The following is a 54,994-nucleotide window of genomic DNA, read 5'->3' on the forward strand; positions in this document are numbered from 1 at the left end:
CCCTCACCAAGGAAGCGCTGCCCATCATCCGCTACCGGACCAAGGACCTCACCCGCCTGCTGCCCGGCACGGCCCGCCCCGCGCACCGCCGGATGGGCCGCATCACCGGCCGCAGCGACGACATGATCATCCTGCGCGGCGTGAACCTCTTCCCGTCCCAGATCGAGGAAATCGCCCTGCGGATCCCTGAGCTCAGCCCGCACTTCCAGCTCGAACTCACCCGCCCCGAAGGCCAGCGGATGGACCAGCTGACCGTGCGCATCGAGCGCCGCGACGCGGTGAGCATTGAACAGGGCACGACGGCGGCACGCACCTTGAAGGAGCAGATCAAGATCCACGTGGGTTCTTCGTGCACAGTGGACGTGGTGGAGCCGGGGTCGCTGGAGCGGTCCAACGGCAAGCTGCGCCGGATCTACGACCTGCGCCCGAAGGGCTAGGAGTCAGTTCTCCACGGTCGGCCGGGGCCGCTTAGACGGCCACCGGCTCCAGCGCTGCCGGACCCGGTGGCCGGGCTCCGGCCGATTACCGAACGTTCATGAGAAAATGGCGGCTATGTCTTCCACAGATGCTCCTGCAAAGCGCGGCCGGCCCGGGTATGACCAGCAGTCGGTGCTGCTGATTGCCGTCGACGTGTTCAACCGCCACGGGTACGATGCCACCTCCATGGGCATCCTGGCCGAGAACCTGGGCATCTCCAAGTCTGCGATCTACCACCACGTACCGTCCAAGGGCGACCTCCTCAAGCTTGCCCTGGACCACGCCCTGGGCGGCCTCGAGGCCATCCTGGAGCAGCCCCAGGCTACCTCCGGGGCAGCCGACGCACGGCTGGAGTTTGTGCTGCGGCAGACCGTGGCGGTGCTGGTGGACCGCCTGCCCTTCGTCACGCTGCTCCTGCGCCTCCGCGGGAATACGGACATCGAACGGGATGCGCTGGAACGCCGGCGCACCTTCGACCACAAGGTGGCGGCCCTGATCTCCGCCGCGCGCGACGAAGGCTCGCTCCGCCAGGACATCGACCCGCGGACCGTCTCACGGCTCCTGTTCGGCATGATCAACTCCATCGTCGAGTGGTACAAGCCCGGCGGCTCCCTGTCCCCGCAGCGGCTGGCTGACGACGTCCTCACCATGGCGTTCGACGGCCTGCATGCTGACGCATAGGCAGCAGCCGGGCCGGCCCAGGCATCAATAATAAGTGTGCTTGGTATTTTCCTGCTCCCCGGCTACGGTGGTAGAAAACCAGCATCCGCAGGGAGGTACCGATGGGCCAGGCCACAGATCCACGGCGTTCGCGGCGCCCCCGGACAGTGCTTGCCGGCGGCGCCCTGGCGGCCGCCTTGGCACTCAGCGCCTGCACCGGTACGCCAAGCCCCCCGGCCCCCAGCGGCACCTCCCCAAGCCAGGCGTCGCCGTCGGCCTCCGCCAACTCCACGCCCGCTCCCTCCACCTCCGGTTCGGCCGGGACGGAAGGCGGCAACTCCGGGACAGCGGCCGGAAACCTGCCGCAACTCGTGGAAAACCTGTCGCCATCGGTTGTCACCATCTTCACGGAGGGCGGCCTGGGCAGCGGGGTGGTGTACTCGGCCGACGGCCTGATCCTGACCAACGAGCACGTGATCCGCGGCGCCACCAAGGTTGAGGTGGGGTTCGCGGACGGTCAGCGGGTGGAAGGAACGGTGAAGGCCAGCGACGCGGTGACGGACCTTGCGCTGGTGCAGGCCAAACGCACCGGCCTGCCGAAGCCCACCTATCAAAGCAACCTGCCCAAGGTGGGCGAAGGCGCCCTGGTCCTGGGCTCACCCCTCGGCTTTGAAAACACGGCCACCGCCGGCATCATCTCCGGACTCCACCGCTCCATCCCCGGATCCGCGTCCAACAGCCTCTCCCTGGTGGACCTCATCCAGACGGACGCGCCCATCAGCCCCGGCAACTCCGGCGGCGCCGTGATCAACATGCGCGGCGAGGTGATCGGGATCAGCGAGGCCTACATCCCGCCGTCAGCCGGCGCGGTGTCACTGGGCTTCGCGATTCCCGCCGCCACCGCCGTGGACGTCGCCGAAGAACTGCTGGCCAACGGCACCGCAAAACACGCTTACCTGGGGCTGACGCCAGGCGAGCTGACGGCGCAGATTGCGGACCAGCTGGGAATCCAGGAAGGGGCCGGCGTCGTGGTGCTCGCTGCCGACGGTGACGGTCCTGCCGGGCGCGCGGGGATCCGGCCGGGCGACGTCCTGCAGTCCATGGAGGGCGTGGAGCTGACCACCCCGGAGAAGCTCCTGGCGGAACTGCGCAAGCGCAACCCAGGGGACACCGTAGGCTTCAAGGTCAAGCGCGGCGATCAAAGTTTGGATATCAAGGTGGACCTGAGCGACCGGCCTCCCAGCACAACCACCCGATAGGAAGGAAAAGAATATGAGCCACCCCAAGGAAGAGCCCGACGCAGGATTCATCATCCCGGACCCCTCAAAAATGCGCGAGGACGTTCCCGGCGACGCCGGCGACGAGGCCAACGTGATCCGCTTCAGCGAGGAGCAGGCCCTGATCGAGGAACAGTCGCACGGCGTCCGCCCGGACACCTACAGCATTCCCTCCGGCGGCCCCACCATGGACGAGGCCCGCGGCAACATGGACCTCTCCGACCGCAGCGAGGACGGCCACGGCACCGGCCGCGAGGATGACAGCAGCGACGACAGCCTGCACGGCGGCGCCGAAAGCTGACGCCGGCGAACCAAGACAAGCAGCAGGGGTGCCCCGATCCGACCGGGACACCTCTGCTGCTTCAGTTTGGGCTTGCCTGCAGCTGCCGTGCCTGGACCTGGTACTCGCCTAGACCTGGTACTCGAGGGCGCTGCCGAGGTTCTGGTGGACGCACAGGATGTTGTGCTCCGTGTCCATGAACCAGGCGCACTTCTCCGAGTCCGTGGTGCAGATGTGGTTCTCCGTCCGCAGCGTAGGCAGATCATAGTCCTGGAACACCACACCCTTGGCTTCCATGTCCCTGACAGTTGCCTCGATGTCCGGGACCTCAAAGCTCAGCGCAGTGTGATCGGAGTGCTTGCCGTCCGCGACCGGCATCAGCTGCAGCAGGGGGCCGCCGTCGGTGCCGAGTAATTCGCTTCCGTCGTCCGCCTTGCCGCGGTGCGGGAGCCCGAGCTTTTCTGTGTAGAAACTGCGGGCGCGGGCTGCATCATCGACGGGCAGGATGGTTGTGGCTGTGCTCAGTCTAAGGTTCATGTGGGCCACCTCCTACGGGAAGAATCTTACGCCCGGGATGCCGGAAAAGACCCTCCCCAAACGCCCCATCACCTCCCGCACCAAAACCCAAAACGCCCCATCACCTCCTGACGGAAGGTGATGGGGCGTTGGGGAAAAACCCGCAGCAGGTGATTGGGCGTTGGAGGCTACTTCTCCACGAGGGTGAGGACGTCGTAAGTGGCCACGATCTCGTCGTTCTGGTTGGTGAGCACAGCGTCCCAGGCCACCTCGCCGTATTCGTCCGTTTCACGGGGAGTGATCTTCTTGGCGGTCAGGGTCACCCGGATCGAATCACCTGCGGCCACGGGGGTGGTGAAGCGGCAGTTTTCCAGCCCGTAGTTGGCCAGGACCGGGCCCGGGGCGGGCTCGACGAACAGTCCGGCGCCCCAGGCGAGGAGCAGGTAGCCGTGGGCCACGATGCCCGGGAAGAACGGGTTGGCTTCGGCGGCTTCCCGGTTGGTGTGGGCGTAGAACGTGTCGCCCGTGGAGTTGGCGAAAGCAGTGATGTCCTCGAGGGTGACCTGCCGCAGGTCCGAGCGGACGGCATCACCGATCCGCAGCGTCTCCAGGGACTTCCGGAACGGGTGCGTCCCCTCGGTTTCCACCGTGAAGTTGCGGTCCGCGCCCGTGTGCCACACACCGGTGACGGCGGTGAGCATGTTGGGCGAACCCTGGATGGCGGTGCGCTGCATGTGGTGCATCACCGAACGGATGCCGCCCAGTTCCTCGCCGCCACCGGCGCGGCCGGGACCGCCGTGCACCAGGTGCGGCACGGGCGAACCGTGCCCGGTGGAGCTGCGGGCGTCCTCGCGGTTGAGCATCAGGACACGTCCGTGGTGCGCTGCGATTCCCGTGACCAGTTCCCGAGCCACGTCAGGATCATTGGTGCACACCGAGGCAACAAGCGAGCCGCTGCCGCGGGCGGCCAGGCGGACGGCGTCGGCAATGTCCTTGTACCCGATCACGGACGAAACGGGACCGAAGGCCTCCAGAGAGTGGACTTCCTCCGCTTCCGGGTCCTGCCAGTTCAACAGGACGGGCGCCATGAATGCCCCGCCCTCCACCACGCCGGTGGTTCCGTCGGCTGAGGTGACCGACGGCGAATCCAGCGTTCCGTACGCAAGCTCACCGCCGGCGTCGAGCATGGACTGCACGGCCGCGCGCACATCGTTCAGCTGCTCCACGGAGGCGAGGGCGCCCATGGTGACGCCGTCAGCGCGGGGGTCACCGAGGACGACGCGCTCGGCGATGCGCTTGCCGATGGCGGCGGAGACGGCCGGAACGAGTTCCTGCGGCACGATGGCGCGCCGGATGGCCGTGCACTTCTGCCCGGCCTTGGCCGTCATCTCGGTGACCACGGACTTGACGAAGGCGTCGAATTCCGGTGTGCCCTCCACCGCGTCGGGGCCAAGGATGGCGGCATTGAGGGAGTCGGTTTCCGAGGTGAAGCGGACGCCGCCCTGGACCACGTTGGGGTGGGACTTCAGCGACAGTGCGGTGGACGCGGAGCCGGTGAAGGCCACCAGGTCGCGGTAGTCCAGGACGTCCAGCAGCCCGCGGACCGAACCGGAGACCAGCTGCAGCGAGCCCTTGGGCAGGATGTTCGACTCGACGATGGCCTTGACCACGGCCGCGGCCACGTAGCCGGTAGGCGTGGCGGGCTTGACGATGGTGGGCACGCCGGCGATGAAGGCGGGCGCGAACTTCTCGAGCATGCCCCAGACCGGGAAGTTGAACGCATTGATCTGCACGGCGACGCCGGGGATCCGGGTGTAGATGTGCTCGCCCGCGAAGGACCCGTCCTTGGACAGCACCTCCATGGGCCCGTCCACCACCACCTGGGAATTGGGGAGCTCGCGCCGGCCCTTGGACCCGAACGTGAAGAGGACGCCGATGCCGCCGTCGATGTCGATCATGGAGTCCACCTTGGTGGCACCGGTCTGGGCCGAGAAGGTGTAGAAGTGTTCGCGCCGGGCGTGCAGGTACTGCGCCAGCTCCTTGAGCTTGAGCGCCCGCTGGTGGAAGGTCAGCTTGCCCAGTTCGGCCTGGCCGGTGGTGCGGCCGTAGTCCACGACGGCGGCCAGGTCCAGGCCCTCCGTGCTCACCTTCGCCAGGATCTCCCCGGTGCTCGCATCACGGACGGGGACTGCCGAAGCCGACGACCCGGCGTCGGGCGTCCACCATGCATCCATGATGAAGCTGGGCACTGTCTCCACGGTGTCGACCGTGGCCTGGGGAGCTGTGGCGGTGGTGGTCATCGTTGACGGGTCCTTCCAACAAGGGGGCAGGCAAACAGGACGGGTCATTACTGACCGTCCGTTCGGTAATATATTCACCATACATGAAGTGCCGTGCTGCACACTAGAAGGCCGGGACTGAATTCGGCCACCCAAAGGAGAACGTATGAGCGCCCCAACCCCCATGGATGCTGCCGGGAACCAGCCCGATGCGCACGAGCTGTGGAAGATCACGCTCGGCGAGCTGGACGAGAAGATGGGCGTGAAGATCCTGGAGGAGTCCGTTGAACGCGTGGTGGCCACCATGCCGGTGGAGGGCAACAGGCAATCCTTCGGACTGCTGCACGGCGGCGCCTCCCTTGCGGTGGGCGAGGCTGTGGGATCCTGGGCTGCCGTCATCCACGCCAGCACCATGGGCAAGACGGCGGTGGGCGTGGACGTTTCCGCCACCCACCATCGCTCCGCACGCGAAGGCCAGATCACCATCACTGCCACCCCCATCCACCTGGGCGGCACCCTGGCCACGCACGAGGTGCTGATCACCAACGAGGCGGGCCAGCGGCTGTGCACCCTGCGCATCACCAACCTGCTGATGAAAAGAAAAAGCTGACTTAAAAAAGATGCCGGGCCGTGCATCCAGGGACGGTGTTGCGGCGGTAGTAAGCGCGTAAGCATCCTCTGCCCGGCTACCGGGCTTCCCTCAAGGAGTTCGACATGCGCAAAATGACCTACGCCGCTGGAGCGCTTTCCCTTGCCGCTTCGCTGGCTTTCGCCGCCCCCGCCCAGGCAGGCGGCCGGCACCACCATGACGATCCCGCCCTGCTGTCCGTCCTGCACGGGGTTCCCGGCCTGACCGTCGACGTGTGGGTGAACGGCGAGCTCACCCTCGATGACTTCACACCAGGGACCCTGGCCGGCCCGCTGGAATTGGCTGCCGGTGACTACCGGATCGCCGTCACGGCATCGGATGCCACCAGTGCGGAGAACCCGGTGATCGGGCCGGTCGACGTGGAACTCGACGAGGGCCGCAACTACACTGCCGTGGCGCACCTCAGCGCTGATGGGGCACCCACCGCATCGCTGTTCACGAACGACACCAAGGCGCCCCGCAACGACAAGAAGGGCAAGCTGACGGTCCGGCACGTGGCCGCAGCCCCCGCCGTGGATGTGCTGGCCGGCGGATCGGCAGTGATCGAGGACCTCCGCAACCCGGACGAGGCCACCCTGAAGCTGAAGGCCGGGACCATTTCAGCAGCGGTAGCCGCGGCCGGAACCACCGATCCCGTGATCGGCCCAGCGGACATCAACGTCGAAGCCGGGAAGAACACCATCGTCTACGCGTGGGGAAGTCTGGCCGACAACACCTTGAAACTGGCCGTCCAGGTGGTTGGCGGCAAGGAGAAGTGCGACGAGCACGACTAACCACGCAGTTACCATCCACAGCGCTATGGCTGCGGGCAGGCCCCCTGGCGGGGCCCTGCCCGGGTCCGGTTACCGTGATGCACGCCTGTTCCGCCGGCGGACAAGGACCATGAGCAGGATTCCGACGGCGAGGGCTACCGCCGCCCAGGCCGCTGCGGTAATCAATCCGGACGCTCCGGTGTTGGCCAGGCCGCCGGCGCCACGATCATCGTGTCCACCGGTGTTGGCAAGGTCCGCAGGTGGTGCGCTGGGAGTCGGGCTGGCCGCCGGCGGAGGTACGACGGCGGGAGTTACAGTCGGCAGGGCAGGCGACGGGTCGGCGGGGGCAGGGGCGATGGGAGCAGGTGTGGTTGGAGCAGGGGCAGGGCTGCTTGGCGCTGGATTGCTCGCTGTCGGCGCAGTCGGCGTCGGGCTTGGCGTTGGAGTCGGCGGTCCCGTTGTGGCGGCCGCGAACTCGAAACTGCTGACCCCGGACCGGCTGAACCCATTGACCGTCTCAGCGGTGAACCGTAGCGTGTCCGCACTCTGCGGAGCCGTGAAACTCCACTTTCCGGCCGCGTCCACGGGCACGTCGAACGGGTCCTTCCCTTGGATTGTGATCCTGACGCTGGACCCGGCAGCGACGGCCGAAGCGGGCGCGGCAGGAACCTGGCCGGAAAGGACCTGGCCGGGCTTGTAGGTTTCGCCGGGCGCTGGTGCCGTGATGGCAGGCTTGTTGAGGAACACTTCCAGCTGGTAGCCGGGCAGCACAGCCAGGCTGTCCCGCAGGGTTGCTGCGACAGCAAAATTCTGCACCACATTGCCATTCGCATCCGGCGTATCCCCCGCGGAGTGGGTGCCCAGGGCGTAGTTCCCACTGAGGTATGGTCCGCCGGAGTCGCCGCCGCTGGACTGTACTCCGTAGGACAGAAAGCCATCAAAGGCCCGGATGTCGTTGGCGTTCTTCTTATAGTCAGGTCCTGGCACCAGGAAGATCCCCACTGCGTCGACGGTTCCGCAGGACCAGCCTGAGGATCTGCCGGACCGGCAAACAGGCATCCCAACCACCGGGTCCGCCGAACCAACGATCTTCACGTCCGGCCCGGGCGCTGAAGGGTCGCCCCAGGTACTGGCAGCAGGAAGCGGATCGATGTCCTGTCTTAGTGACTGGATGACAGATATGTCCGTTCCGACATTCCCGGGGTCTGTGATGGCGGTGTAATCAGGGCCTGAAGGCATACTGGGATCAATAACCGGTGAGTTGCCCGGGCCACCGAACTGGCTGAAGCCGAACTTTCCCAGGGGCCCGGCCGGTACCCCCTGGAATTCCAGGGTTGCTGTCTTGGCGGCACCATCCGATGCGCAGTGGCCGGCAGTCAGGACGGTGGGAAGCCCGGCGGGGTCGAATGCCGAGAAGCCTGTGGAACAGACGAAGCCGATGTCCGTCTGGTATCCAATGCCGCCGGGAACGTCCGCCTCGGGCTTCAGCGGAGTCCCGCCGTCGAGCTCCACGTTGGCGTAACGGGACACAAACTGTTCAGGGGAAACCTTGCCGGTGCTCTTGCCGGCTGCGTCTGCCCCGGCTGCGGGGGAAACGGCGGAAAGCGCCTCCGGCGTGTTGATTCCGCCGGTTCGGATCACGAATTTTCCCCCCGCGGACATGACGGCCTGCAAACCCTGCGGGCCGACGTCGCGGAGGTATGCCTGGAACAGCTGCTCCGTGTTCACTGCCAGTTGTGCCCTGGAGCCGTCCGCAGCCGTCGAGGGTGACGGAGCCGGCGCCGCCGTGGGCGGCTCCGCCGCGGGTGCTTCGAGCAACATGGGGAATGTATTGCCGGCAAGGGCGGCAACCGCCCTCCCAAGCGCATCGCCGGATCCGGTCACGATGATGGTGCGGCCGTCGATCCGGATTCCTGCGTAGCCCGGGACCTGGCGCAACTGAACAGCCGCGGCAGCCGCCTGCGCACCCAACTCGCCCGCGGCCTCGAACTGCTGGGGAGTCAGCTTGAGGTCCCGCTGCACCGCATCGTCCAGCGCTGCCTCTGACAGGGTGGTTGTGCCCGCGCCTGGTGTTGCACCGGAAGACGTGAACGTCCCTGCGGAGGTTCCCGGAGCCGGCGACGGGTTTTCGGAGCCGGCGGGTGCCGGGAAGGCCGCAGCGGGCCCGGCAGCGAGGCCCAAGGCCAGTGCCACGCCGGCTACCGTTCCTGTGGCAGTAATTCTTTTCATTGGGATCGCCGTTCCGCTCGTCCGCATCTGCGTATACACGCGCTGGGATGACGGCGCGGTCGCACAGGTCACAGCAACCACACCTGTCACTCAAGTCACAAGAGTATCCTTTTGGCGTGCAAGGCCGGAAGCGGCATCCAATTCCGCAGGGCTCAATCCGTTCGCCAGCAAATAGCTCCGGGTGTCCAGGCCGCGGACAAACGCGACCACCGCCAGCCCGCGTTGCTCCAGCAGCGGAGCCAGTTCCGATTCGGGCAGGCAGCGTTCCCGGCTGTGCGGCGGACCGTGCGTGCGGTAGCGCTCGTTGATGCCGCGGGCAGCCCGCCGGTACCGTTCGGCGATCGCGTCGTCGGAGTCCCCCGCGAGGTCCTGGACCATGGCGGCCACCAGCCCGCTGCGGTCCCGGCCTGCGGCACAATGCAGCAGGACGTTCCCCTTGGGCGCGGCCAGGGCGATGCTCCGGAAGACGCCCACCAGCTTCTCGGGGAAAAAACGGGCATTCGCGGCGTAATGCGCGGGATCATTCAGGTAGAGTCCGGTAATCGCGGTGAAGCGCGGGTCATCCGGATCCTCCGTGGGTGCCTGCACCATGTCGATCCCCGTCCACGCCTCCTCCGGCACCACCGGGTCGTTGTCCCGGCGCCGCCCCTCGGCGGTGTTACGGAGATCCACCACCGTGCGGACGCCGTCGTCGAACACCTGCTTCCATCCCGCCCCGGTCAGCCATTCACGCCGGCCCATCCGGTAGATGCCCCCGGAAACGTGCCACGCGTTGACAGCTCCGTCCCAGTCCATGGGCCTGCCACGCTCACTCATCCGCACAGCTAACCACAAGCTCCTGAATGCTGCAGCACAAAAGGTCACAACAGGGAAGGGTACAAAGGCCTCCTGGCTTCCACCCGCTGGGCAATACTGTTGCGGGCACTAGCTACTTCATGTGACTGATGTTCAAAGGGGACTCCAGTGGGAAATGCTGTACTACGACGCCGACTCCCGGCTATAGCGGCCGGCCTTGCCAGCATGGCCATGGCGTTGGGCCTTGCGGCCATTCCGGCGCAGGCAGCGCCTCCCCCAATCGACTATGTCGCGCTGGGAGATTCCTATACCGCTGGCATTGGCGCCGGGCCCTATGACGAGACCAAAACCTGCATCCAGACCCCCGGCGGCTATGTGGACATTGTGGCTAAGACAGGCCGTGTGAACCTGCTCGTGAACGCCGCTTGTAGCGGTGCGGAGCTCACTGGCGGGCCAACAAGCGTGGCCGCACAGCTAAGCGACCCCAAGACGCAGGCCGCTTTGGCGGATGCCGAACTGGTGAGTATCACAGCAGGCGCGAACGATTTGGGTTTTGCACAAATAATCGGAATCTGCGCGACCTTGAGCCCGACGGATTGCAGGAATGCCGTCACTGCGGCCACTTCAGAGGCCAGCCTCGGTGCCCTCACCCTGGCGCTGGCAGACACATACAAGGCGATCCAGGCAGCCGCACCGCATGCGACGGTGGTCGTGTTGGGTTACCCGCAACTGTTCGATACAACTGACCCGGTTGTTCCACTCCCCATCCCCCTGACGAGTCAGGAGCTAATCAACCTCGGAACATTGGCCATTAATGGGGCGATTATGGATGCGGTGAACTTCGCAAATGTGAACTACGGCACGAACGCCGTTTACGTTGACGTGACTGACCGGTTCGCCGGGCACGAGGTCAATTCCGGGGATCCTTGGATCTTCTTTGCCGCTTATGTCGATTCAACCGGCACGGTTCAGCTTGATCCGCGAAGCTTCCACCCGAACAAGGCCGGACACCGGGCCTATGCCTCTGCATTACTCGCGTCGGTGAGGCTCGGCCAACTCGTGCGGTAGCCATCCCGCCCTACGTCCGCCGGGCCAGCCGGTACTCCAGCCCGGCACGGACGGCAGGCCATTCATGGTCCAGGATGGAGAACACCACGGTGTCCCGCAGGTTCCCGTCGCTGGTCCGTGAGTGGCTGCGCAGCACGCCGTCCTGCTTTGCGCCCAACCGGGCGATGGCCTCCCGCGACTGGTGGTTCAGCCAGTGGGTGCGGAACTCCACGGCCGGGCAACCGACCACCTCGAAGGCGTGCCGAAGCAGCAGGAGCTTGGAGTCCGGGTTGGTGCCGGTGCCCTGCGCGGAGGCGGCGTTCCAGGTGGAGCCGATCTCCACGCGCGGCGTGGCGGGGTCGATGTTCATGTAGGTGGTCATGCCGATGATGCGGCCCGGCCCGCCGCTGGCGGCGTCGATCACACGGGTGGTGAAGGGGAGCATTGATCCCTGCTCCTGCAGGGACAGGCGGCGCCGGATCTCCGCCGCCATGGCGTCCGGAGCCGGGACAGACGTGTACCAAAGCTTCCACAGCTCGCCGTCACTGGCCGCATCCACCAGGCCGTCGTGGTGCTCCTCCGCGAGCGGCTCCAGGATTACGTAGCGGCCGGTCAGGGTAAGGGGTTCAAGGAAAGTCACTGCACCAGCCTAGGGCCGCCGGCAGGCGGGTTACGCTTGGGGGCAGCACCACGGCGTCGAGCGAGGGAGTTACTGTGTCAGGAACCAACCCGGATCCCGAGGACGACAAGATCACCGGCCTGGAGCCGGGCGGCGGGGTTCCGCCGGGCGAAACTCCGCCGGGGGAAGCATCCACCGTCGGCCCGCAGGGCCATGAGGAGCGCGGGCCCGGGAAGGGCACGCAGTTCCTGTGGATCGCCGTTATCGGCGTCGTGGTCCTGCTGTGCCTCCTGTACTTCATCGGCTACATTGTGGGCTTCTTCGACTAGGCAGCGTTTCTAGCTGGGCCAGTCGAAAAAGCCCTTGCCCGTCTTGCGTCCCAGTTCACCGCGGGCCACCTTGTCCTTGAGGATCTGCGGCGGCGCGAACCGCTCGCCCAGGGTGGAGTGCAGGTATTCGGCGATGCCCAGCCGCACATCCAGGCCCACGATGTCCGTGGTCCTGAGCGGTCCGGTGGGATGTTTGTAGCCGAGCACCATCGCGGCGTCGATGTCCTCAGCGGACGCCACGCCTTCCTCCACCATCCGCATGGCTTCGAGGGCGATGGCCACGCCAAGCCGGGATGACGCGAAACCCGGGGCATCATTGACGACGACGGCGGTCTTGCCGAGTGCCTCCACCCACGTTTTCGCCGCGGCGGCAAGTTCGGGAGACGTGCGCTCACCCAGCACCACCTCAATGAGGGTGGAGGCCGGCACGGGGTTGAAGAAGTGAAGGCCCAGGAAGTTCTCCGGCCGCTTCAGTTCACGGGCCAGGCCGTTAACGGACAGCGACGAGGTGTTGGACGCGATGCAGGCATCCTCCGTCAGCCGTTCCTCGATCCCGCGCAGCGCCGTCACCTTGAGGTCCCAGTCTTCGGGGACGGCTTCCACCACCAGCTGACGGCCTGCAAAGGAGTCGTAGTCGGTGCTGACGGTGAGCCGCGACACCAGCTCTTCGAAGTTGGCGTCCACACCGCCGCGCTCAATGCTCTTCGCGGCCGCAGACTCCACCCGTTCCCGGGCGGCCTGGGCGGAGACGTCGTCGCGCTCCACCACCAGCACGTCGGCGCCCTTAATCAGGAAAGCGTGGGCAATACCGGCGCCCATGCGGCCGCCGCCCAGCACTCCCACGTAAGTGGGAAGGTTGGCGGGGACTTCAATGTTGCTCATGGTCTACTTTCCGTCGGCTGGATTGGCGGAGGCGGCGTTGGCCTTCTTGGCTGCGTTCCGGTCCAGGAACGCCTGCATCCGGTCGAATTTGGCCTGGGATTCGAACAGGATGCCCTGGGCCAGCTGGTCGATCAGCGGATGCGCCTCGGCAGGGGCGTGGAACACGGATTTGGTAATGCGGACGGCCAGCGGGTCCTGCCGCCCGATCCTGTTGGCCAGGCCGTGGGCTGCATCCAAAAGCTCCGCGGGATCGTGGATTTCGGTGATGAGGTTGGCCGCTTTGGCCTCATCGGCGCCGAGGATAAGGCCGGCCAGGAGGATCTGCTTGGCCATCGGTTCGCCCACCAGCTCCTTCAACCGCCAGCTGGCACCGGCCGCGGCGAGGATTCCCAGCCCGGTTTCCGGGTTGCCGATCCGCACGTTGGGGGTGCCGATCCGGAAGTCCGCAGCGTAGGCAAGCTCCGCCCCGCCGCCCAGGCAGTAACCGTCCAGTGCGGCAATGACCGGCATGGGCAGCTTGGCGATCCGGACGAAGATGGTGGAGTTGATCCCCTGCAGGGCATCGTCCCGACGCCTTTCGCGAAGCTGCGCGATGTCCGCGCCGGAGGCGAAGACACCCTCCACGCCGGCAATGATCAGCACCTTGGGGTTCTGTTCCAGCGCTGTGCAGACAACATGGAGCTCATCCACCATCTGCTGGTCAATTGCGTTCTTCACCTCGGGCCGGTTGAGCAGCACCACCACGCGGTCGTCCCGCTCCTCCACCAAAAGGGCGGTGAACTCTTCCGCCGCCAAGTCCACCCAGGCCGCCATCAGATTTTCTCCAGCAGCAGGGCGGTGCCCTGGCCGACGCCCACGCACATGGTGGCAAGGCCGATTCGGGCGTCCTCACGCTCCATCCGTCCCAGCAGGGTGATGGCAATCCGTGAGCCGCTGGAACCAAGCGGGTGCCCCAGGGCGATGGCTCCGCCGTCGCGGTTCACGATTTCCGGCTCCAGCCCCAGGCGCCGGATGCAGGCCAGGGACTGCGTGGCAAAGGCTTCATTAAGTTCGACGGCGGACAGGTCACCGACGCCCAGGCCGCTGCGCTTGAGTACTTTCTGGGTGGCGGGGACGGGACCAATGCCCATGATCTCGGGTTCACAGCCGGCAGACGCGCCGTCGATGATGCGCGCCCGGGGTGTCAGGCCCAACCGCTCGATGGCTGCCTCCGACGCCACAATGATCGCCGAGGCGCCGTCGTTGAGGGACGAGGAGTTCCCGGCCGTCACCACGGATCCGCCGTGCGCCACCGGCTTCAGCGCTGCAAGAACGTCCATGCTGGTGCCGGGGCGCGGGCCTTCGTCCGTATCCACCACCGTTTCGGATTTGCGTGTCTTGACGGTCACGGGAACGATCTCGTCCTTGAAGCGGCCGGCTTCGATGGCGTCCAGGGCAAGCTGGTGCGAGCGGACGGCGAATGCATCGGCGTCCTCGCGGGAGATGCCATCCACCCTGGCCACTTCCTCTGCCGTTTCAGGCATGGAGTAGGTCATCTTGCCGTCGCGGGACAGCCCGCCGTGCTGGAAGTGGGGGTTGGTGAACCGCCAGCCGATGGAGGTGTCAAAGATCTGGCCCGGCTTGGCGAAGGCGGCGGTGGGCTTCTCCTGCACCCAGGGTGCCCGGCTCATGGACTCAACCCCGCCGGCAATCACGATGTCCGCGGCGCCGGCCTTGATCATATGGCTGGCCTGGATGATGGCGCTCAGGCCGGAGGCACAGAGCCGGTTGACCGTTATGCCCGGGATGTGCAGCGGCAGCCCGGCAAGCAGGGTGGCCATCCGGGCCACGTTCCGGTTCTCCTCCCCCGCGCCGTTCGCGTTGCCGAGAATTACTTCGTCAATGCTCTCGGGATCCAGGCCGGCGCGTTCCACGGCCTCGCGGAGCACCAGGGCGGCGAGGTCGTCCGGGCGCACGGCGGACAGCGCGCCTCCGTACCTGCCCACGGGCGTTCGGACCCCGCCAACAAGGAAAGCCTGCGGACCTGCGGTTGCAGCCATGGAAACACCCTTCACGCGATAAACAGCACTGTCATCGGCGGCCGGCACAGCGGAATCCTCCACTTACCGACCGTTCGTTCTGTAAATGGTACACGGCGATGCTGTGCATGCGCATCCAGTTACAGGACTGTCACCCCCAGGTGGGCGGCAAGGAGTGGCGCGAGGAGTCCCAGCTGGTAATCGTCAATCACCATGCCGGCCAGGCTGCCGAGTCCACTGATTTTGCGGAATTCCGTGCCCCTGAGGTCAAAGTCCTTCAGCTTGGCTCCAGCCAGGTCCAGCGATCCCACCGTGCAGTCCACAAGCTTCACGCGGGTTGCCACGGCGGCACCAAGGTCAAGTTCATTGATGATGCAGCCGGTGATCAGCACATCCGTGAGCTTGGCGCCGCGGAGGTTGAGGAAGTCCAGCTTGCCGCCGTCGATCCGGACGGACCGCCAGCCGCTTTCATAGAGCTCGGCAGAGCCCAGGCGCGGATTGCGGAACTCCACCTCCTGCCAGGTGCTCCGCGCGCCCCGGAAGACGGGCGCATACAGTTCGGCCAGGATGCAGTCGCGGAACGAGGCACCGCGAAGCTGGGTCTCATTGAAGGACGCGGCCTCGAAGACGCACTCGGAAAAGACGGCACCGCCCAGGTCCAGGCCGTCGGCGGCGGGACGGCTGAACCGGGCGTTCTCATGCCTCCCGCCACGCCGGAACTCGAGGTCCGGGCGGTCCTCAAGACCCTGCAGTTCCACCGGGGAGAGCCGGGGCGGCGCCACTTTGGCCACCCCCTTGCCTCGCACTTTATCCATGGCCCGAGCCTAACGGCCGGCACCGACAAGGAACAGCACGCCCAGGGCCAGGGGCTTGAAATAGTAAGCAAGCTTTGCATATTGTGAGAGAGCACGGTTGATCGACGGAAACGAAAGGAGGCCGGAACCATGGGCCTCGGAGACAAGATCAGTAACGCGGCAGAGGACCTTGGCGGCAAGGCCAAGGAAGCTGCAGGAACCGCGACCGACAATGACCGGCTGAAGGCAGAGGGCCAGGCCGACCAGGTCAAAGCCGATGCCAAGAAGGTCGGCGAGAGTGTGAAGGACGAGTTCAAGCGGGACTAGTTCCTTGCTGGTGCGGCCGCAGCGAACGGCGTGCTGCACCAGCCCTCACCATCCACTGCGGGTGGGCGTGTGCCCCTTTCGCGAATCCTCGGGCATGGTCATCTCGGCCCGGAGGCCGAGCAACCGGATGGGCCGGCCCGGCTCGATCTTCGCCAGGAGGTCGAAGGTCCGGGCCAGTACTTCGCCCGGATCGGACGTCGCGGGGATCTTCCGTCCGTAGGTCGTGGTGCTGAACGGGGCGTACCGCACCTTCAACGTCAGGCCAATCACCGGCCGCCCCTCGGCAGCAACATCCTCCAGCACCCGCGCGGCCAACTCCCTAACGGCGTCGTCAATTTCCGCCGCATCCGTCAGGTCGCGCTGGAAGGTGGTCTCCCTGCTGTGCCCCCGGGCCACCCAGGGAGTATCGTCGACCACCCGCGCGCCGTCACCCCGCCCAAGCTGGGCGTACCAGGGACCCATCTTGGGACCGAACTCGGGGACCAGGTCACCGGGGTCCGCGGCTGCGAGCGCCTCGACAGTCTTGATGCCCAGCTTGGCCAGGCGCTGGGAGACCTTTGCACCAATGCCCCACAGCTCAATCGTGGGACGGCCCCCCATGACGTCAAGCCAGTTGCCTTCCGTCAGCCGGAAGATGCCGGCGGGCTTGCCAAATCCGGTGGCAACCTTGGCACGGACCAGGGTGTCGCCAATCCCGATGCTGCAGTGGAGGCGCGTTTCCGCCAGGACGGCCTGCTGGATTTGCCGGGCGCAGGCCTCCGGATCCGTCGTCTCGACGCCAACGAACGCCTCATCCCAGCCGAGCACCTGCACCGTTGCCCCGGGCTGCGAGCGCAGCACTGCCATGACCTTCTCCGACGCCTCCAGGTACGCCTCGTGGTCCACGGGAAGGATGACCGCGTCCGGCACTTTCCGCGCGGCGATGCGCAGCGGCATGCCGGAGCCCACGCCGTAGGCCCTGGCCTCGTAGGACGCCGTGGACACCACCGCCCGCTCGGTGGGATCACCGCGGCCGCCCACGATCACCGGCTTGCCCGCAAGCTCCGGCCGGCGGAGCACCTCGACGGCAGCGATGAACTGGTCCAGGTCCACATGCAGCACCCATGGTTCGCTCACATGCCCAGTCTGCCCCGGCCGGGCGCCGCAGGCCATCTTTCCCGCATCCCTTCAGGGCTGGAACGCAAAAGGCGGGATTTCCCCGGGGCGGCCGGTTAGCCTTGGCCGATGACCATCGTTGACCTGGGCCCAGGGAGCGCCGCCGCGGGCGGTTCCCCCGGCCTGCGCGGCTATCTGGCGGTACCTGAAGGCCAAGGCCCTTTTCCCGCCGTCGTCATGATCCACGAGGTGTTCGGCCTGGATGACCAGACCCGCCGGCACGCGGACAGGCTGGCAGCGTCAAGGAATTCCCTACCGCCGGACACGCCTTCCTCAATGATGAAGAGCTGGGTCCGGTCCTCCTCCGGCCCTTGATGCGCGTCATGGGCGTGGGACCGGACCCGGAGTCCTCGCCCGAAGCCTGGCAGCGCATTGAGGACCACTTCGCCAGGTACCTTCGCGGCTGACGGGCCGCCTGGCTGGACGGAGCGAGGCCACGTGGCCCAAACGCGGACGACGGCGGTCTCCCGCCAAGGGGAGTCCCGCCGTCGTCCGTGCTGCTGGGGCCGGAAGGGCTAGCTGAAGAGCTGGCTCTTGGGCTGGTTGTTCTTGACCTTCTGCCAGCCCAGCCACAGGACCAGCGCGAAGAACGGAATGGTGGCCAGGGTCCACAGGCCCAGGTAGAACACCTCGCCGTCCTTGCTGGTCATGGTGTCGAACCCGATCAGCACGGTGATGGCGAGCAGGCCCAGCATGCCCGCCCAGCTGGTCCACGGCGAGCCGGGCATGGGCAGGGTGGAAGTGACGCCCTTGCGGCGCCGCAGCACGATCTGGCTGGCGAAGATGGAGCCCCAGCAGAAGATCACGCCGATGGAGGCACTGTTGAGCGCCAGGTCGAACGCGTGCGAGCCGCCCAGCCAGATGTTCAGCAGGATGCCCACGAGGTAGAACGCGGCGATGGCCAGGATGGCTGCATACGGGACGTGCCGCTTGGACATTTTGGTGAGCCACTGCGGGGCGTGGCCGTTGTTGGCCATGGTGCGGAAGACCCGGCCGATGGAGTACAGCCCGGAGTTGCAGGAGGAGAGGGCGGCGGTGATGACGATCATGTTCATGACGTCGCCCACCCAGCCCAGGCCCATCTGGCCGAAGACGGTCACGAACGGGGACGTGCCGGCCCTGTACTGGTCGGACGGCAGCAGCATGGCCAGAAGCAGGACGGACCCTACGTAGAACACCACAATGCGCAGCACGACGGCGCGGATCGCCTTGGGCACTTCGCGTTCCGGCTTTTCCATCTCGCCGGCGGTGACGCCCACCAGTTCGATGCCGTTGTAGGCGAAGATAACGGCATTGAGGACCAGGACCATCACCAGCGCGCCCTTGGGGAACATGCCGCCCTCGGCCGCGAAGAGGTTCGACACGGACGCGTGGCCGTCGCCCACCTTGGCGTTGGTGACCACCATGAAGGTGCCCACGGCCAGGAAGATGACGATTGCGCCGACCTTGAGGCAGGAGGCCCAGAATTCGAACTCGCCGAACGCTTTGACGCTCAGCAGGTTGACGGCCACCAGGAGCGCCAGGGCGGCGATGGCCGACGCTTCCACGGGGACATTGGGGAAGAAGAACTGGAAGTACAGGCCGATGGCGATGAGCTCGGCGATGCCGGTCATGCCCCAGTTGATGAAGTACATCCAGCCGGACAGGTAGGCGCCCTTTTGGCCGAACATCTCACCGGAGTAGCTCACCAGGGAGCCGGAGGTCTGGCGGTACATGATGAGTTCGCCCAGGGCCCGCATGAGCAGGTAGGCGATGACGCCGGCGATGGCGTAGGAGAAGATCAGGGCCGGGCCGGTGGAGGCGAGGCGGCCGCCGGCTCCCATGAAGAGGCCGACGCCGATGGCGCCGCCCATGGCGATCATGGTGACGTGGCGCCGGCCGAGCGTCTTGCTGTAGCCCTCGGCGCTGAGGGATGAGTCGACGGCGACGGGTGGGGCCGTGCGGTTCTCGAGATCTGTGGGGGTACTTTGAGGCACAACGATTCCTTGTGGGTTGGGGGTTGGCCGCATCCGGACTTCGTATGATCAAGCTCACAAAATTCGGCCTCTGGGCCGTTGAACCTGCAGATGTGTGGGCGGATCGTCGAACTGCCGAAGCTTCACGCGACCTGACCATCCTACAAGACAGTCCGGAGTGGTACGTGACGCGCACTACATCTCAGCCGTCTCCAGCACCAGATTCTGCTCCGGATCCAGGGAAATCCGGTAGGTCCGCAGGGGTTCCGCTCCGGTGGTGGAGCATCCCGACGTGAGGTCGAACGCGTGCTGGTGCAGCGGACAAATCACCACCTGCCGGTCCACGGTGCCGTCCGCAACAGGGCCGCCGCGGTGGGGGCAGACCCCGGAGACCGCCCGCAACGAACCGTCCCGCAGCCGGAAGACGGCCACCTGTTCGCTCCCGACTCCGAAGGCCCTTCCCTCGCCCAGGGGAATCTGGTCGACCGGCCCCAGGACATGGGCGCCGGCACCTGTTCCGGCGCCGCTCATCGGACCGGCACCTGAGGGAGGACGGTCAGGGGCAGAGAAGTCCTGAACTGGCCGGGCGTTCGCGGGTCATCGCGTTCCTGCCACGGATCAACGTAGCTGTCCACGGAGGCCTGCACCGCCTCGTCAAGCCGTCCGGCGATCCCCTCTGCGTCCTGCACAATCACGGCCCGCAGGTGCTCGATGCCCACGCGCGGGACGAAGGCATAGGTCCGTTCCAGCCAGTTGGCCTGTTCGCGGTAGTACTGCATGAAACGGCCGGTAAGGACCTTCACCTCTTCCGGATCGTCCACGGTGGCCAGCAGGTCTCCCTTGCGGATGTGGGCACCGGCGGCTCCCCCTACATAGATCTCCCAGCGGCCGCCCTCCACTGCCACCACGCCCACATCCTTCACCAGCGATTCGGCGCAGTTCCGGGGACACCCAGAGACTGCGAGCTTGAGTTTGGCGGGCGCCTCGAGGCCCTGGAAGCGGGATTCGATCTCGATACCCAATTTGGTGGAGTCGCCGGTGCCGTAGCGGCAAAAGTCCTTTCCCACGCAGGTTTTCACGGTGCGGAAGCTCTTGCCGTAGGCATAGCCGGAGGGCATGTCCAGGTCCGCCCACACCTGCGGCAGGTCCTCCTTGCGGATCCCCAGCAGGTCGATGCGCTGCCCCCCGGTGAGCTTGATCAGCGGGACGTTGTGCTTCTCCGCAACATCTGCGATCCGGCGCAGCTGCTGGACCGACGTCACGCCGCCCTTCATCTGGGGCACCACGGAAAAGGTGCCGTCCCGCTGGATGTTGGCGTGGACCCTGTCGTTGATGAAGCGGGCGTCGCGTTCGTCGATGTACCGGCCCCCCAGCATCATCTTGAGCAGCGAAGCGAGCCCCATCTTCGACTTTGCATCCTCGGCGCCGCCCGGCGCCAGCGCCTGGAACACGGCCGAAACCGACCGCAGGCCGCGTGCCCGGACTTCTGCCATCAGGGCCTGCTTGTCCAGGGGGATGCCGGGAACGTAGTAGCCGGCAGCGGGATCCTCTTCCACCGCTCCGTCGGCCGCCCACTCCACCACCTGCCGCACCAGGAGCTTGCAGGAGCCGCACCCTTTGCCGGCACGGGTGGCGTCCATGGCCCCGGACACCGAGGTGCAGCCGCTCTTCACCGCGCCCACCAGGTCCTTCTTGCTGACGCCGTTGCAGTTGCAGACCTGTGCTTCGCCGTCGAGCTCCGCGACTCCGGTCTCCTCCCCGGGCGTGCCAAGATCGAACATCAGCCCGAGCCGTTCCTCGGGCAACGGAAGCCCGCGGTCGAACGCCTGGGTCAGGTAGGCCACCTTGCGGCTGTCCCCCAGCAGCGTGGCGCCCACCATCTTGTTGTCCCGCACCACGATGGACTTGAAGACCCCGCGGCTGGGCTCGGAAAAGACGATGTGTTCGTCCGTCTCAAGTTCCGGCCCGTGCAGGCCCATGGAAGCCACCTCGACGCCGGCCACCTTCAGTTTGGTGGCCGTGCGCGAGCCCAGGTACGCGGCGCCCGTGTCCGTCCCCGTCACATGGTTGGCCAGCACCACCGCCTGCTCCCACAGCGGGGCCACCAGCCCGTACACCTCACCGCGGTGCTGGACGCACTCCCCCACCGCGTAGATGTCGTCCTCGTCCTGGACCCGCAGGCTGTCATCCACCACAATGGCCCGCTCCACCGGGAGCCCGCTGAGGACAGCCAGGTCCACGTTGGGACGGATCCCGGCCGCCACCACCACCATGTCGCACGCAATGTCCGGCCGGCCGCGGAGGCTGACGCCGGTCACCCTGTCCCTGCCAAGGACGGCCGTGGTCCGGCAGCCGGTCAGCACCCCGATGCCCAGGGCCTCAACGCTCCGGCGGAGCACCGCACCGCCGTCGGGCCCCATCTGTGCGCTCATCAGGTGGCCGCCGGAGTGGACCACGTCCACTCCCAGCCCGAAGCTGCGCAGCCCGGCAGCGGCCTCCAGCCCCAGCAGGCCCCCGCCGATCACCACGGCGTACCGGTGATGTTCCTGCTGTGCGTGGGCAGCCATTTTGCGGGTGTCATCGATGGTGCGGAAGCCGAAGACGCCCTGTTTCACCGACCCGCCCGGGGTGTGAAGGCCGTCCAGGGGAGGAAGGTGGGAGCGGCTTCCCGTGGCGATGATCAGCGTGTCGTAGGGCGTCACCCGGCCGTCGCTGGAAAACACGTGCTTGGCGAACCGGTCGATCCTGTCCGCCCGGACGCCCGCGTGCAGCGTGATGCCGTTGTCCTGGTACCAGGACAGGGGGTTGAGGAAGATGTCCGCGTCGCTCTCCTCGCCCGAAAGGACGTGGCTGAGCATGATCCGGTTGTAGTTTCCGTACGGCTCGTCCCCGAACATGGTGATGCTGAACTGCTCCGCACCGCCCCGGGCCAGGATCTCCTCGACCGCCCGGGCGCCGGCCATGCCGTTGCCGATGACCACGAGGCGCCGGCGACTGTCCCCTGCGCGGGACCGGGGCCTGGGTCGGGCTGCGGCTTGCGCCCCGGTTTGCGTCTGCTCCGCCATGCTGCCCATCAGTGTTCCACCATCCCCAGGTCGATCACCACGGATCCGTGGACTCCCTCAGGCGCCGCCAGGTACAGCTCAATCACCGAGCCGCCGTCGATGTCCTCCACCACGCGCAGCGGAACATGGACCTCGTTCCTGGCTCCGATGGGGAAGTACCGCATCGGAACGCCGTTGCGCATGAGCACCACGGCGATCAGTTCGCTGCTTGAGTTGCCGCCGCGGAAGTACAGCGCCTGGTTGATCACCCCGTCCGGGACGTAGTGCGAGAGTTCGCTGTGCAGGGGGACGGGCTTCTCCATTCCCACGCCCTGGAAGTGGTAAATGCCTTGCAGGAAAAGGTTCTTGGTGATCACGGACAGATCCTTTCGGCCGGCGGAAAGACGGGCATGGGCCCATCTTCCGCCGCCGATGTTTCCGGCCGCCGTTCCCCCGGTAAAGACTGCTTTACGCGATTCTCACCGTTCCGTCAGCCCGGATACCGGCACCTGCTGCTGCCTGGTTGGGGGATAGGCTGAAAGCATGGCAACAGTCCACCGCGTACCGCCCGCGCCACAGCCCCAGCTGTACCGCTTCTCCCCCATGGACCTGGCCACGCTGTGCCTCTACGTTGCCATCGCAGGGTTCTTCGCGGTTGCCGGCGATCTGGTGGTTCCCTTCGTCCGGCAGATCGCACCGTCCCCCGCCGCCGCCACCTACGCCGTGAACCTGCTGTTCTATGCCTCGGTGGGAATACTGGCGCTGCTGGCCGCCCGCAAAGTGGTGGTCCGGGACCTCAAGGTCCTGGCAACCCGGCCCTGGTTCACGCTGCTGATGGTGCCAGCGGCCGTAATCGCCATGATGATCCTCACCGCAATTGTGGTGGCCGCCAACGGGCAGGTGGAGACCTCCGCGAACCAGGCGGGCCTGCAGGCGCTCATGCAGCAGGTTCCCGCGTGGCTCATGGTTCCGCTGCTGGTGGTGGTGGGCCCGTTCGTGGAGGAATACATCTTCCGCCACCTGCTGATCGGCAAGCTCAGCAGGCGCCTCAACATCTGGATCTGCTGTGCCCTGTCCGTCCTGCTGTTCGCAGCGCTCCACATCGTGGGGCAGGAAGCGATCACCCTCACCGCATTGCTCCCCTACCTGGCCATGGGCGCCACGCTGGTGTTCGTTTACGTGTGGACGGGGAAGAACGTGATGTTCTCCTACTTCGTGCACGCCGCCAAGAACCTGCTGGCGGTAATCCTGGTCTACGCCATCCCGCCGGAACTCTTCGAGCAGATGCAGAACATCCAGGCATAGGCCCGCTCCACAACATCTTCCGCACCGCCCCGAGCGCCTCTACGGTGGACGGATGGGACTGAATATCCAGATAGTCATTGATTCCGCCAGGCCGCACGAGCTCGCCGACTGGTGGGCGGAAACCCTGCAGTGGGCCGTGGAACCGCAGGACGCCGGGTTCATCCGCTCCATGATCGGCCAGGGCTTCGCCACGGAGGACCAGACCATGACGCACCGCGGGAACCTGGTGTGGAAGGACGGCGCTGCCATCCGGCCGCCGGAGGAGATCGAGGCCAAGGCGCCTGCGCGGCGCATGCTGTTCCAGTCGGTCCCGGAGGGAAAGACGGTGAAGAACCGGGTGCACTGGGACGTCAGGCTGGACGGCCGGGACAAGGACGAAGTGCGGCGCGAGCTTGAGGCCCGCGGCGCCTCCTTCCTGTGGTCGGCGCGGCAGGGGCCCCATTCCTGGCACACCATGGCGGATCCCGAGGGCAACGAGTTCTGCATCAGCTGATGCCGATTACTAGACTTGGACGGTGAGCAACCAGATCCCCGCCCCGGTGTCCGACGTCTTCGATCCCACGCGCTGGCGGGTGGTCTCCGGCTTCGAGGACTTCCAGGACATGACCTACCACCGGCAGGTGGAGCGGGATTCCGACGGCGGCTGGGTGCGTGACCTGCCCACGGTCCGCATCGCATTCAACCGGCCCGAGGTCCGCAACGCGTTCCGGCCGGGTACCGTGGACGAGCTCTACCGCGCCATGGACCACGCCCGGATGACCCCCGACGTGGCCACCGTGCTCCTCACCGGCAACGGCCCCTCCCCCAAGGACGGCGGCCACTCCTTCTGCTCCGGCGGCGACCAGCGGATCCGGGGCCGGGACGGCTACCGGTACGCCGACGGCGAGACGCAGGAAACCATCGACCCCGCCCGCGCCGGCCGGCTCCACATCCTGGAAGTCCAGCGGCTCATGCGCACCATGCCCAAGGTGGTCATCGCGGTGGTCAACGGCTGGGCCGCAGGCGGCGGACATTCACTGCACGTGGTCAGCGACCTCACCATCGCCTCCCGGCAGCACGGCAAGTTCAAGCAGACAGACGCCACCGTGGGAAGTTTCGACGCCGGCTACGGCTCCGCGCTGCTGGCCCGCCAGGTGGGGCAAAAGACAGCCCGGGAGATCTTCTTCCTGGCCCGCGAATATTCCGCAGAGGACATGGTTCGCATGGGTGCGGTGAATGAGGCCGTGGACCACGCGCGGCTCGAGGAAGTGGCGCTGGAGTACGCCGCGGACATCGCCCGCCAGTCCCCGCAGGCCATCCGCATGCTGAAGTTCGCCTTCAACCTCGCGGACGACGGCCTGGCCGGCCAGCAGGTGTTCGCCGGCGAAGCCACCCGCCTGGCGTACATGACGGATGAAGCCGTGGAGGGCAAGGAGGCCTTCCTGCAAAAACGCGACCCCGACTGGTCACGCTTCCCGCACTACTTCTAAGGCAGGACGGCAATGAACAGCGAAGCAACACCGGCGCCCGTCCCCACCGGGCCACTGAATATCGAACCCGCCCTGAAAGCCCTCGCGGCCGCCCTCCATGGTGAGGGCCCCGCCGTCGAACTGTCCCTGGGCCCGGACGGCAGCCTGGTCGTGGGCCACGTGGAGACGCCGGGCTGCGACGACGCCGTAGCCGTGGTCCGCACGTCAGGTTCCACCGGCACACCCAAGGCAACAGTGCTGACCGTGGAATCCCTGGCGGCCTCCTCCATGGCCACCGCCCTGCGGCTCAAGGGCGAAGGCCAGTGGCTGCTGGCGTTGCCCGTCCAGTTCGTGGCCGGCATCCAGGTGCTGGTGCGCTCCCTGTTCGCCGGCACCCGGCCCTGGGTCATGGACATGTCCGGCGGCTTCACCCCGGAGGCGTTCACGGCCGCCGCGCTGGAACTGACGGACAAAATCCGGTTCACCTCCCTTGTTCCCACCCAGCTGCAGCGGCTCCTGGACCACCCGTCACCGGACACGCTCGCCGTGCTGCGCCGCTTCAATGCCATCCTGCTGGGCGGCGCCCCGGCCCCGCCGGCCCTGCTGGCAGCCGCCCGGGACGCCGGGGCCAGGGTCATCACCACCTACGGTTCCGCCGAGACCTCCGGCGGCTGCGTCTACGAAGGCTACCCCCTGGAAGGCGTCTCGGTCCGCGTGGCGGAGGACGGCCGGATCCTGCTGGGCGGGGACACGGTGGCCGCAGGCTACATCGAGGCGCCGGACGAGGAAACCGGGACGTTCTTCGAGGAGGACGGCGTGCGCTGGTACCGCACCAGCGACCTGGGCTCCATTGACGACGACGGCCGGCTCACCGTGCTGGGCCGGGCCGACGACGTCATCATCACCGGCGGCGTGAAGGTCTCCGCCGGTCACGTCCAGGAGCAGCTGGAACAATCCGACGCCGTCGCCGCGGCTTTCGTGGCCGGTGTGCCGTCCGCGGAGTGGGGGCAGGCCGTGGCCGCCTACGTGGCACTAACCCCCGAAGGCGCGTCCGGGCAGGAAGCCGGGGACGCCGCCGTCGTGCTCCAACAACTGTGGCAGCAGCAACTGGGCGTCCTGGCGCCCAAGACCGTCCTCACCGCACCGGCCCTGCGGATGCTGCCCAACGGCAAACCGGACCGGCTCGCCATGACCGCCGAACTCAGCGCCCTGCACGGGGGAAAGTAGAGTTGGACCTGCACCACCGCGGCGGGTGCGCACGTTCCATCCTGCCGTCTTACCGAAACAACACGAGGTACTAACCGTGGCAACAGCCGCCCAATGGATCCAAGGCGCCCGACTCCGGACGCTGCCGGCAGCGATCGCGCCAGTGCTGATCGGCACCGCCGCCGCCTACGAAATGGACTCGTTCCTCCTGCCCAACGCCATCCTTGCGGCTCTGGTGGCGCTCCTGCTCCAAGTGGGCGTGAACTATGCCAACGACTACTCGGACGGCATCCGCGGGACCGACGACGACCGCGTGGGTCCGCTGCGGCTGGTGGGCTCGGGCGCCGCCAAGCCTGAACACGTCAAGTGGGCGGCGCTGGGAACGTTCGCCCTGGCCATGGTGTTCGGCCTGGTCCTGGTGGTCCTCACCCAGGCCTGGTGGCTGATCCTGGTGGGGCTCGGCTGTGTGATGGCCGCCTGGGGCTACACCGGCGGCAAGAACCCCTACGGCTACATGGGCCTGGGCGACCTGTTCGTCTTCGTCTTCTTCGGCCTGGTGGCCACCCTGGGCACCACCTACACGCAGGCGGGCCACATCAGCCTGTCCGCGGTCATCGGAGCGATCGGCACCGGCCTGATCGCCACGGCGCTGCTCATGGCCAACAACGTCCGGGACATCCCCACCGACATGCAGGCCGGCAAGAAGACCCTGGCGGTGCGGCTGGGCGACAAGCATGCGCGGGAAAGCTACGTGCTGATGCTCGCCGTCGCTATCCTGCTGGTGGTGATCCTGGCACCGGGCCGGCCGTGGATCCTGATCGTGCTGCTGCTCATTCCGGCCTGCCTGATGCCGGCCTGGCTGATGATCAACGGGCGCAAGCGCAAAAGCCTGATCCCGGTCCTGAAGCAGACCGGCCTGATCAACCTTGGCTACAGCGTGCTGTTCTCACTGGGGCTGATCCTCAGCCACGGGTTCTAGCGCTTGTTGTTGTTGCTGCCCTTGGCGTTGTTGATGGTGATGTCCGGGTTGGCGTCCAGCAGGGCGTCCTCGGCGTTGGCGTCCTGGACTTCGCCGGCGGAGCGCAGCGGCTTGGCCTTCCCGGAGAAGCGGTGCTGCAGGGCCGCGGCGGCAGCGTCGCGCTGCTTCTGGAAGAACAGGTAGCTGATGGCAAAGGCAATGAGCGCGGCGCAGATCACGGACATCAGCACCCCCACCTGCAGAAGCGCGAACAGGGCAAACAGGGGCACGAAGATTGCCAGCCGGATCAGGGAATATTTCAAAAAGGCCACTATTCAAGTTTAGCCGCCTCCGCCAGCGGCCCCTGCGCGTCCTGACGATAGACTTAATGGCATGCTCTTCCGTGTGGCTTTGGCCGTCGCAGTCCTCGTCATCTTCGTGTATGGCCTGGTGGACGTGATTCGCACTGAGGGCCGACTGACCCGCGGGATTTCCAAACCGGCCTGGATCATCGTCCAGATTGTCCTGCCCGTCCTGGGAGCCATCCTGTGGCTGCTGATTGGCAGGCCGCGCGGTACTGAGCAGCCCCGGCCCAGCTACCCGCATCCCGTGGCTCCGGACGATGACCCGGACTTCCTCCGCAACCTTGAGGCACGGCGCCGCAAGCAGGCCGAAACGGAGCGCCTCAAGAAACTCCGGGACGAGCTGGACGCAAAAGCCAAGGAGGACGGCGGCAAAGGCCAGCGCGGCACCGATGAACACGATACCGACGGACTGAAATAACGCTTATGGCGTTCCAACCCGGCGGAGAAGAGCGGCGCGTGCCGGCTCCCCCACCGAGGCCCGGCCTGTCCTACTCCGCGCCGCCGCCCATCCCCGTCACTCCCCCGGTACCCCAAGTTGTCCGGACGGCCCGCACGCTCTGGATCTTGAGCTTCGTGGCGGGCCTGGCCGTCCTGCTGGGATGCTTCGTGGCCCGGGATTCCAACCTGCAGCGGCTCCGTGGCGTAGTGGCGGACATGGCTGCGGGCAGCGACGCCGGGTCGGTAGGGACCGCGGCGGAGATCGTCTTCTGGGGGAGCATCGGCGCCCTGTTGCTGGTCACCGTGCTTGAAGCTGCTGTCCTGGCCGCGGCGCTGGGCCGCAAAAACTGGGCCCGCTGGGTCCTGGTCCTGCTGCTGGCCGCCCACCTTCCCGTCCTCCTCCTGGCATCCGCCTTCCTGGTCCCAAACGGCGCCGACGGCAGCTACGTGGTGATGCTGTGGGGTGCCGGCCTGCTCCTGGCGCTCGCCGGGCTGGTGCTTCTGTTCCTGCCGTCCGCCGGCTCCTGGCTGAAGCGGGAGGCCACGCAGGCCTGAGCCCTACGCTGACTGCGCCTGGGCGTCCCTGGCTGCGAAATCCGCAAGGACACCCTCGCAACTGCGGATCACCACCCGGCACGTTTCAACAGCGGACCTGGCCGTCAGCGGGCTTTCAGCAACCCTGCGCCACCGCGCCAGGCAGCGCCGCGCCTCAGCGGCCAGCACGTCCGGACCGGAGTCAGGCGCCATGCCGAGCCGCAGGGATGCCGCCGCGCCGCGGCCGCCAATGAGCCGTTCAGCTTCCGCCGCCAGTTCGGGAGCCAGGTCCACTCCGGCAGTGCGCAGGGCCGCCAGCAGCCGGAGTTCGCGGAACTCATGCGCGTTGGCCTGGACGCGCTCCAGGGACGCCGCCAACTCTTGCGTTCCCTCGCGGGGCCGGGTGTCCAGGAGGTTCCCCACCGCCACCAGCACGGTCCTGGCCTTCAACGCTTCCGCCCGCGCCTGGAACTGCCGGTCCAGCACCTCCAACAGCGGATCCAGGCCGCTGCGCCGGGCCAGCTCATGGGCCAGGGGCGTTGGCTCGGGGTAGCCATTGCGGATAAGGACCACGGCCAGCCGGATACCGAAAAGCCCATAGCGCTCCAGCAGTGAGGACCGTGCCTCTTCCGTCAGTGCCACGGGTTCCCTGGACCGGCGGAACCTGTCGGCGGACAGCAACATCCGTTCGCGCGCGGCCCGGTCCAGGGTGGCCAGCAACTGGAGGGCTTCAAAGTCCGGCTGGCGCAGGGTGCGGGCACTTTGGGCCAGGAGTCCGGCCACCGGGACAACGCCCAGTGCCAGCTTCCGGAGGTTGGGGTCCCGGCTGTACCTTTCCGCGATGCTGCCGGCGGACAACAGGGAGTCGATCCGTCCGGCTCCCACCTCGTCGGCACGGGACAGCACCGCGATGGCGTTGACCGTACCCGAGCGGCCCGCCGCGGTGTCGCGGAAGGATTCCAGGAACCTCAGATCGGACGCGTGCATGTGGCGCATCAGGTAGATGACGGCATCAGCTTCCGACGCCGAATCCTCCGGAGCCAGGAAACGTATGGACCGTGCGGACACGTCCTGGGACACGGAAGCGATGCCGGGGGTGTCGATCAGCGTCATGGCCTGCAGGGCCGGCGCAGGCCATTCGACGTCGAGCCGTTCCACTTCCTCCGCCTCGACGCCGTCGAGGGCGAAGACCAGGCGCCCGTCCACGCGTTTCAACGGCAGGTTCCGGGGCTCCCCAGTGACGGGGTGGAGCGTGATGCGGGGAGTGTGGCCGTGCCGGTACCAGGTGACGATCCGCGTGCATTCGCCGGTGTCCGTCGGCGCGATTTCCTCACCAATGATGGCGTTGAGGAGCGTGGATTTTCCTGCCTTCACCATGCCGGCAATGGCAATCCGCAATGGCTCGGCAAGCCGCCGCGCGTAGCCGCGCAGCGCTTCGGCAGCCTGGGCGTCGTCGCCGTAGACCTCCAGCGCTTCCCGGATCAGTCCGGCTGCCCCGGCCGTGGTGGACGGCGTCATCCAACGCCCGCCCCGGCACGGGTCCCGGCGGCCATGACCTCCGCGGCCACGGCTTCCGCGGCCCGGTGCAGCGCATCCACTTTTTTGAGTTCGGCCCTGATCTCCCGGATCCGCCCTTCCCTCTCCTCGGCATACGATTTGGCGGCCTTCTGGGCCGCGGCCACCGAATCCGACAATGACCTGTGGTACTCGTCCGCGATGTCGGTGAAGTGGTCCCGGATGGTCCGCTGGACCAGGCGCAGCCTGTCCTTGAGCTGCTTTCCCACCTGGAACGTCACGTCGTCGAGCTGGCGCCTCAACAGCGCCTTGGCCTCGCCCTGGCGCCGTTTGAGCCGCGTTTCCTTGTCCTCCCGGTAGGCCTTGCGCCCCAGCAGCAGTCCGGCGCCCACCGACAGGGGATTGATCAGGGCCATCCCGAAAATACCTGTGAGGAGGCCAAACATCAGAACGCCGCCATAGGAGCCGCGCATGCCGATCAGGACTTTCTGGATTGGGTTGACCCGGCCCGGGTCCAGTTCCGCCATCTGGTCCACCGGATCCAGCGCGTCCCCTGAATCGGCAACGTGCAGGACGGGCAGCGATACTTCGTCGGCAGCGAAATGTTCCGCCACCTGCGCCGCCAGCCACTGCGACCGCTCGCTGGTCCAGACAAAGGTGTCCGACACCGCCGCGGCGGCGCAATCTTCGAGCCACTGGGAAAATTCCGTCCAGACCGGCCCGGGATCGCCCTGGTCGATGGCCGACTCGGCTTCCCGTTGGATCCGGCGCAGGCGGTCCCGGAGGTCGTATTCCATGTCGGCAATGAGGTCGTTGATGCCGTCGCTGAGGGTCAGCTGCCAGCGCGCAGACCGTTTCCGCATGTCGTCCGCCTCTGTTTTCGCCTGCTCAAGGTCCGCGAGCATCTGCGGCGTACCCGCAGGGTTCTCCAGGGCCTCAAGCTCGGACTGCAGGGACAGCCGCAGGTTGTCCGTCACGGACAGCAGGTCCTGGCTGACGGAGCGGCGCTGGATGCGCTGCGCCTTGCCCACCACATCGTTGCGCAGATGGGCCACCAGGCCGGGAAAGCCCGATTCCGCGTTGAGCTCGCTGTCCTGGAGCCGGGAGGCCTCAAGGCGGAGGTCCGCGGAGACGGGAAACAGGGGAATGTCCGGTGCCACCTGGTCCAGGTGTGTCCTGTCCAGTTCCCCTACGCGGCGCCAGTCCGGGTAGAGGTCCGTCTTGGAAAGGACGGCTGCAACGCTGGGCGTAATCCGCATGGCCTGGCGCAGGAACCGCAGTTCCGGTTCCGTGTATTCCTGGGAGGCGTCCGAGACCAGCAGCATGGCATCCGCGGTGGGAAGGGCGGTAAGGGTGGTGAGGGTGTGGGTGGAGCCCATGCCGCCCACCCCAGGGGAATCGATGATGGTGAGCCCACCGGTGAGGATCCGTCGGGGCAGGCAGACCTCCGCGGCCGCAAGCTTCAGGCTGTTTCCCGGATTGCCCTGCTCCGAGACGAGGGCCGGCAGTTCTGCCAGGTCGACGGGCCGGCGCTCAACGTTTCCTTCCCGGCCGTCGGCGGCAGCCTCCCCGGGCGCCTTTTCAGCTGCCGGGACCAGCACGGCGGCCGAGGCCGGTTCACCATAGCGGACGATGGTGGGAACCGAGGTGGCAATATCGTCATCCACCGGGCACACCGGCGCGTTCACCAGGGCATTGATGAGCTTGCTCTTCCCCTGTTTGAACTCCCCCACCACAATCACCCGGATGCTGGGATCCTGCAGCCGTGCCATGGCCTGCTCCAGCCTCCTGCGCAGGTCCGCACGCTCCCCGCCGCCCACCAGCTGCAGGCCCTCGTCAACAAGCCTCACCAGCTGGCCGGCCGTCATGGGCCCCGCTGCCCTTGCCGGTCCTGCTTCTGCCACAGCGTGCCCCTCGTTCCAGTGCGGAAAATGTGTCCAGTGCGCCTTCGGTAATACGGGAAGAGCCCGGCAGAAGGTGGGATGCCTCCTGCCGGGCGGTTCGCCTCCCGGAAACAGCGTGTTACAGGACGGTGGAGTCGTCAACCACTGAATCGTCGATGGTGGTGTGGTTGTCCTGGTCGATATCGGTGTGGCTGGAATTGTCCTCCGTGAAATCGAACTGGTTGTCTGCCACCACCACGTTGTCCTCCACGATGCTCGTGGCCGAATTGTCCTGGAAAGAGTCCTCCACGTTGACATCCACTGTGCTGGCGGTGGAGTTGTCTTGGTTGAACGAATCTTCCAGCGTCGTGGTGCTGGAGCTGTCCTGGTTGAAGGAGTCCTCCACCTCCACCGAGGCCTGGGTGGAGTTGTCGGAATTGTCGTTGAACGAGTCGCGGACATCGAGGTCAGTATCGGTGCTGACGGAGTGGTCCGAATGGTCCGAGTAGTCGGAGTTGTCCGAGTTGTCGTTGAAGGAGTCGTCAACATCCAGGCCGACGTCGGTGTTGAAGGAGTCCGAGATGTCAGTCTCCTCATTGCCGATGCCGACGTCCCCGCCGGCGTGGATGGAGTTGTCCGTGGAGTTATCCGCGGAGTGGTCGGTGTTGTAGGAATCCCTGATGTTGTTCGAGTCCCTGAGATCGGCGTCATCGCCGGCGGCGACGGCCCGGTCCCCGGTGGCCACCACGGCGTCGTTGTCGAACCACTGCTCCACGTCTCCGTGCGCCCAGATGTTCTGGTTGACGGACTGGTCGGTCATGGTGTCCCGGTCGTCAACCGTGGTGGTGCTGGTGGTGTAGGAGAAGTGGTTTATCACGTTGTGCAGTTGCTGTACTGCGTGGGCGTGGTCGTCCTGGTCGTAGTTCGGGATGCCATGTACCATTCCTTGGCTTCCGGCGTGGATGGCTGTTGCGCCCCCCACAGAACCCGCTGACACAGAGCCAGCCGACGCACCTGCGCCCGCCCATGCGCTGCTGCCGCCTGTGTTGTATTCGCGTTCGAACGACGAGGCGTTGACGGTGATGGGAGCGTAGTCGAGGACAACAGGCATTGCAGCGTCAACGTCGGCCAAGCACACGTTGCCCAGGCCGTGTTCGGCCAGCGTCTTCTCCGGGTTGTCCAGGAACGCCTGGATTGCCTTGCGGCTGCCAAAGAGGTGCATCAGGAATTGAACAAGGTCGTTTGCGAGTGTTGGCATATGAGTGGTCCTCACATCTTCGTCGAGTTGCGGATCATCCGGCGGAACGTGTCTGGCTGCTTCAAAACTAGGTTCGCTGCCGGAGACTGGGCATCGGGCGCATTCCCCCTACCGGTGGAAGCCGTGCCGGGGTGCTCCCGGGTCCGCGGCTAGGGGCATTAGGGACTACTCCTGTTGCGGGTTCATGTGCTGGGAATTCTCAACGCCCAAGGCCACCCGTAAACGGGCCAGCAGGTCAGACCGGTTTTCGGCGCCCAGGCGGCGGCGTATCCGGGCAATGTGGTGTTCTGCCGTCCTGGGCGAGATGTAGATGGCCTCACCGATTTCCCGGTAGGTTTTGCCCTCAAGCACCAGCCTGGCAACTTCCTTTTCCCGCTCACTCAGTCCGGAGCCGTCCGGCTGGTGCGCCCTGCCGCCGTTGTCGGCGGGGGTTCCTGCCTGGATGGCGGCCCCTGACGCGGCACCGGCCGGGTTGCCCTGCGGGTGGAGGTCCCGGGCGCAGGACAGCAGGCGCATCATGTCCCGCCGCTCGTCGGCACGTGCGGCAGCGTGGCCGGCCAGCCTTGCACCCTCCCAGGGCATTCCTACAGCGCCCAGCAGCCGGGCCGCGCCCTCCACGTCGACAGTACGGAAGCGGCCGGCGAGCACCGAAACCCAGGCCTTTCCCGCGGTGGCCAAGACTGCGGCAAGCTGGCTGTGGACGGAGGCCCGGGCCAGTGCAGTGGCATGCGGAGCAAGATCGGCGGGGCTTTCATTCAGCAGTGCGGCCTGGACGCCGGCCCAGTGCAGGGGAACGGCCCACAGCGCGGGTTCGTCCAGGCGCCCCAGCAGCTTCCAGGCTTCTTCCAGGTAGTGCGCCACGCGCCGCGTTTCGCGCAGGCGGGCAGCAGCAATCAGCATTTCCCCCCACGGCAGGAGGTTGTAGAGGTCCACCGAGGTATGGAGCATGGCCTCGCGGGCCCGTTCCCACGCCCTGAGGAGCTCCGGCACGTCACCGTTCCGCCGGGCTAGCCCCACCTCAAGTGCAGCGCACATGAACTCGTCGCGCGGGACCAGCGGCCAATGGTTGGCCTTGGCGGCTTCCGTGGCGGCAAGCCGGGCATCCTCGAGTTTGTCCTGCATCATGTCCGCCCAGGCCTGCAGCAGCAGGAGCCTGGGTTGTGCGGCATTGCCTCCCTGCCCGGCAGCGGCCGCTGCCCGGCAGACGGTTTCCGCCAGGTGCGGCTCACCGGTGTGCAGGGCCAGCAGGGCTGCCAGCGCAGCCGGCGTTTCCGGCAGCGGAAGCGATATGCCTGCCGAGTTCAGCATGTCCGAGGCATGGATCAGCACGGAGATGCCCTGTTGTGGTTTCTCCCCCAGGGATGCGAAGACCCCCTGCCCCGTCTGGACCAGCGTGGCGGCAAGCAGGGTGGGGGAAGCTGCCGGCGCGGCGGGCTGGAAGAACGCCTCCGCCCCAGACCGGTCTCCGACTCCTATCAGGACAACGGCGGCGAGGGGCGCTGATACGCCCACACGCTCGGGGCCCAACCAGTTGTAAACATCGGCCCCGCGGGCCAGCATGCCCCTTTGCGCCCAAACGGAGGCGGCCACATCCGCACCCCGGCGCACATCCCGCGGGTCGGCGCTGACCAGGAGGGTGTCAATGATGCGCGCAGCCGCATCAAGCTCACCATCACCGGCCGCCGCCTGCGCGCGGCGGGCTGCCGTCGCTACCGGATCGGCGCCCGCCAGGAGGGCCTCCTCGTAAAGCTGCGACGCGAGCCGGGGGTTATGCTCCAACGCACTGTCCGCGGCCAGCTCCAGTTCAGCAGCCACCCGGGGGTCGGTGAGCCCGCCGCGGGCAAGCTCGCGGGCGAGATTACCCAACCGCTGTCCGGCGGCCGTGTAGACGCCCACGAGCTCACGCTGGAGCGCGTGCACCTTGGCAATGGGTGTGGCAGCCAGCAGTGCGTGTTGCGCCGTCCCCACCACGGTGCCGTCCGGCCCAAGCAGTCCCGCGGCCTCGGCCCGGTCCACCAGGACATCGAGGTCCTCCGCCCCGCCGCTGCCGAACTTTTGCTGCAGGTCCGCAGGCAGCGGCCCCGGCAAGGCGAAGCCCACCGAGAGCGCCAGCAGCAGTTCCCGCACCACGGCGTTGGCACCCTTCAGCTGCTTGGCCATCTGCTCGGCAGCGTGCAGCGGGTGCCCCTGGTGGTCCGGTCCCGTGGACGCCGCCCCGGGTTGTTCCTCCCGTTGGAATTGTCCGTCCTGAAGCTGCCCGTCCATCTCAGGCCCCCGGAGCGGCGGTCGTGGCCGTTTCAACGGCGGCTGCGGCGGACGTGGTTTCGGGTTCAAGCGGTGTTACTTGCGGCGCTGGGCTGCCGGTAGCTTCCACGGCCACCTCCGTTGGTGTCATCGAGGGATCCGGGGCAGTTGTGGCACTTGGGCTCTCTGTCTGCGTGGGCTGGCTAGTGTCGTCCTGTGTAGGCGATTCAGTTGCCGTGGGCGAATCAGTCGCCGCAGGAGTCGTCGGGTCAGCCGTCCCGGAGTCGGTGGGCGTTGGGGTGCCTTCACTCTGTGTGGGGTCGGCGGAACCGCCCGCCTGCGGGGTGTCGGAAGCGGGCGTGGGAACCACCGTAACGGCCTCGGGAGCAACGCCTGACCCGCCCGTTGTCCCCCCGGAGCCGGCAAGCGCATCGGGGACTGCCGCCGCTGCGACGACAGGTCCGTCAGCAATCGCGCTGCTTCCAGACGCCGGCCCGTCGTTGCCGGCCGCCTGCCCGCCGGGGGGCGTGGCAGATGCTTCCAGTCCGGTCCCTGGAGCAAGGGGTTTCCTGGCGCTGGCCTCGATGCCCGCGAGTGGTTGGGCCACCGCGGCCGGGGTTGCTGACTCCCCTGCACCGGCGGCGTCCGAACCGCCCGCATCGGTGCCGGCGGAGCCTCCCGTGGTACTGGCACCGGCCTGCGGCACGAACATGGCAGTCAGGCTTCCGAAACCGTCCGGACTTTGCGCGGCCGTTGCCGTGAGGACCGTCAGGACCGCAGCAGCCGCGGCCACGGCGGTCACGCGGACGGTGGGCTTCGGCGCGTGCGCGCCCCGCGCCCCGCGCCGGGCACCGCGGACGGCGACTGGCCCTGCCGGGGCGCCTGCCACCGTCGTATATTTCCGCGACCAACTGGGCCTGCCCGGGCCGGTTGGAGCGGGCGGCACGTCGGAGGGTACGACGGCGGGCGGCGCCTCCCGGGCGTCCGCTTCAGTTTCTGCCGGGTCAGCTGCTGCCGCCACTGCGGCCGTGTGGGCGAGGACGGCTGCCACTGCCGCCCCCAGGCAGATGGAGGACTTGGGATCGGCATCCACAGCGATAGGCCGGTCCAGCTCCTCCGACACCACCTGGGCCACCAGGGGGATCCGGGACGATCCCCCGATCAACAGCACCGTGGACAAGTCTGCCGGTACCAGGTGGAGCTGGGCCAGGGAGTGCTCCAGCGCCTCCACTGTTTCCCGTACGGGCTCTTCGATCAGCGCCTCGAATTCTGAACGGACCAGCCGGATCTGCTGCTGGATGCCGGGCAGGAGCACCGGAATGGTGGATTCGCTGTCCGCGGAGAGTGCTTCCTTGGCCTCGACGCATTCGCGGCGGAGCCGGGTGAGGGCCCCCAGCACCGCCGGGTCACCAGTGTCCAGATCGTCCAGGGCGTTCCCGGTGTGCGCAGCCACGTACCGGAACACTGCGGCATCAAAGTCGGCGCCGCCCAGGTCCTCGATGCCCTCCGGGTGCCCCAGGAGCTCAAAGCGGCTGCTGCCGCACTTCCTCAGCACGGCGGTGTCGAACGTGCCGCCGCCGAGGTCGTACACGGCGATGGTGCTGCCTTCCTCCACGCGCACCTGGGAGGCGTAATGCAGGGCTGCGGCCTCGGGTTCGGGAAGGAGCGTGACGTTCTCCAGGCCATGCGCGGCGAGGGCGTCGCGGACGACGGAAAGCCGGTGGTTGCCCCAGGCTGCGGGGTGGGTCAGGAAAATGGCCGACGCCGGGCCCCCCTCACGCTCGGTGGCCCGGTCCGCCACCCAGCGGGCAACGGTGGCATAGACGTCCTCCGGCCGCAGGACCAGGGTGCCCAGGACGAAGGGTACGTCGTCGCCAATCCGGCGCTTGAATTCCCGGACCACGCGTTCCGGCGAGTCCAGTCCTCGGCGTTCTGCCGCCTCCCCCACCAGGACCGCGCCTTCCTCCGGGTAGTACACCACGGAGGGCACAGACGCTCCACGCGTGCCCAGGGGCAGGCATTCGGGCACGGCGTTGGGACCTTGGTTAAAGCGCACAACGGCAGCTGCCGTGAAACTGGTCCCGACGTCAACGGCGAGAGCGTAGCTCATTGGGGTACCTCGAAAGGCTGGTGGTCCACCTGCAAGCTTCATCACAGGGAACGTCACCAACGTAGCATTTCCGAAGGACCGGGGAACACCCCTGTTGCTACATCGAATGGTTATTTATCGGACCGTTGCCGTCTCTCGACTGCGCCCCCGGTTTTAGGACCCGGAAACCCCCGTTTTAGGGGCCGAAAGGCCCTTGTTTAAAGGCCGGAGTAGGAGTGGAGTCCGTTAAAGAACTGGTTGACGATGGTGAAGTTGAAGATCACGCAAAGGTAGCCCACGATCGACAGCCAGGCGGCCCGTGTTCCGGTCCAGCCGCGGGTGGCCCGGGCGTGCAGGTAGCCGGCGTAGACAACCCAGATCACGAAGGTCCAGACCTCCTTGGTGTCCCACCCCCAGAACCGGCCCCAGGCCTTTTCCGCCCAGATGGCACCGAACATGAGGGTGAAGGTCCAGCCGATGAAGGCGATGGCGTTGATGCGGTAGGACAGGTTTTCCAGGCTCAGCGCGGAGGGCACCAGACGCATGAAGCCGAGCTTGTCGGCACCGCCGGCGGCCACGGTCTTCTGCCGGTGGGTCTGCACCAGCTGCAGTGCGGACATCGCGAAGGTCAGGGTGAACAGCGCCGAGGAGAGCACGGCGATGGAAACGTGGATGACCAGCCAGTAGCTCTGCAGGGCGGGAACCAGGTGTCCCACGGGGGTCCAGAACGCCACCGAGGCAGCCACCAGCATGATGATCACCAGGCCCACCACGAAGGTGCCCAGGAAGCGGAGGTCGCGGCGGATCAGCGAGAGCAGGAACACGGCCGCCACCAGGAAGGCGCCGGTGGTGAGGAATTCGTACATGTTGCCCCACGGCACCCGGCCTGCGCCCAGGGCCCTGGTGACCACGCCGGCGCCGTGGATGACGACAGCAAGGGTGGTCACGGCCACCGCAACACGCGCCGGAACCCGGCGCTCGGCGGCGTACTTCATGTCGCCGTCGGCAGTCATGAAGCCTCCGGTTCCTGCACCGCTGGCTTTGGCGGCGGACGACGACGGGCGCTCGGCCCGTCCGGCCGGCCCGTCCAGTCGGGCCTCAACACCGCGGGATCCTTCGCGCGCCCCTGCTCCGGCAGCAACGCCGGCGGTTACGGGGACCTTGGCGGCAGCACCGGCCTGCGCGGCCCTGAGGTCCACAGCGCGCAGCGCCTTGCTGCTCTTGGCCAGGTCCCAGGCGAAGGCGATGAAGGCCACCGTGTAGGTACCCGCCGCCAGCAGCATGAAGAGTTCGCTGTACTGGCCCATGGTTTCATTGATTCCAAATGGCATTACTGGTCCTTTTCGGGCCCGGTGGGGCCTGCTGGGGTGGTGACGGAGCCTGCGGCATTAGCGGCGGAGCCTGCGGCATTAGCGGCGGAGCCTGCGACATTATCGCCCCGCCGGCTGGGAGTTTGCTGGGACTGGCCCGTGTCTTCGGTGTCTTCCGGCAACTGCCACTCGGCGGAGAACAGTTTCCGGAGCGCTGCCGCCTCGCCCGCGAGGCGGTGGTCCTCGCCGCGGGCCAGGAGTCCGTATTCCACCATGGTGCGGCCGTCCGCGGCGGTGCCCGTCCGTACCCAGACGCGCCGGCGGTTGACGTAGAGCGAGAGGATCAGGCCGGCCACGGCCAGCAAAGCGAAGACCAGGGCGTAGACCTGCCCGGGGTTGTGGTGGATGTCCACGCCGATGTACCGCTTCACGCCGTCGAAACTGATGGTGCCCTTGCCGTCCGGCAGTGTGAAGGTGGAGCCGGGTGCCAGCGTGATGCCGCCGGCCGCGAGGTTCCTGGCGTTGAGCGGCGTCAGGTTCTTGACATCCAGTTCGAAGACGTTCTGCGGGGCACCGGTGTTCAGGCCCAGGTCCCCGTAGTAGGAGTTCAGGGTCAGCTGGGGGTTGAACAGTTCGGGGTCGGCACTGAACGAAACGTTCTTGTCCGTCACGAACGCGGTGGGGAGGAAGAAGCCCACGAACCCCAGCTGGTCCGGCTGGGCGTCCGGAACCTTGATCACCACGGACGAGTAGTAGTTATCGCCCTGCAGCTTGGCCACCACCGGGCCCTGCATGGCCACGTTGCCGGCGCCGTCCCGTACGGTCACCACCGGTGCGTAGCCGTTGCCGGTGAGGTAGATGCTGGTGCCGCCCAGGGTCACGGGATCGTTGACCTTCAGGATTTCCTGCTTGGCTGGAGCGTCCGGGTTTTCCTTGGTGGTCACCGTGGCGGCGAAGTCGATGGGCTGGCCGAACTTGCCCTTGGATTCGCGGTCGAACGTGATGTTGAACTTGTCCAGCTGGAGCGAGTACGGCTGCAGCTGGCTGGACTGGAAGTTGGTGCCCGGGTTGAACTGGTCGTAGCCCACCAGGGTGTTCACGAACGTGTCGCCTTCCACCAGGATGCGCTGGCCGCTGTAGCCGAACAGGCCGCCTGCGGCCACGGCCACCAGCACGCCGATGAGCGAGGTGTGGAAGACGAGGTTGCCCACTTCCTTCAGGAAGCCGCGCTCGGCCCCCAGGGACGGGCGGTTGCCGTCGGCGTCCCTGACCTCCACCCGGTAGCCGCGCTTCCGCAGCAGTCCGGCCGCACTGTTGATGGCCTCCGACGCCGGGATGCCGGTGCGGGCGGGAATCACCAGGGTGCCGTATTCCGGCAGCCGGGACAGGCGCTGCGGCGTCCGTGGCGGCTGGGAGCGCATGGCCTTGTAGTGGGCGATGGCACGCGGCACCACGCAGCCGATCAGCGAGATGAACAGCAGGAGGTAGATCGCCGAGAACCAGGCCGAGGAGTAGACGTCATAGAGCTGCAGGGAGTCCAGCAGCTTGCCGTAGTCCGGATGGTCCTTGATGTACTGGGTCACTACGGCCGGGTTGGCGGGCCGCTGCGGGAACAGGGATCCGGGGACGGCGGCGACGGCGAGGAGCAGCAGCAGGAACAGCGCGGTGCGCATGCTGGTCAGCTGGGTCCAGGCCCACCGCAGCATGCCCTTGGGGCCCAGGGCCGGAAGGGCGGCCTGGGCTTTTGCCTCCGCTACGGGGGCGGATTGCTTCTTCTTTACGTTCACACGCTCGCTCATCAGATCGGCAACTTCACGTCGGTTTGGAACCAGTACTGCAGCCCGGTCACCCAGGCTCCCCATACGCCGGTGGCCATCAGCAGGCCCAGCACCACCAGGATTCCGCCGCCGGTCCGCTGGATGGCAAGGCGGTGCTTGCGGAAGAACGCCATGACGCCCATTCCGCGGCGCAGGGCCAGCGCGATCAACAGGAACGGAATGCCCAGTCCCAGGCTGTAGACGAATGCCAGGAAGGCGCCCTTGGCGGCCGAGGAGCCGCCGGAAAGGCTGAGGAGCTGCACGGCCGAGTAGGTGGGGCCGATGCACGGCGCCCAGCCCAGGCCGAAGGTCAGGCCCAGCAGCGGTGCTCCCCAGAGCCCGGCGGGCGGCTTGGCGTGGATCTTGGCGTCCCGCTGGAGCCAGCTGAAGCCGCCCATGAAGACAATGCCCATGATGATCACCAGGACCCCCAGGAGCTGGGTGATCCAGGCATTCTGGCTGCCGGTAATGAGGGTGCCCAACTGACCGAATGCGCCGCCCAGCAGGACGAAGATCACCGAGAAGCCCAGGACGAAGAGCCCGATCCCGGCCAGCATCCGGCCGCGCTTCTGCTTTTGCAGGTCCACGCCGCTCAGGCCCGTGACGTAACCCAGGTAGCCAGGAACCAGGGGAAGGACGCAGGGGGAAAGGAAGGAGACCAGTCCGGCAAGCAGTGCCACCGGAATGGCCAGCAGGATGGAGCCGCTGAGGATGGCTTCGGCGAAGGGGCTGTTCATGGTCCCGGCCCGCCCTACTCGGCCACGGCGGCGGTGATGAGGGCTTTCAGGGTGCCCTTCTCGATCTCGCCGAGGACGCGCGAGGCCACCCGTCCCTGCTTGTCCAGGACCAGGGTGGTGGGCACGGCGCCGGGCGGTACCAGGCCGGACACGGACAGCAGGACGCTTCCGTCCTTGTCGTCAAAGCTCGGGTAGGTCAGGTTGAAGGTCTTTTCGAACGCCTCCGCCGTGGGTTTCTCGTCCCGGAGGTTGACGCCGAAGAACTGCACGCCCTGGTCCTTGAACTCCTGGTGCAGCGCTTCCAGGAGGGGAGCTTCCACGCGGCACGGCGCGCAGGCGGCGAACCAGAAATTCAGGACGCTCACCTTGCCCTTGAAGTCGGCCGGGGTTACCGCAGTGCCGTTGAAAAGCGCACCCTGGATCTGCACGGCTTCCTTGCGGTCCCCGGCGGCGAACTCTGTCACGGAGCCGTCGCCGGCCACATAGTTCTTGTTGTCCCCTGCCTTGGCCTGCTTGGCCAGCGCATCCTCCTGGGCACAGCCGGAGAGGCCCAGGGTCAGTGCGGTCAGGGCCATGCCGCCGGCGGCGAGCATGCTGCGGCGGGAGGGGAGGTTGTTGTTGCTCACTTCTAGGCTCCAGGGGTGCTGGCGGCACCGGGAAGAAGGGACGCCGCGGGTTCGCTGTACTCGACCCGCAAAAGCGAGCCGTCGTCGTCGAACACCAGGGACGTGACGGACGTCAGGGTGCACTCGCGCTTGCGTGGGTCGTGCCACAGGGGCCGGCCTTCGGCGCTGAGCCGGGCAGCCCAGATCGGCAGTTGGTGGCTCACCAGGATCGCCTCGGGCCCGTGGGCACCGAAGTCGCCGGCAGCAAGTTCGATGGCCCGCAGCCGGGCGTCCTGCGCCGCGGCCGCCACCCTCGCGGCCTGCTCCTTGTACGGTTCGCCCCAGGAGGGGCGCAGCGGGTTGACCAGGTGCGGCCAGTGCCTGGGCCGGCGGAGTTCGGCCTTGGTGACCTTCATGCCCTCAAAGTAGTTTTCCGCTTCGATGATCCGCTCGTCGGTGTGGACCTGCAGCTGCAGGGCTTCCGACGTCGGCCGCGCCGTTTCCTGCGCGCGGTCCAGTGGGGAGGCGGCCAGGTAGGTGATGCGGGCGCCGCGTTCGGCGCGCTGCCGGAAGTATTCGGCTAGCGTCCGGGCCATCTCCTGCCCCAGTTCGGAGAGGTGGAATTCGGGAAGCCGCCCATAGAGAACGCCCTCGGGGTTATGGACCTCGCCGTGGCGGAGCAGATGGACAGTGGCTTGGGGCATGTTTACCAGTTTCTCAAAGATGGCGTGCGATCCGAAATCTCGGGCCGCTCCTTCTACAAAGAGTAGAACTTAAGTTTTTGAAGAAATGTTCCGTGGACGGGAACAAAACATGCAAATGCATGTTTATACTGGATGCAGCAAGTTAGTTGAGGCTTCAACAGATGAAGGTTCAACGGCAGGACCTCAGTACATACACCTTTACAAGGAGCAACATCATGGCACTTCCCGCAGACGTCACCACCGGCACCTGGACCCTGGACAACTCCCACAGCGAGATCGGCTTCACTGTCCGGCACGCCGGCATCAGCAAGGTCCGCGGCCAGTTCAAAGAGGCCGCCGCCACGCTGGACCTGGGCCAGGATGTGGCTGAGTCCAGGATCAACGCCACCATCCAGACCGCCAGCTTCGACTCCGGCGACGCCAACCGCGACGGCCACGTCAAGGGCGAGGACTTCTTCGATGTGGAGAAGTTTCCCGAGATCTCCTTCGTATCCAACGGCCTGGTGGCCAAGGGCAACAGCTACGAGCTCACCGGCGACCTGACCATCAAGGGTGTCACCCGCCCGGTGACCCTGGAAACCGAATTCAACGGTGTTGCCGTTGATCCGTTCGGCAACACCCGCGCCGGCGTCTCCGCCGAGACCACCATCAGCCGCAAGGACTTCGGCCTCACCTGGAACGCCGTCCTGGAAGCCGGCGGCGTGCTGGTCAGCGACAAGGTTGCCATCAACCTTGAACTCGCCTTCATCGCCCCCGCAGCGTAGTTCCGCCCGCCAGGGCACAACCCCGGCGCCAGGCCTCCCCGGCCTGGCGCCGGGGTTCCCTGTTTAACGGCAACCACCTGCGCCAATACCCGCTGAATCACCCACAACGCCGCCCGCCGGGGGTACGGTGGACTTAAGCCATGCTGGGGGAAGGCAGAGGACTGATTCCCGGCAGCCTACCCGGATCCCGACCTGCAGAAGGAACGCCATGAGTACTCCTCCCGTCCCGCCCCCGTCGCCCCAAGACCCCAGCAACGACCAGCCGGGGCATGAACAGGCCGGCAGCCCCCAGTCCGGAGACCAGCAGCAGCCCCGCTACGGGCAGAATGCGCCGCAGTATGGCCAGAACGCCCCGCAATATGGGCAGAACGCGCCCCAGTACGGCCAGAACCAGCCGCCGGCAGCGCCGCAGTACGGCCAAAACCAGCCCCAGTACGGCCAGAATGCGCCGCAGGCCCCGGGCTACGGCCAGAACCCGCCGCAGTATGGCGCCCAGTTCGGGCAGAATGCACCACAGTACGGCCAGCCGCCCTACGGGCAGTCCCCCTACGGCCAGTACCCGTCGGAGCAGCCGCAGCCGGCCGGAGGCAACGGCGTCCCGCAGCTGGTGAACATCTCGTTCTGGCTGTTGATCGCGTCGGCAGTGATCTTCGTGATCTCCCTGCTGACCGGGCTGACGCAGCTGGATGATCCGGTGTTCCGGCGGACATTCGAGGACCAGATGGCGGCCGGAGGCGCCAGTGGAGTCACCTATGACGACATTAAGGGGGTCATCGCCGGCACCCTGGTGGTGTTCGCGATCATTGGCGTGGCCCTCTACCTGCTGGTGGCCTTCTTCGTCCGAAAGGGCAAGAACTGGGCCCGCATCCTGGGAACGGTCTTCGCTGCACTGTCCGTCTTCGGACTCTTTGGTCCCCCCAGCTTTGCCACCATCGGAACGCTCCTGGGAATTGCGGCCATCGTGCTGCTCTACCTTCCGGCAGCCGCCCCGTACTTCCGGAAGCAGCAGCCTTTCGCCAACCCCTATTCGGGCGGCTTCGGCAACCCCTACGGGCGGTAGCCACTCCGCCCGCTGACACTGCACGCGGCCCGGGATGCATCATTCGCATCCCGGGCCACCTGCTTTAACGGGTCCGCCAAGACTTGGGCCGGGGGAAAACTTCCAGGGAAACCCTAGGCCGTCTGCCCGGGCGTCTGGGCCCGCTGGGCGTGGTAGGCCAGGATCTGGAGTTCAGTGGCCATGTCCACCTTGCGAAGATTGACCCCTTCGGGAACCTGCAGCATCACGGGTGCAAAGCTCAGCACGCTGCGCACGCCTGCCGCCACCACACGGTCGCAAACGCCCTGCGCGACGGCCGCGGGAAGGGCCAGGACCACCATGTTGGCCCCGGTGCGGTGCAGGACGGTCTCCAGGTCTGCCACGTCGCTGACGCGCAGCCATCCCACCTCGTTGCCCACCACCATCTGGTCTGCGTCGAAGATGGCCACCACATCGAACCCGCGCGACTCAAAGCCGCCGTAGCGTGCCAGCGCCTTGCCCAAGTTGCCGGCGCCCACAATGGCCACTTTCCAGTCGTGGGTCAGTCCGAGCGCGGCGGCGATGTGGCGGCTGAGGTACTGCACCTCATAACCGACGCCCCTGGTGCCATAGGACCCCACATGGGACAGGTCCTTGCGGAGGGTTGAAGAACTGACGCCGGAGGCTTCTGCCAGGGATTCGGAGGAAACGCGCTCCACGCCCTCGGACAGCAATGTGTTCAGGGCACGGAGGTAGATGGTGAGCCGGGCCACGGCGGCAGGAGGTATCTGCTTGGTCAGTGCGCCCGTGGCATCCGGAAGGTCCGGGACAGACTGGGGCGAAGAACCCAGGGATGTCACCCGCACCTCCCTTGCGTCGCGTTGTGAGTCCACTCTAGGTCCCTGCCGCTCATGCCTTCAAAACCAGGACCATCAGAAACTGCCGCCACTGCCCTACCGGCCCATGGCGCGCTGCAGCACGCGTGCCAGCCGGACCTCGTCGATCTTCCAGAAGTCGCGCTGCACGCCGTCCACCAGGACCACCGGGATCTCTTCGGCGTAGCGCTCCCGCAGTTCAGGCTGGTTGTCCACCAGCTCTTCGCTCCAGGTAAGGCCCAAAGAGGCAGTGACCCGGCCGACGGCGTCGCGCGCCTCCTCACAAAGGTGGCAGTCAGCTTTGGTGACCAGGACGACGCGGGGTGTAGCCATGGCTTAACGGTATCGCCGTTCCCGGCGTGAGGCTGACGCCGACGGCGGCGGGCCAGTGGATTGACTAGACTCAACTCCATGCCCCAGGAGAAATACGTCGCCGTAGTCACACGGCCGGTTGCTGCGCCGCAGCCCGGCGAGGCGGCGTTCTTCGATGTGGACAACACCCTGATGCGGGGTGCCAGCCTGTTCCATGTGGCCCGCAAGATGCACCAGCGGGGAGCCTTCACCCTGAGGCAGGCGGCGGGTATGGCCTGGAAGCAGTTCAAGTTTGTGGCCCGCGGCGAGAACATGGACGATGTCCATGCCGTCCGGGACTCGGCCCTGACCCTGGCCGTGGGCATCAGTGTGGATGACATCAAGGCGCTGGGCGAAGAAGTCTATGACGAGATGATCGCGTCCCGGATCTGGCCCGGCACCAAAGCGCTGGCGCAACAGCACCTGAGGGTGGGCCGCCGCGTCTGGCTGGTGACAGCCACCCCCATCGAAGTGGCCACCGTAATCTCCACCCGGCTGGGACTGACCGGAGCCCTGGGGACCGTGGGCGAGGTCTCGGACGGCCTGTACACCGGGCGGCTGGTGGGAGACATCCTGCACGGCTCGGCCAAGGCCGTGGCCGTGCAGGCCATCGCCGACGATGAGGGCCTGGACCTCAAGCGCTGCTGGGCCTACAGCGACTCCTACAACGACGTCCCGCTGCTGTCGCTGGTGGGCCATCCGGTGGCCATCAATCCGGACGCCAGGCTGCGCCGCCACGCCCGCGACCGCAACTGGCCGGTTTACGATTTCCGCGCAGGCCGCCGTGCCGCGACATTGGGACTCAAGGCGGCCACCTTCGGCGGGGCCATCTACGGCCTCTGGAAGGGCTTCGCCCGCATCCGCGGCCCGCGGGCATAATTCTTACCTCTTGCCGGGTTAAACGAAATGCCCGCCACCTTGGAAGGCGACGGGCATTTCCACGCTGCTTGAAGTATCGCTACTTCTTGTTGCGGCGCTGGTGACGGGTCTTGCGAAGCAGCTTGCGGTGCTTCTTCTTGGCCATACGCTTGCGACGCTTCTTAATAACTGAACCCACGAAAGTTCCTTACAAACTAGATGCAGTACCTGTCTGATGGAGAATGTCCGTGGACAAAGCTACGAACTGAACAACTGACAGATTCTTACAATGACGTAAAACGTTCCTTAACAGGGTACCGCTTATCGGGAGCCGCTCAGGACAGGCAGCCTCAGGCGGTTTCGGTGTGGCCTTCCACGACAGCACCCCTGAGGTACTGTTCGACGGCGTTTTCGGGGACCCGGTAGGAGCGGCCGAAGCGCACCGCCGGCATTTCGCCGGAGTGGACCAGCCGGTAAACAGTCATTTTGGAGACCCGCATGACCTCGGCTACTTCAGCCACGGTCAGGAACTTCGCGTTGGAGAAGTTCTGTTCTGCCGACATTTCCCTATTTTCCTTTGCTGACGGATGGACAACAGTGACCCCAGGTACGTGCCAATGCGGTGTTACGATGCTGAGCCATCCACCAACCACCTAAAAAGATACTCTAGATGTTCATGTGGCAGATGTGAAAGTAGTGCTTCCCCTATTTCAGCCCCTAATCTGACTGCCGCCGCTTCCGTGCCGATGCCGCCAGCTGCTCAAGGACGGACGCGGAAACGTCCCAGTCCATGCACGCATCCGTGACGCTTTGCCCGTACACCAGCTCCGCGCGTCCGGCCGCGTGCTCGGCAACATCCAGGTTTTGCGCGCCGCCCACCAGGAAGCTTTCCAGCATCACGCCGGCCACGGCCCGCGCGGCAGCCCCGCCCTGCTCCAGCTGGGCGCCAATCTCCAGGGCCACCTCAGCCTGCCGGTGGTGGCTCTTGCCGCTGTTGGCATGGCTGGCATCCACGATCAGCCGCGGGTTCAGCCCCTTGCCTGCCAGTTCACCGGAGGCGCGTTCCACATCGGCCGCTGAGTAGTTGGGTCCCTTGCGGCCGCCGCGCAGGATCACGTGGGTGTCCGGGTTTCCAGCCGTTGCCACCAGCGCAGCCCGGCCGTCGCCGTCGATCCCCAGGAAGGCCTGCGCCGCCGCCGCGGCACCGCATGCATCGATGGCCACCTGGAGGCCGCCGTCGGTCCCGTTCTTGAAGCCGATGGGCATGGACAGCCCGGACGCGAGCTGGCGGTGGATCTGGCTCTCGGTGGTGCGGGCACCGATGGCACCCCATGAGATCAGGTCCGCCATGTACTGGGGGCTGATCGGTTCGAGGAACTCCGTTGCCGTGGGGAGGCCCAGCGCGGTGACCTGCTGCAGGAACAGCCGGGCGGTGCGGAGGCCGGTGACCATGTCATGGGTGCCGTCCAGCCGTGGATCGTTGATCAGGCCCTTCCAGCCCACGGTGGTGCGCGGCTTTTCGAAGTACGTCCGCATGACGATCAGCAGGTCTTCCTTGTGCTTCTCCGCCTGGCTGACCAGCCGGCGGGCGTATTCCAGCCCTGCCTTGGGGTCGTGGATGGAGCAGGGACCCACGATGACCAGCAGGCGGTCGTCCACGCCGTCCATGATGGCGCGCACTTCATCGCGGCCGCGTTCGACGACGGCAGCAGCCCGGGCGTCCAGCGGCAGTTCCGCGAGGAGGTCGGAAGGAGTGGGCAGCGGAGTGAACTCGCTGACGCGCAGGTTGGACGTGGACTTGGTGTCGCTGGCGCGCTGGTTTGAGGTGGTTTGTGCCGGTGCTGTTGCGGTGCTCATGTTCGGGTCCTGTTCCAGATGGGAAGCGGGCCCGGATTTCAGAACCCGCCGGAGAAACGGCGAAGGGCAGAGAATAATCTCTGCCCTGTTGGCTCTGAAGGAATGCTGGATGCGTGTCAGTTAGACGCGGGCCCCTCCAGAGCCAACGAAAAATACGCATACCAACGGTTAGTCATGGAAAAGACCATAAACCCGGGCCGCCGCGGGAGCAAAATCGGCTTCCGTCACATTCCATCCCGGGCTTGTTCGCGGATCCGGACGCACAAGGTGCGGATCCGCGAACAAGCTTAGGCTTTAGCGGCCCGCTGCCCGGGCTCAGCCGAGGAGTTTGCGGAGGTACTGGAGCTGCCGGATCCAGTGATGTTCCTGGCCGCCTTCATGGTTGTTGAACCGGTACACCTCGATCTCCTTGTCCGCCCCGCTGGCGGAGGAGGCGCCCGATCCGGAACCGTAGGCGTTGAAGCTGGCGAAAACGGTGGACGGCGGGCAGATGTCGTCCATCAGCGCCGCGGAGTACAGTGCCGGGGCGGTGGCGCGGCCGGCCAGGTTGACGCCGTCGAAGTAGTTGAGGACGGCAAGGGTGGACTCATAGCGGTCCCGGTGGCGTGCCAGGAACTGGGCAATCTCCGGGTACGGCCCGCGCGGGGTGATGTCGATGGCGCGGGGAAAGTCCTGGAGGAAGGGGACGTCGGGCAGCGCGGCGATGACGCCGTCGAGCCGTCCCGCGGTAAGCCCTGCCGTGGCCACCACCAGGCCGCCGCCCTGGCTGACTCCGGCCAGCACCACCTTGGACGGATCGACCGCGGGGTGGGCCTGGGCCGCCTCCACCGCCCGGAAAGCATCCACGTAGACCCGGCGGTAGTAGTAGTCCTCCCGGGCCGCGATGCCCCGGGTCATCAGGCCTGCGTGCGCCACATCCCCCGCCGAGGGGTGGGGATCCGCGGTGTGGCCCAGGGTGCCGCCGTACCCCTGGCCGCGGGTGTCCATGATGAAGTGCGCGTACCCGGCCTGCGCCCAGCGCGTGTCCTGGTTGACCAGGCCGCGGCCACCGGAATAGCCGATGTAGTTCACCACCACCGGTAGCCGGGCCCCCTCGTCCCGGTTGGCGGGAAGGTGCAGCCAGCCCTTGACCGGTGCCCCGCCGAAGCCGGCGAACGTGACGTCGAAGGTGTCGATCAGTGCCAGGTAGTTCTCCACCGGCTCAAACGCGGGGTTCAACGGGAAGGCACGGGCCTCCGCCAGGGTGGCATCCCAGAACGCATCCAGGTCTTCCGGCGGGGTGACGTCGGAGGTGTAGCTGCGGAGCTGGGCCAGGGGTAGGTCGAAGAGGGGCATCGTTGTCCGTCCTGCTTTCGGTTGTTGGCGCCCCAGCGGGACGCTCCTCTATTTCTAGCGCACGATGACGGCATCCCGCCGCCTGGGCCTGTGGACACCCAGGAGTTCAATTCCTGGCGGCGTTCAGTGTCAGCTCCTGGGGTTCGTACCGTCGAAGGTCCGTTCCGGCGGCGATGATTCCGCGCAGGAGTGGCAGGCCCCCGGTGGCAGCCCCGGCGGCGCGGGCCTGGATGAGCACGTTTCCCAGGGCGGTGGCTTCGACCGGACCGGCGATGACCGGGCGGCCGGTGGCGTTGGCGGTGAGCTGGCAGAGCAGGGTGTTCTGCGAGCCGCCGCCCACCACGTGCACCACGTCCACCTCACGGCCTGCCAGGCGTTCGGCCGTGGTGATGGTCCTGGCATAAGCAGCTGCGAGGCTGTCCATGATGCAGCGGGTGATCGCCGCAGGCTCGTTGGGCAGGACGTCCCCGGTTCGCCGGACTGCTGCCCGGATGCGCTCGGGCATATCGCCCGGGGCGATGAAGTAGGGGTCGTCGGCGTTGACCTGGGGACCGCCGGCAGGCAGGGCTGCGGCAGCGGAGAGCAGCGCGGCCAGGTCAGGCTGGAAACCCTCGCCCGCCCAGGTCCGCTGGCACTCGCTCAGGAGCCAGAGTCCGCCCACGTTGCGCAGGTAGCGGATGGTGCCGTCCACGCCGCGTTCGTTGGTGAAGTTCGCTTCCCGGCTGGCCTCGGTCAGGACGGGCTGCTGCAGCTCCAGCCCCACCAGGGACCAGGTGCCGGAGGAGATGTAGGCAAAGTTTTCGCCCTGCGCTGGGACTGCGGCGACGGCGGACGCAGTGTCGTGCGAACCTACCGCCACCACCGTGGTTTCACGCGGCAGTCCCAGGGCCGCGGCGATGTCCGGCAGGAGGTACCCGTAGGCTTCCCCGGGCTGGATCAGCGGCGGGAACAGGTCCTTCCGCAGCCCGAGCGCGGTGAAGAAATCGGTGGCCCACTCCCCCGCGACGGCATCGAACAGCCCTGTGGTGGAGGCGTTGGTGGCCTCGGTCCGGCGCACCCCGGTGAGCAGGAACGCGATCAGGTCCGGGATCAACAGGGCCTTCAGCCCGGCCAGGTTACGCTCGGCGGCCAGCTGGTAGATGGTGTTGAACTGGAGGAACTGCAGCCCGGTGGTCCGGTAGAGCCGTGCAGGGTCCAGCGTGGCGTGCACCGGCGCGACGGCGGCCCTGCTCCGGTCATCGCGGTAGCTGAAGGGCTGTGCCACCAGCTCGCCGGCCTTGTTCACCAGGCCGTAATCCACGGCCCACGTGTCGATGCCGATGCTGGCAATTGTTTCGCCCTGCGCCGCCGCCGCCGTAGCCGCGGCGCGGAGGCCCGCAAGGACCTCCGCGAACAGGGCGTCGAAGTCCCAGCGCAGGCCGCCGTCGAGCTCCACTACACCGTTGGGGAACCGGTGGACGGTCTCCAGCGATACCCCCGAGTCCGGGGAGACCCGGCCCAGCATGAGCCGCCCGGAGGAGGCACCGATGTCGACGGCGGCAAACACAGCCGCACTCATCGGAGGAAGGCTGCGGCTACTCCGGCGTCCACGGGGATGTGCAGGCCGGTGGTGTGGGACAGTTCGTTGCTGGTGAGGACGGCGGCCGCGTTGGCTACGTGCTCGGGCAGGACTTCACGTTTGAGCAGTGTGCGCTGGGCGTAGTATTCGCCCAGTTTCTCCTCGTCAACGCCATAGACCGCTGCGCGCTTGGCGCCCCAGCCGCCGGCGAAGATGCCGGAGCCGCGGACCACGCCGTCGGGGTTGATGCCGTTGACGCGGATGCCGTGCTCCCCCAGTTCGGCCGCGAGGAGCCGGACCTGGTGGGCCTGGTCTGCTTTGGTGGCGGAGTAGGCGATGTTGTTGGGGCCGGCGAACACGGAGTTCTTGGAGGAGATGTAGATGATGTCCCCGCCCAGGCCCTGGGCGATCATCACCCTGGCGGCGGCCTTGGCCACCAGGAAGGAGCCCTTGGCCATGACGTTGTGCTGCAGGTCCCAGTCTTTTTCGGTGGTTTCCAGCAGCGGCTTGGAGATGGACAGTCCGGCGTTGTTGACTACCAGGTCCACGCCGCCGAAGGCCAGCACGGCGGCGTCGATCGCCGCGGCGACCTGGGCTTCGTCGGTGACGTCGGCCTGGACGCCGACCGCGACATCCGGGCCGCCGAGTTCCTCAGCGACCTTCTGCGCGTTCTCCAGGTTCAGGTCGGCGATGACCACGCACGCGCCTTCCGCGGCGAGGCGCGTGGCGATGGCCTTGCCGATCCCGGATGCCGCGCCGGTCACCAGCGCAATGCGGGTGGCGTGCGACTTGGGCTTGGGCATCCGGGCCAGCTTGGCTTCCTCCAGCGCCCAGTATTCGATCCGGAACTTCTCGGATTCCCCGATGGGTGCGTAGGTGGAGATGGCCTCGGCGCCGCGCATGACGTTGATGGCATTGATGTAGAACTCGCCGGCAACCCGGGCGGTCTGTTTGTTGGCACCGAAGGAGAACATCCCCACGCCGGGCACGAGCACGATGGCCGGGTCGGCGCCGCGCAGCGCCGGCGAATCGGCATCCGCGTGGCGGTCGTAGTAGGCCTGGTAGTCCTCGCGGTAGCCGGCGTGGAGCTCCTGCAGCCGGGCAATCGAATCCTCAATGGAGGCGTCGGCCGGAAGGTCCAGGATCAGCGGCTTGACCTTGGTGCGCAGGAAGTGGTCCGGGCAGGAGGTGCCCAGGGTGCCCAGGCGCGGGTGCTCGGCGGCTTCGAGGAAGTCCAGGACGACGGCGTCGTCACTGAAGTGCCCCAGCTGCGGCTTGTCCGTGGAGGCCAGGCCGCGGATCACAGGTGCCAGGGCTGCGGCCTTGGCGCGGCGCTCAGCTTCCGGCAAGGCTGCATATCCGGGCAGCTTGGAGCCGAAGGGCTCGGCCGTGCCGTTCTCTGCGATGTACTTTTCGGCCTGTTCGATGATCCACAGGGAATTGGCTTCCGCTTCTTCGCTGGTAGCGCCCCAAGCGGTGATGCCGTGGCCGCCCAGGATGGTGCCGATGGCCTGCGGGTTGGCGTCCTTGATGGCGGCGATGTCCAAGCCCAGCTGGAATCCGGGACGGCGCCAGGGAACCCAGACCACCTTGTTGCCGAAGATCTTGGCGGTCAGTGCTTCCCCGTCAACGGCGGTGGCAATGGCGATGCCGGAGTCCGGGTGCAGGTGATCCACATGCGCGGCGTCCACCAAACCATGCATCGCCGTATCGATCGACGGAGCGGCGCCGCCCTTGCCGTGCAGGCAATAATCGAAAGCCGCCACCATCTCGTCTTCACGCTCAACACCCGGGTACACGTTCTTCAGGGCGGTCAACCGGTCCAACCGGAGCACCGCCAGGTTCTGTGCCTTCAGCGTGCCCAGGTCACCACCGGAACCCTTGACCCACAAAAGCTGTACATCCTCGCCCGTGACCGGGTCCTTCTCCGTGCCCTTGGCGGAGGTGTTGCCACCGGCGAAGTTGGTGTTCCGTTTGTCCGCACCCAGGCGGTTGGAACGGGAAATCAGGTCTTCAACAGTCTTGTTGCTCATGGCTGGTTATGCGCCCCATCCGGCTTGCTGGCCGCCAAGGCGGTCCTCGTTGATCTGTTTCTGGTAGCCGCTGGCCTTGAAGGCAGCCATCGGGTCCGCGGGCAGGCCGCGGGATTCACGCCACTCGGCAAGGACCGGGCGGACGTCGGTGTAGAACGCATCGTTGAAGATGCCGTTGGCGGCCAGCACATCGCCGGCGCGCTGCGCCTCGGCCAGCGCCGCGGTGTCCACCAGCAGGGCGCGGGCGGTCATTTCCTGGACGTTCAGGACGGAACGGATCTGGCCAGGAATCTTCTCCTCCAGGTTGTGGCACTGGTCCAGCATGAGGGCCACACCGGAATCCTTGCCGAAGCCGCCACCGCGGATCACCTCGCACATGATGCGGAAGAGCTGGAACGGGTCCGCAGCACCCACGATCAGGTCGTCGTCGGCATAGAAGCGCGAGTTGAAGTCGAAGGAACCCAGCTTGCCCAGGCGCAGCAGCTGCATCACGATGAACTCGATGTTGGTGCCCGGCGCGTGGTGGCCGGTGTCGAGGCAGACAAACGCCTTCTCACCCAGGGCCAGGGTCTGGGCGTAGGAAGTGCCCCAGTCCGGAACATCGGTGTGGTAGAAAGCCGGCTCAAAGAACTTGTACTCCAGTACCAGCCGCTGCCCATCCCCCAGGGCCGCGTAGATTTCCTGCAGGGACTCGGCCAGCCGGTCCTGGCGGCCGCGCATGTCGTCCTGGCCCGGGTAGTTGGTGCCGTCCGCCAGCCAGATCTTCAAGTCCTTCGAACCCGTGGCGTGCATGATGTCGATGCAGTCCAGGTGGTGGTCGATGGCCCGGCGGCGGACCGACTCGTTGGAGGAGGTCAGGGAACCGAATTTGTACTCATCATCCTGGAAGGTGTTGGAGTTGATGGTGCCCAGCCCCACCCCCAGTCCGGCGGCGTAATCCTTCAGTGCGGCGTAGTCGTCCACCTTGTCCCACGGGATATGCAGGGCCACGGTGGGAGCCAGCCCGGTCAACTCGTGGACCTTCGCGGCGTCGGCCAGCTTTTCCTGGACCGTCCGCGGCGTACCGGGTGTGCCAAACACCTTGAACCGCGTGCCTGAATTTCCATAAGCCCACGATGGGACCTCGATGGCAAGCTCCCCGAGCCTGCCCAGCGCCTTTGCTACGTCATTCATGATGGTTCTTTCCGGTGTCTGAGCGTCTGTCTGATGCGTTGTGGATGGGTGCCCCGCTGCTGGAGCCGTGCTGGTGGTGGTGCCCGACGGATTCGACGGCGGGCTGCCTGCTTCAGCCCGTCAGCCCGCCGAGGGCTGTGCGGCCAACTGGCTGTCAAGGTTGAAAACTTCTTCCAGGACCTGGAACCCTTCGTCGGGCGCCTGGCCGGAATCTGCAAAGAGGGTTGCCATTTCCGCCTGCCAACGGGCGTTGACTTCGGTCAGGGCCATGCGGGCGCGGACGGCGTCAAAGTCGTCGCACTCCACGTAGCCCACCAGGAGGCCGTCCTCCGCCAGGAAGAGGGAGTAGTTATGCCATCCCGCTTCCTTGAGCGCATGCAGCATCTCCGGCCACACCGCGGCGTGCCGGCGACGGTATTCATTGATCAGCGCCGGCTGCACCGAGGAACGGAAGCACACCCTCATTGGGACTCCTTTTTCAAACGTTGATCTTTGAATCGTTTCATTAATACGATTCAAAGTACTCTTGGACTTGAGCAGCTGTCAAGCAATGACAGGAACTTTTGATCTCCCGCACGGAACCTCCTGCAGCGGGCAAGTCAGCACGGAGAATCGATGAACCGCACAGCCAGTATCAAGGACGTGGCCAACCATGCAAGCGTGGCCGTGGGG

Annotated in this window: 55 protein-coding genes and 1 pseudogene (2 of these 56 running past the window's edge); 21 read left to right on the forward strand and 35 right to left on the reverse strand. The window is 66.6% G+C overall.

Features of this window, described 5'->3' with window-relative positions:
• The 4 genes from paaK to LDO86_RS16110 form a co-directional block, all read left to right on the forward strand.
• Positions 1 to 437 carry the final stretch of a phenylacetate--CoA ligase PaaK gene (paaK, locus tag LDO86_RS16095; protein ID WP_018768855.1) on the forward strand. It extends 916 nt beyond the left edge of the window, so the window shows 437 of its 1,353 coding nt (coding positions 917-1,353); its start codon lies off the left edge, out of view; the stop codon is at positions 435 to 437.
• A gap of 115 nt (positions 438 to 552) precedes the next feature.
• A complete protein-coding gene (locus LDO86_RS16100) occupies positions 553 to 1,158 on the forward strand; it encodes a TetR/AcrR family transcriptional regulator (protein WP_018768856.1) in 606 nt (201 codons plus the stop codon).
• 101 nt (positions 1,159 to 1,259) lie between these two features.
• Complete coding sequence (locus tag LDO86_RS16105; RefSeq protein ID WP_026265698.1) at positions 1,260 to 2,396, forward strand: trypsin-like peptidase domain-containing protein; 1,137 nt, start codon at positions 1,260 to 1,262, stop codon at positions 2,394 to 2,396.
• A gap of 13 nt (positions 2,397 to 2,409) precedes the next feature.
• A complete protein-coding gene (locus tag LDO86_RS16110; protein WP_018768858.1) occupies positions 2,410 to 2,715 on the forward strand; it encodes a hypothetical protein in 306 nt (101 codons plus the stop codon).
• 108 nt (positions 2,716 to 2,823) lie between these two features.
• On the opposite strand, the gene LDO86_RS16115 is transcribed toward LDO86_RS16110, so the two are convergent.
• The gene (locus tag LDO86_RS16115) at positions 2,824 to 3,231 is read right to left on the reverse strand and encodes a VOC family protein (RefSeq protein WP_018768859.1); all 408 of its coding nucleotides are present in this window, start codon (positions 3,229 to 3,231) and stop codon (positions 2,824 to 2,826) included.
• Positions 3,232 to 3,398: 167 nt separating this feature from the next.
• The gene (paaZ, locus tag LDO86_RS16120; RefSeq protein ID WP_018768860.1) at positions 3,399 to 5,510 is read right to left on the reverse strand and encodes a phenylacetic acid degradation bifunctional protein PaaZ; all 2,112 of its coding nucleotides are present in this window, start codon (positions 5,508 to 5,510) and stop codon (positions 3,399 to 3,401) included.
• 145 nt (positions 5,511 to 5,655) lie between these two features.
• Here paaZ and LDO86_RS16125 point away from each other — a divergent pair, with 145 nt between their 5' ends.
• Together LDO86_RS16125 and LDO86_RS16130 are read left to right on the forward strand one after the other, a co-directional pair.
• Positions 5,656 to 6,099 carry a hotdog fold thioesterase gene (locus LDO86_RS16125; protein WP_051081334.1) on the forward strand — a complete coding sequence of 148 codons (444 nt, stop codon included), beginning with the start codon at positions 5,656 to 5,658 and terminating at the stop codon, positions 6,097 to 6,099.
• 104 nt (positions 6,100 to 6,203) lie between these two features.
• On the forward strand, positions 6,204 to 6,911 hold the full coding sequence (locus tag LDO86_RS16130; protein WP_018768862.1) for a DUF4397 domain-containing protein: 708 nt from the start codon (positions 6,204 to 6,206) through the stop codon (positions 6,909 to 6,911).
• 69 nt (positions 6,912 to 6,980) lie between these two features.
• Here LDO86_RS16130 and LDO86_RS16135 read toward each other — a convergent pair whose 3' ends face one another.
• Positions 6,981 to 9,119 carry a S1 family peptidase gene (locus LDO86_RS16135; RefSeq protein ID WP_051081335.1) on the reverse strand — a complete coding sequence of 713 codons (2,139 nt, stop codon included), beginning with the start codon at positions 9,117 to 9,119 and terminating at the stop codon, positions 6,981 to 6,983.
• A gap of 90 nt (positions 9,120 to 9,209) precedes the next feature.
• Positions 9,210 to 9,935: a tyrosine-protein phosphatase gene (locus LDO86_RS16140; protein ID WP_018768864.1), complete on the reverse strand. Its 726-nt coding sequence runs from the start codon at positions 9,933 to 9,935 to the stop codon at positions 9,210 to 9,212.
• Between the two features lie 204 nt (positions 9,936 to 10,139).
• On the opposite strand from LDO86_RS16140, the gene LDO86_RS16145 reads away from it, so the two are divergent.
• Positions 10,140 to 10,982 carry an SGNH/GDSL hydrolase family protein gene (locus LDO86_RS16145; protein ID WP_018768865.1) on the forward strand — a complete coding sequence of 281 codons (843 nt, stop codon included), beginning with the start codon at positions 10,140 to 10,142 and terminating at the stop codon, positions 10,980 to 10,982.
• A gap of 10 nt (positions 10,983 to 10,992) precedes the next feature.
• On the opposite strand, the gene LDO86_RS16150 is transcribed toward LDO86_RS16145, so the two are convergent.
• Positions 10,993 to 11,601, reverse strand: coding sequence for a GNAT family protein (locus LDO86_RS16150; protein WP_018768866.1), 609 nt, complete (start codon positions 11,599 to 11,601; stop codon positions 10,993 to 10,995).
• A 74-nt stretch (positions 11,602 to 11,675) separates the two neighbouring features.
• Here LDO86_RS16150 and LDO86_RS16155 point away from each other — a divergent pair, with 74 nt between their 5' ends.
• A complete protein-coding gene (locus LDO86_RS16155) occupies positions 11,676 to 11,909 on the forward strand; it encodes a DUF6480 family protein (protein ID WP_018768867.1) in 234 nt (77 codons plus the stop codon).
• 9 nt (positions 11,910 to 11,918) lie between these two features.
• On the opposite strand, the gene LDO86_RS16160 is transcribed toward LDO86_RS16155, so the two are convergent.
• The 4 genes from LDO86_RS16160 to LDO86_RS16175 form a co-directional block, all read right to left on the reverse strand.
• Positions 11,919 to 12,791 (reverse strand): 3-hydroxyacyl-CoA dehydrogenase family protein, encoded by an 873-nt coding sequence (locus tag LDO86_RS16160; protein ID WP_018768868.1) that lies wholly within the window; start codon positions 12,789 to 12,791, stop codon positions 11,919 to 11,921.
• Positions 12,792 to 12,794: 3 nt separating this feature from the next.
• Entirely contained in the window at positions 12,795 to 13,604 is an 810-nt protein-coding gene (locus tag LDO86_RS16165) for an enoyl-CoA hydratase/isomerase family protein (protein ID WP_018768869.1), read from the reverse strand.
• Entirely contained in the window at positions 13,604 to 14,830 is a 1,227-nt protein-coding gene (locus LDO86_RS16170; protein ID WP_026265702.1) for a thiolase family protein, read from the reverse strand. Before LDO86_RS16170 ends, LDO86_RS16165 begins: the two co-directional genes overlap by 1 nt.
• 119 nt (positions 14,831 to 14,949) lie before the next feature.
• Complete coding sequence (locus LDO86_RS16175; RefSeq protein ID WP_043424827.1) at positions 14,950 to 15,624, reverse strand: pentapeptide repeat-containing protein; 675 nt, start codon at positions 15,622 to 15,624, stop codon at positions 14,950 to 14,952.
• A gap of 129 nt (positions 15,625 to 15,753) precedes the next feature.
• Here LDO86_RS16175 and LDO86_RS16180 point away from each other — a divergent pair, with 129 nt between their 5' ends.
• Entirely contained in the window at positions 15,754 to 15,930 is a 177-nt protein-coding gene (locus LDO86_RS16180; protein WP_018768872.1) for a CsbD family protein, read from the forward strand.
• Between the two features lie 45 nt (positions 15,931 to 15,975).
• Here LDO86_RS16180 and LDO86_RS16185 read toward each other — a convergent pair whose 3' ends face one another.
• The gene (locus LDO86_RS16185) at positions 15,976 to 17,031 is read right to left on the reverse strand and encodes a DNA polymerase IV (protein WP_026265704.1); all 1,056 of its coding nucleotides are present in this window, start codon (positions 17,029 to 17,031) and stop codon (positions 15,976 to 15,978) included.
• Positions 17,032 to 17,154: 123 nt separating this feature from the next.
• Between LDO86_RS16185 and LDO86_RS16190 the strand changes: the two are divergent.
• Positions 17,155 to 17,492, forward strand: a pseudogene (locus tag LDO86_RS16190) (dienelactone hydrolase family protein).
• A 108-nt stretch (positions 17,493 to 17,600) separates the two neighbouring features.
• Here the strand turns inward: LDO86_RS16190 and LDO86_RS16195 are convergent.
• The 4 genes from LDO86_RS16195 to LDO86_RS16210 form a co-directional block, all read right to left on the reverse strand.
• Positions 17,601 to 19,061, reverse strand: coding sequence for an amino acid permease (locus tag LDO86_RS16195; protein WP_018768874.1), 1,461 nt, complete (start codon positions 19,059 to 19,061; stop codon positions 17,601 to 17,603).
• A 174-nt stretch (positions 19,062 to 19,235) separates the two neighbouring features.
• Positions 19,236 to 19,571 carry a Rieske (2Fe-2S) protein gene (locus LDO86_RS16200; RefSeq protein WP_018768875.1) on the reverse strand — a complete coding sequence of 112 codons (336 nt, stop codon included), beginning with the start codon at positions 19,569 to 19,571 and terminating at the stop codon, positions 19,236 to 19,238.
• On the reverse strand, positions 19,568 to 22,003 hold the full coding sequence (nirB, locus tag LDO86_RS16205) for a nitrite reductase large subunit NirB (RefSeq protein WP_043424871.1): 2,436 nt from the start codon (positions 22,001 to 22,003) through the stop codon (positions 19,568 to 19,570). Before nirB ends, LDO86_RS16200 begins: the two co-directional genes overlap by 4 nt.
• 110 nt (positions 22,004 to 22,113) lie before the next feature.
• A complete protein-coding gene (locus tag LDO86_RS16210; protein WP_018768877.1) occupies positions 22,114 to 22,461 on the reverse strand; it encodes a hypothetical protein in 348 nt (115 codons plus the stop codon).
• Between the two features lie 166 nt (positions 22,462 to 22,627).
• Between LDO86_RS16210 and LDO86_RS16215 the strand changes: the two genes are divergently transcribed.
• The 5 genes from LDO86_RS16215 (at position 22,628) to LDO86_RS16235 (ending at position 27,022) form a co-directional block, all read left to right on the forward strand.
• Positions 22,628 to 23,389 carry a CPBP family intramembrane glutamic endopeptidase gene (locus LDO86_RS16215; protein WP_018768878.1) on the forward strand — a complete coding sequence of 254 codons (762 nt, stop codon included), beginning with the start codon at positions 22,628 to 22,630 and terminating at the stop codon, positions 23,387 to 23,389.
• Positions 23,390 to 23,441: 52 nt separating this feature from the next.
• Positions 23,442 to 23,882: a VOC family protein gene (locus LDO86_RS16220; RefSeq protein WP_018768879.1), complete on the forward strand. Its 441-nt coding sequence runs from the start codon at positions 23,442 to 23,444 to the stop codon at positions 23,880 to 23,882.
• A gap of 22 nt (positions 23,883 to 23,904) precedes the next feature.
• A complete protein-coding gene (locus tag LDO86_RS16225; protein ID WP_018768880.1) occupies positions 23,905 to 24,858 on the forward strand; it encodes a 1,4-dihydroxy-2-naphthoyl-CoA synthase in 954 nt (317 codons plus the stop codon).
• Between the two features lie 12 nt (positions 24,859 to 24,870).
• Positions 24,871 to 26,064 carry an AMP-binding protein gene (locus tag LDO86_RS16230; protein ID WP_018768881.1) on the forward strand — a complete coding sequence of 398 codons (1,194 nt, stop codon included), beginning with the start codon at positions 24,871 to 24,873 and terminating at the stop codon, positions 26,062 to 26,064.
• A 76-nt stretch (positions 26,065 to 26,140) separates the two neighbouring features.
• Positions 26,141 to 27,022 carry a 1,4-dihydroxy-2-naphthoate polyprenyltransferase gene (locus LDO86_RS16235; protein ID WP_026265707.1) on the forward strand — a complete coding sequence of 294 codons (882 nt, stop codon included), beginning with the start codon at positions 26,141 to 26,143 and terminating at the stop codon, positions 27,020 to 27,022.
• Here LDO86_RS16235 and LDO86_RS16240 read toward each other — a convergent pair.
• On the reverse strand, positions 27,019 to 27,333 hold the full coding sequence (locus LDO86_RS16240) for a DUF4229 domain-containing protein (RefSeq protein ID WP_018768883.1): 315 nt from the start codon (positions 27,331 to 27,333) through the stop codon (positions 27,019 to 27,021). The genes LDO86_RS16235 and LDO86_RS16240 overlap by 4 nt on opposite strands.
• Before the next feature lie 61 nt (positions 27,334 to 27,394).
• On the opposite strand from LDO86_RS16240, the gene LDO86_RS16245 reads away from it, so the two are divergent.
• Together LDO86_RS16245 and LDO86_RS16250 are read left to right on the forward strand one after the other, a co-directional pair.
• Positions 27,395 to 27,784: a PLD nuclease N-terminal domain-containing protein gene (locus LDO86_RS16245; protein ID WP_018768884.1), complete on the forward strand. Its 390-nt coding sequence runs from the start codon at positions 27,395 to 27,397 to the stop codon at positions 27,782 to 27,784.
• 5 nt (positions 27,785 to 27,789) lie between these two features.
• Entirely contained in the window at positions 27,790 to 28,359 is a 570-nt protein-coding gene (locus tag LDO86_RS16250) for a hypothetical protein (RefSeq protein ID WP_224084111.1), read from the forward strand.
• A gap of 3 nt (positions 28,360 to 28,362) precedes the next feature.
• Here the strand turns inward: LDO86_RS16250 and LDO86_RS16255 are convergent, their stop codons facing one another.
• From LDO86_RS16255 to LDO86_RS16300, 10 genes are all read right to left on the reverse strand, one after another.
• Positions 28,363 to 29,856, reverse strand: coding sequence for a dynamin family protein (locus LDO86_RS16255; protein ID WP_018768886.1), 1,494 nt, complete (start codon positions 29,854 to 29,856; stop codon positions 28,363 to 28,365).
• On the reverse strand, positions 29,853 to 31,721 hold the full coding sequence (locus LDO86_RS16260) for a dynamin family protein (protein ID WP_224084492.1): 1,869 nt from the start codon (positions 31,719 to 31,721) through the stop codon (positions 29,853 to 29,855). The genes LDO86_RS16255 and LDO86_RS16260 overlap by 4 nt, the downstream gene beginning before the upstream one ends.
• Positions 31,722 to 31,875: 154 nt before the next feature.
• Positions 31,876 to 32,994 carry an IniB N-terminal domain-containing protein gene (locus LDO86_RS16265; protein ID WP_224084112.1) on the reverse strand — a complete coding sequence of 373 codons (1,119 nt, stop codon included), beginning with the start codon at positions 32,992 to 32,994 and terminating at the stop codon, positions 31,876 to 31,878.
• Positions 32,995 to 33,159: 165 nt separating this feature from the next.
• Entirely contained in the window at positions 33,160 to 35,259 is a 2,100-nt protein-coding gene (locus LDO86_RS16270) for a LuxR C-terminal-related transcriptional regulator (RefSeq protein WP_018768889.1), read from the reverse strand.
• Between the two features lies 1 nt (position 35,260).
• A complete protein-coding gene (locus LDO86_RS16275; protein WP_018768890.1) occupies positions 35,261 to 37,348 on the reverse strand; it encodes an Hsp70 family protein in 2,088 nt (695 codons plus the stop codon).
• A 197-nt stretch (positions 37,349 to 37,545) separates the two neighbouring features.
• Positions 37,546 to 38,658 carry a c-type cytochrome biogenesis protein CcsB gene (gene ccsB / locus LDO86_RS16280; protein WP_018768891.1) on the reverse strand — a complete coding sequence of 371 codons (1,113 nt, stop codon included), beginning with the start codon at positions 38,656 to 38,658 and terminating at the stop codon, positions 37,546 to 37,548.
• A complete protein-coding gene (locus LDO86_RS16285; protein ID WP_018768892.1) occupies positions 38,658 to 40,436 on the reverse strand; it encodes a cytochrome c biogenesis protein ResB in 1,779 nt (592 codons plus the stop codon). The genes ccsB and LDO86_RS16285 overlap by 1 nt, the downstream gene beginning before the upstream one ends.
• Positions 40,436 to 41,191 carry a cytochrome c biogenesis protein CcdA gene (locus LDO86_RS16290; RefSeq protein WP_018768893.1) on the reverse strand — a complete coding sequence of 252 codons (756 nt, stop codon included), beginning with the start codon at positions 41,189 to 41,191 and terminating at the stop codon, positions 40,436 to 40,438. Before LDO86_RS16290 ends, LDO86_RS16285 begins: the two co-directional genes overlap by 1 nt.
• A gap of 14 nt (positions 41,192 to 41,205) precedes the next feature.
• Positions 41,206 to 41,784, reverse strand: coding sequence for a TlpA disulfide reductase family protein (locus tag LDO86_RS16295; RefSeq protein WP_043424873.1), 579 nt, complete (start codon positions 41,782 to 41,784; stop codon positions 41,206 to 41,208).
• Between the two features lie 35 nt (positions 41,785 to 41,819).
• On the reverse strand, positions 41,820 to 42,500 hold the full coding sequence (locus LDO86_RS16300) for a histidine phosphatase family protein (protein ID WP_026265708.1): 681 nt from the start codon (positions 42,498 to 42,500) through the stop codon (positions 41,820 to 41,822).
• A gap of 215 nt (positions 42,501 to 42,715) precedes the next feature.
• Here LDO86_RS16300 and LDO86_RS16305 point away from each other — a divergent pair, with 215 nt between their 5' ends.
• Complete coding sequence (locus LDO86_RS16305) at positions 42,716 to 43,264, forward strand: YceI family protein (RefSeq protein WP_018768897.1); 549 nt, start codon at positions 42,716 to 42,718, stop codon at positions 43,262 to 43,264.
• A 208-nt stretch (positions 43,265 to 43,472) separates the two neighbouring features.
• Positions 43,473 to 44,324 carry a hypothetical protein gene (locus tag LDO86_RS16310; protein ID WP_018768898.1) on the forward strand — a complete coding sequence of 284 codons (852 nt, stop codon included), beginning with the start codon at positions 43,473 to 43,475 and terminating at the stop codon, positions 44,322 to 44,324.
• 113 nt (positions 44,325 to 44,437) lie between these two features.
• Here LDO86_RS16310 and LDO86_RS16315 read toward each other — a convergent pair whose 3' ends face one another.
• Together LDO86_RS16315 and LDO86_RS16320 are read right to left on the reverse strand one after the other, a co-directional pair.
• Entirely contained in the window at positions 44,438 to 45,142 is a 705-nt protein-coding gene (locus tag LDO86_RS16315) for a redox-sensing transcriptional repressor Rex (RefSeq protein ID WP_018768899.1), read from the reverse strand.
• A gap of 93 nt (positions 45,143 to 45,235) precedes the next feature.
• Positions 45,236 to 45,490 carry a glutaredoxin family protein gene (locus LDO86_RS16320; RefSeq protein ID WP_018768900.1) on the reverse strand — a complete coding sequence of 85 codons (255 nt, stop codon included), beginning with the start codon at positions 45,488 to 45,490 and terminating at the stop codon, positions 45,236 to 45,238.
• A gap of 78 nt (positions 45,491 to 45,568) precedes the next feature.
• Between LDO86_RS16320 and LDO86_RS16325 the strand changes: the two genes are divergently transcribed.
• Entirely contained in the window at positions 45,569 to 46,387 is an 819-nt protein-coding gene (locus tag LDO86_RS16325) for an HAD-IB family hydrolase (RefSeq protein ID WP_018768901.1), read from the forward strand.
• 79 nt (positions 46,388 to 46,466) lie between these two features.
• Here LDO86_RS16325 and LDO86_RS16330 read toward each other — a convergent pair whose 3' ends face one another.
• The 8 genes from LDO86_RS16330 to LDO86_RS16365 all read right to left on the reverse strand — a co-directional run bounded on the left by LDO86_RS16330 (position 46,467) and on the right by LDO86_RS16365 (position 54,787).
• Complete coding sequence (locus LDO86_RS16330; protein WP_003792170.1) at positions 46,467 to 46,565, reverse strand: AURKAIP1/COX24 domain-containing protein; 99 nt, start codon at positions 46,563 to 46,565, stop codon at positions 46,467 to 46,469.
• A gap of 151 nt (positions 46,566 to 46,716) precedes the next feature.
• Positions 46,717 to 46,929 (reverse strand): helix-turn-helix domain-containing protein, encoded by a 213-nt coding sequence (locus tag LDO86_RS16335; protein ID WP_018768902.1) that lies wholly within the window; start codon positions 46,927 to 46,929, stop codon positions 46,717 to 46,719.
• A 154-nt stretch (positions 46,930 to 47,083) separates the two neighbouring features.
• Positions 47,084 to 48,223 (reverse strand): 3-deoxy-7-phosphoheptulonate synthase, encoded by a 1,140-nt coding sequence (locus LDO86_RS16340; protein WP_018768903.1) that lies wholly within the window; start codon positions 48,221 to 48,223, stop codon positions 47,084 to 47,086.
• A 315-nt stretch (positions 48,224 to 48,538) separates the two neighbouring features.
• Positions 48,539 to 49,558 carry an acetylxylan esterase gene (locus tag LDO86_RS16345; protein ID WP_018768904.1) on the reverse strand — a complete coding sequence of 340 codons (1,020 nt, stop codon included), beginning with the start codon at positions 49,556 to 49,558 and terminating at the stop codon, positions 48,539 to 48,541.
• A 106-nt stretch (positions 49,559 to 49,664) separates the two neighbouring features.
• Complete coding sequence (locus LDO86_RS16350) at positions 49,665 to 51,116, reverse strand: rhamnulokinase family protein (RefSeq protein ID WP_018768905.1); 1,452 nt, start codon at positions 51,114 to 51,116, stop codon at positions 49,665 to 49,667.
• Positions 51,113 to 53,149, reverse strand: coding sequence for a bifunctional rhamnulose-1-phosphate aldolase/short-chain dehydrogenase (locus tag LDO86_RS16355; protein WP_018768906.1), 2,037 nt, complete (start codon positions 53,147 to 53,149; stop codon positions 51,113 to 51,115). The genes LDO86_RS16350 and LDO86_RS16355 overlap by 4 nt, the downstream gene beginning before the upstream one ends.
• Before the next feature lie 6 nt (positions 53,150 to 53,155).
• Positions 53,156 to 54,322, reverse strand: a complete 1,167-nt coding sequence (rhaI, locus tag LDO86_RS16360) for an L-rhamnose isomerase (protein ID WP_018768907.1) — start codon at positions 54,320 to 54,322, stop codon at positions 53,156 to 53,158.
• A 120-nt stretch (positions 54,323 to 54,442) separates the two neighbouring features.
• On the reverse strand, positions 54,443 to 54,787 hold the full coding sequence (locus tag LDO86_RS16365; protein WP_224084113.1) for an L-rhamnose mutarotase: 345 nt from the start codon (positions 54,785 to 54,787) through the stop codon (positions 54,443 to 54,445).
• Between the two features lie 150 nt (positions 54,788 to 54,937).
• Between LDO86_RS16365 and LDO86_RS16370 the strand changes: the two genes are divergently transcribed.
• On the forward strand, positions 54,938 to 54,994 hold the 5' end (the start) of the coding sequence (locus LDO86_RS16370) for a LacI family DNA-binding transcriptional regulator (RefSeq protein ID WP_018768909.1). 963 nt of this gene lie beyond the right edge of the window; the window shows 57 of its 1,020 coding nt (coding positions 1-57); it begins with the start codon at positions 54,938 to 54,940; its stop codon lies beyond the right edge, outside the window.

The sequence above is a fragment of the Arthrobacter sp. StoSoilB19 genome (assembly GCF_019977275.1).
Taxonomy (GTDB): Bacteria; Actinomycetota; Actinomycetes; order Actinomycetales; family Micrococcaceae; genus Arthrobacter.

Excerpts from the sequence above, each read along its gene's own strand:
- LDO86_RS16100 (WP_018768856.1), top strand. The coding sequence starts at position 553 with ATGTCTTCCACAGATGCTCCTGCAAAGCGCGGCCGGCCCGGGTATGAC.
- LDO86_RS16105 (WP_026265698.1), top strand. The coding sequence starts at position 1,260 with ATGGGCCAGGCCACAGATCCACGGCGTTCGCGGCGCCCCCGGACAGTG.
- LDO86_RS16110 (WP_018768858.1), top strand. The coding sequence starts at position 2,410 with ATGAGCCACCCCAAGGAAGAGCCCGACGCAGGATTCATCATCCCGGAC.
- LDO86_RS16115 (WP_018768859.1), bottom strand. The coding sequence starts at position 3,231 with ATGAACCTTAGACTGAGCACAGCCACAACCATCCTGCCCGTCGATGAT.
- paaZ (WP_018768860.1), bottom strand. The coding sequence starts at position 5,510 with ATGACCACCACCGCCACAGCTCCCCAGGCCACGGTCGACACCGTGGAG.
- LDO86_RS16125 (WP_051081334.1), top strand. The coding sequence starts at position 5,656 with ATGAGCGCCCCAACCCCCATGGATGCTGCCGGGAACCAGCCCGATGCG.
- LDO86_RS16130 (WP_018768862.1), top strand. The coding sequence starts at position 6,204 with ATGCGCAAAATGACCTACGCCGCTGGAGCGCTTTCCCTTGCCGCTTCG.
- LDO86_RS16135 (WP_051081335.1), bottom strand. The coding sequence starts at position 9,119 with ATGAAAAGAATTACTGCCACAGGAACGGTAGCCGGCGTGGCACTGGCC.
- LDO86_RS16140 (WP_018768864.1), bottom strand. The coding sequence starts at position 9,935 with ATGAGTGAGCGTGGCAGGCCCATGGACTGGGACGGAGCTGTCAACGCG.
- LDO86_RS16145 (WP_018768865.1), top strand. The coding sequence starts at position 10,140 with ATGGCCATGGCGTTGGGCCTTGCGGCCATTCCGGCGCAGGCAGCGCCT.
- LDO86_RS16160 (WP_018768868.1), bottom strand. The coding sequence starts at position 12,791 with ATGAGCAACATTGAAGTCCCCGCCAACCTTCCCACTTACGTGGGAGTG.
- LDO86_RS16165 (WP_018768869.1), bottom strand. The coding sequence starts at position 13,604 with ATGGCGGCCTGGGTGGACTTGGCGGCGGAAGAGTTCACCGCCCTTTTG.
- LDO86_RS16170 (WP_026265702.1), bottom strand. The coding sequence starts at position 14,830 with ATGGCTGCAACCGCAGGTCCGCAGGCTTTCCTTGTTGGCGGGGTCCGA.
- LDO86_RS16175 (WP_043424827.1), bottom strand. The coding sequence starts at position 15,624 with ATGGATAAAGTGCGAGGCAAGGGGGTGGCCAAAGTGGCGCCGCCCCGG.
- LDO86_RS16180 (WP_018768872.1), top strand. The coding sequence starts at position 15,754 with ATGGGCCTCGGAGACAAGATCAGTAACGCGGCAGAGGACCTTGGCGGC.
- LDO86_RS16200 (WP_018768875.1), bottom strand. The coding sequence starts at position 19,571 with ATGAGCGGCGCCGGAACAGGTGCCGGCGCCCATGTCCTGGGGCCGGTC.
- nirB (WP_043424871.1), bottom strand. The coding sequence starts at position 22,003 with ATGGCCGGCGCCCGGGCGGTCGAGGAGATCCTGGCCCGGGGCGGTGCG.
- LDO86_RS16215 (WP_018768878.1), top strand. The coding sequence starts at position 22,628 with ATGGCAACAGTCCACCGCGTACCGCCCGCGCCACAGCCCCAGCTGTAC.
- LDO86_RS16220 (WP_018768879.1), top strand. The coding sequence starts at position 23,442 with ATGGGACTGAATATCCAGATAGTCATTGATTCCGCCAGGCCGCACGAG.
- LDO86_RS16230 (WP_018768881.1), top strand. The coding sequence starts at position 24,871 with ATGAACAGCGAAGCAACACCGGCGCCCGTCCCCACCGGGCCACTGAAT.
- LDO86_RS16245 (WP_018768884.1), top strand. The coding sequence starts at position 27,395 with ATGCTCTTCCGTGTGGCTTTGGCCGTCGCAGTCCTCGTCATCTTCGTG.
- LDO86_RS16250 (WP_224084111.1), top strand. The coding sequence starts at position 27,790 with ATGGCGTTCCAACCCGGCGGAGAAGAGCGGCGCGTGCCGGCTCCCCCA.
- LDO86_RS16255 (WP_018768886.1), bottom strand. The coding sequence starts at position 29,856 with ATGACGCCGTCCACCACGGCCGGGGCAGCCGGACTGATCCGGGAAGCG.
- LDO86_RS16260 (WP_224084492.1), bottom strand. The coding sequence starts at position 31,721 with ATGACGGCCGGCCAGCTGGTGAGGCTTGTTGACGAGGGCCTGCAGCTG.
- LDO86_RS16265 (WP_224084112.1), bottom strand. The coding sequence starts at position 32,994 with ATGCCAACACTCGCAAACGACCTTGTTCAATTCCTGATGCACCTCTTT.
- LDO86_RS16270 (WP_018768889.1), bottom strand. The coding sequence starts at position 35,259 with ATGGACGGGCAGCTTCAGGACGGACAATTCCAACGGGAGGAACAACCC.
- LDO86_RS16275 (WP_018768890.1), bottom strand. The coding sequence starts at position 37,348 with ATGAGCTACGCTCTCGCCGTTGACGTCGGGACCAGTTTCACGGCAGCT.
- ccsB (WP_018768891.1), bottom strand. The coding sequence starts at position 38,658 with ATGCCATTTGGAATCAATGAAACCATGGGCCAGTACAGCGAACTCTTC.
- LDO86_RS16285 (WP_018768892.1), bottom strand. The coding sequence starts at position 40,436 with ATGAGCGAGCGTGTGAACGTAAAGAAGAAGCAATCCGCCCCCGTAGCG.
- LDO86_RS16290 (WP_018768893.1), bottom strand. The coding sequence starts at position 41,191 with ATGAACAGCCCCTTCGCCGAAGCCATCCTCAGCGGCTCCATCCTGCTG.
- LDO86_RS16295 (WP_043424873.1), bottom strand. The coding sequence starts at position 41,784 with ATGCTCGCCGCCGGCGGCATGGCCCTGACCGCACTGACCCTGGGCCTC.
- LDO86_RS16300 (WP_026265708.1), bottom strand. The coding sequence starts at position 42,500 with ATGCCCCAAGCCACTGTCCATCTGCTCCGCCACGGCGAGGTCCATAAC.
- LDO86_RS16305 (WP_018768897.1), top strand. The coding sequence starts at position 42,716 with ATGGCACTTCCCGCAGACGTCACCACCGGCACCTGGACCCTGGACAAC.
- LDO86_RS16310 (WP_018768898.1), top strand. The coding sequence starts at position 43,473 with ATGAGTACTCCTCCCGTCCCGCCCCCGTCGCCCCAAGACCCCAGCAAC.
- LDO86_RS16320 (WP_018768900.1), bottom strand. The coding sequence starts at position 45,490 with ATGGCTACACCCCGCGTCGTCCTGGTCACCAAAGCTGACTGCCACCTT.
- LDO86_RS16325 (WP_018768901.1), top strand. The coding sequence starts at position 45,569 with ATGCCCCAGGAGAAATACGTCGCCGTAGTCACACGGCCGGTTGCTGCG.
- LDO86_RS16335 (WP_018768902.1), bottom strand. The coding sequence starts at position 46,929 with ATGTCGGCAGAACAGAACTTCTCCAACGCGAAGTTCCTGACCGTGGCT.
- LDO86_RS16340 (WP_018768903.1), bottom strand. The coding sequence starts at position 48,223 with ATGAGCACCGCAACAGCACCGGCACAAACCACCTCAAACCAGCGCGCC.
- LDO86_RS16345 (WP_018768904.1), bottom strand. The coding sequence starts at position 49,558 with ATGCCCCTCTTCGACCTACCCCTGGCCCAGCTCCGCAGCTACACCTCC.
- LDO86_RS16350 (WP_018768905.1), bottom strand. The coding sequence starts at position 51,116 with ATGAGTGCGGCTGTGTTTGCCGCCGTCGACATCGGTGCCTCCTCCGGG.
- LDO86_RS16355 (WP_018768906.1), bottom strand. The coding sequence starts at position 53,149 with ATGAGCAACAAGACTGTTGAAGACCTGATTTCCCGTTCCAACCGCCTG.
- rhaI (WP_018768907.1), bottom strand. The coding sequence starts at position 54,322 with ATGAATGACGTAGCAAAGGCGCTGGGCAGGCTCGGGGAGCTTGCCATC.
- LDO86_RS16365 (WP_224084113.1), bottom strand. The coding sequence starts at position 54,787 with ATGAGGGTGTGCTTCCGTTCCTCGGTGCAGCCGGCGCTGATCAATGAA.